This window comes from Corallincola holothuriorum, from assembly GCF_003336225.1.
GTDB classification, from domain to species: Bacteria; Pseudomonadota; Gammaproteobacteria; order Enterobacterales; family Neiellaceae; genus Corallincola; species Corallincola holothuriorum.
Map to the genome: position 1 here is coordinate 1 of NZ_QPID01000014.1, position 57,671 is coordinate 57,671.

Annotated in this window: 56 protein-coding genes (1 of these 56 running past the window's edge); 19 read left to right on the plus strand and 37 right to left on the minus strand. The window is 49.3% G+C overall.

The window, feature by feature from the left end:
• Positions 1-194: 194 nt before the first annotated feature.
• The 4 genes from DU002_RS18005 to DU002_RS18020 all read right to left on the minus strand — a co-directional run bounded on the left by DU002_RS18005 (position 195) and on the right by DU002_RS18020 (position 3,308).
• A complete protein-coding gene (locus DU002_RS18005) occupies positions 195-935 on the minus strand; it encodes a hypothetical protein (protein WP_114339846.1) in 741 nt (246 codons plus the stop codon).
• Positions 936-1,108: 173 nt separating this feature from the next.
• Complete coding sequence (locus tag DU002_RS18010; RefSeq protein WP_114339847.1) at positions 1,109-1,987, minus strand: phosphoribulokinase; 879 nt, start codon at positions 1,985-1,987, stop codon at positions 1,109-1,111.
• A 71-nt stretch (positions 1,988-2,058) separates the two neighbouring features.
• The gene (locus DU002_RS18015) at positions 2,059-2,328 is read right to left on the minus strand and encodes a YheU family protein (RefSeq protein WP_114339848.1); all 270 of its coding nucleotides are present in this window, start codon (positions 2,326-2,328) and stop codon (positions 2,059-2,061) included.
• On the minus strand, positions 2,325-3,308 hold the full coding sequence (locus tag DU002_RS18020; protein WP_114339849.1) for a hydrolase: 984 nt from the start codon (positions 3,306-3,308) through the stop codon (positions 2,325-2,327). Before DU002_RS18020 ends, DU002_RS18015 begins: the two co-directional genes overlap by 4 nt.
• Before the next feature lie 100 nt (positions 3,309-3,408).
• Between DU002_RS18020 and DU002_RS18025 the strand changes: the two genes are divergently transcribed.
• Both DU002_RS18025 and DU002_RS18030 read left to right on the plus strand, forming a co-directional pair.
• Complete coding sequence (locus DU002_RS18025; RefSeq protein WP_147271896.1) at positions 3,409-3,942, plus strand: hypothetical protein; 534 nt, start codon at positions 3,409-3,411, stop codon at positions 3,940-3,942.
• On the plus strand, positions 3,921-5,549 hold the full coding sequence (locus DU002_RS18030; RefSeq protein WP_114339851.1) for a GMC family oxidoreductase: 1,629 nt from the start codon (positions 3,921-3,923) through the stop codon (positions 5,547-5,549). The genes DU002_RS18025 and DU002_RS18030 overlap by 22 nt, the downstream gene beginning before the upstream one ends.
• Here DU002_RS18030 and DU002_RS18035 read toward each other — a convergent pair.
• Positions 5,522-6,001 carry a TIGR02444 family protein gene (locus DU002_RS18035; protein WP_114339852.1) on the minus strand — a complete coding sequence of 160 codons (480 nt, stop codon included), beginning with the start codon at positions 5,999-6,001 and terminating at the stop codon, positions 5,522-5,524. The genes DU002_RS18030 and DU002_RS18035 overlap by 28 nt on opposite strands.
• Complete coding sequence (locus DU002_RS18040; protein ID WP_114339853.1) at positions 5,982-7,925, minus strand: ATP-binding cassette domain-containing protein; 1,944 nt, start codon at positions 7,923-7,925, stop codon at positions 5,982-5,984. The genes DU002_RS18035 and DU002_RS18040 overlap by 20 nt, the downstream gene beginning before the upstream one ends.
• Before the next feature lie 119 nt (positions 7,926-8,044).
• On the opposite strand from DU002_RS18040, the gene DU002_RS18045 reads away from it, so the two are divergent.
• Positions 8,045-8,248: a YheV family putative zinc ribbon protein gene (locus DU002_RS18045; RefSeq protein WP_114339854.1), complete on the plus strand. Its 204-nt coding sequence runs from the start codon at positions 8,045-8,047 to the stop codon at positions 8,246-8,248.
• A gap of 67 nt (positions 8,249-8,315) precedes the next feature.
• On the opposite strand, the gene DU002_RS18050 is transcribed toward DU002_RS18045, so the two are convergent.
• Both DU002_RS18050 and DU002_RS18055 read right to left on the minus strand, forming a co-directional pair.
• Complete coding sequence (locus DU002_RS18050; RefSeq protein WP_114339855.1) at positions 8,316-8,534, minus strand: SlyX family protein; 219 nt, start codon at positions 8,532-8,534, stop codon at positions 8,316-8,318.
• A 24-nt stretch (positions 8,535-8,558) separates the two neighbouring features.
• Positions 8,559-9,542 carry a WD40 repeat domain-containing protein gene (locus DU002_RS18055; RefSeq protein WP_114339856.1) on the minus strand — a complete coding sequence of 328 codons (984 nt, stop codon included), beginning with the start codon at positions 9,540-9,542 and terminating at the stop codon, positions 8,559-8,561.
• A gap of 186 nt (positions 9,543-9,728) precedes the next feature.
• Between DU002_RS18055 and fkpA the strand changes: the two genes are divergently transcribed.
• Positions 9,729-10,511: an FKBP-type peptidyl-prolyl cis-trans isomerase gene (fkpA, locus tag DU002_RS18060; protein WP_114339857.1), complete on the plus strand. Its 783-nt coding sequence runs from the start codon at positions 9,729-9,731 to the stop codon at positions 10,509-10,511.
• Positions 10,512-10,649: 138 nt separating this feature from the next.
• Here the strand turns inward: fkpA and rsd are convergent, their stop codons facing one another.
• On the minus strand, positions 10,650-11,135 hold the full coding sequence (rsd, locus tag DU002_RS18065) for a sigma D regulator (RefSeq protein WP_114339858.1): 486 nt from the start codon (positions 11,133-11,135) through the stop codon (positions 10,650-10,652).
• A gap of 155 nt (positions 11,136-11,290) precedes the next feature.
• Here rsd and nudC point away from each other — a divergent pair, with 155 nt between their 5' ends.
• Complete coding sequence (gene nudC, locus DU002_RS18070) at positions 11,291-12,100, plus strand: NAD(+) diphosphatase (RefSeq protein ID WP_158538137.1); 810 nt, start codon at positions 11,291-11,293, stop codon at positions 12,098-12,100.
• Between the two features lie 249 nt (positions 12,101-12,349).
• Positions 12,350-13,417: a uroporphyrinogen decarboxylase gene (gene hemE / locus DU002_RS18075; RefSeq protein WP_114339860.1), complete on the plus strand. Its 1,068-nt coding sequence runs from the start codon at positions 12,350-12,352 to the stop codon at positions 13,415-13,417.
• A 71-nt stretch (positions 13,418-13,488) separates the two neighbouring features.
• Here the strand turns inward: hemE and DU002_RS18080 are convergent, their stop codons facing one another.
• The 4 genes from DU002_RS18080 to tpiA form a co-directional block, all read right to left on the minus strand.
• A complete protein-coding gene (locus DU002_RS18080; RefSeq protein WP_114339861.1) occupies positions 13,489-13,974 on the minus strand; it encodes a nuclear transport factor 2 family protein in 486 nt (161 codons plus the stop codon).
• Between the two features lie 16 nt (positions 13,975-13,990).
• Positions 13,991-14,578, minus strand: coding sequence for a uracil-DNA glycosylase family protein (locus tag DU002_RS18085; protein WP_114339862.1), 588 nt, complete (start codon positions 14,576-14,578; stop codon positions 13,991-13,993).
• Between the two features lie 127 nt (positions 14,579-14,705).
• Positions 14,706-15,671 (minus strand): 6-phosphofructokinase, encoded by a 966-nt coding sequence (pfkA, locus tag DU002_RS18090; protein WP_114339863.1) that lies wholly within the window; start codon positions 15,669-15,671, stop codon positions 14,706-14,708.
• Positions 15,672-15,693: 22 nt separating this feature from the next.
• Entirely contained in the window at positions 15,694-16,446 is a 753-nt protein-coding gene (gene tpiA / locus DU002_RS18095; RefSeq protein WP_114339864.1) for a triose-phosphate isomerase, read from the minus strand.
• A 322-nt stretch (positions 16,447-16,768) separates the two neighbouring features.
• On the opposite strand from tpiA, the gene DU002_RS18100 reads away from it, so the two are divergent.
• Entirely contained in the window at positions 16,769-18,931 is a 2,163-nt protein-coding gene (locus DU002_RS18100) for a cation:dicarboxylate symporter family transporter (RefSeq protein WP_114339865.1), read from the plus strand.
• A gap of 113 nt (positions 18,932-19,044) precedes the next feature.
• The gene (locus tag DU002_RS18105) at positions 19,045-21,744 is read left to right on the plus strand and encodes an EAL domain-containing protein (protein ID WP_114339866.1); all 2,700 of its coding nucleotides are present in this window, start codon (positions 19,045-19,047) and stop codon (positions 21,742-21,744) included.
• An 85-nt stretch (positions 21,745-21,829) separates the two neighbouring features.
• Here the strand turns inward: DU002_RS18105 and purD are convergent, their stop codons facing one another.
• The 5 genes from purD to prmA all read right to left on the minus strand — a co-directional run bounded on the left by purD (position 21,830) and on the right by prmA (position 27,321).
• The gene (gene purD, locus DU002_RS18110) at positions 21,830-23,119 is read right to left on the minus strand and encodes a phosphoribosylamine--glycine ligase (RefSeq protein WP_114339867.1); all 1,290 of its coding nucleotides are present in this window, start codon (positions 23,117-23,119) and stop codon (positions 21,830-21,832) included.
• A 140-nt stretch (positions 23,120-23,259) separates the two neighbouring features.
• Positions 23,260-24,852 (minus strand): bifunctional phosphoribosylaminoimidazolecarboxamide formyltransferase/IMP cyclohydrolase, encoded by a 1,593-nt coding sequence (purH, locus tag DU002_RS18115; protein WP_114339868.1) that lies wholly within the window; start codon positions 24,850-24,852, stop codon positions 23,260-23,262.
• 111 nt (positions 24,853-24,963) lie between these two features.
• On the minus strand, positions 24,964-25,260 hold the full coding sequence (fis, locus tag DU002_RS18120; RefSeq protein ID WP_114339869.1) for a DNA-binding transcriptional regulator Fis: 297 nt from the start codon (positions 25,258-25,260) through the stop codon (positions 24,964-24,966).
• Positions 25,261-25,288: 28 nt separating this feature from the next.
• On the minus strand, positions 25,289-26,254 hold the full coding sequence (gene dusB / locus DU002_RS18125; protein ID WP_199405281.1) for a tRNA dihydrouridine synthase DusB: 966 nt from the start codon (positions 26,252-26,254) through the stop codon (positions 25,289-25,291).
• Between the two features lie 185 nt (positions 26,255-26,439).
• Positions 26,440-27,321, minus strand: a complete 882-nt coding sequence (gene prmA / locus DU002_RS18130) for a 50S ribosomal protein L11 methyltransferase (RefSeq protein ID WP_114339871.1) — start codon at positions 27,319-27,321, stop codon at positions 26,440-26,442.
• Positions 27,322-27,514: 193 nt separating this feature from the next.
• Between prmA and DU002_RS18135 the strand changes: the two genes are divergently transcribed.
• Positions 27,515-28,003 (plus strand): putative 4-hydroxy-4-methyl-2-oxoglutarate aldolase, encoded by a 489-nt coding sequence (locus tag DU002_RS18135; RefSeq protein WP_114339872.1) that lies wholly within the window; start codon positions 27,515-27,517, stop codon positions 28,001-28,003.
• A 23-nt stretch (positions 28,004-28,026) separates the two neighbouring features.
• Here the strand turns inward: DU002_RS18135 and DU002_RS18140 are convergent, their stop codons facing one another.
• The 10 genes from DU002_RS18140 to cutA all read right to left on the minus strand — a co-directional run bounded on the left by DU002_RS18140 (position 28,027) and on the right by cutA (position 38,192).
• Complete coding sequence (locus DU002_RS18140; protein WP_114339873.1) at positions 28,027-28,722, minus strand: DNA-3-methyladenine glycosylase I; 696 nt, start codon at positions 28,720-28,722, stop codon at positions 28,027-28,029.
• Positions 28,723-28,831: 109 nt separating this feature from the next.
• Positions 28,832-29,884, minus strand: a complete 1,053-nt coding sequence (locus DU002_RS18145) for a DUF2955 domain-containing protein (protein ID WP_114339874.1) — start codon at positions 29,882-29,884, stop codon at positions 28,832-28,834.
• Between the two features lie 29 nt (positions 29,885-29,913).
• Positions 29,914-31,089, minus strand: a complete 1,176-nt coding sequence (locus DU002_RS18150; RefSeq protein ID WP_114339875.1) for an HlyD family secretion protein — start codon at positions 31,087-31,089, stop codon at positions 29,914-29,916.
• Positions 31,090-31,237: 148 nt separating this feature from the next.
• Complete coding sequence (locus DU002_RS18155; RefSeq protein WP_114339876.1) at positions 31,238-32,749, minus strand: S10 family peptidase; 1,512 nt, start codon at positions 32,747-32,749, stop codon at positions 31,238-31,240.
• 128 nt (positions 32,750-32,877) lie between these two features.
• The gene (gene accC, locus DU002_RS18160; protein ID WP_114339877.1) at positions 32,878-34,221 is read right to left on the minus strand and encodes an acetyl-CoA carboxylase biotin carboxylase subunit; all 1,344 of its coding nucleotides are present in this window, start codon (positions 34,219-34,221) and stop codon (positions 32,878-32,880) included.
• Between the two features lie 15 nt (positions 34,222-34,236).
• Entirely contained in the window at positions 34,237-34,689 is a 453-nt protein-coding gene (gene accB, locus DU002_RS18165) for an acetyl-CoA carboxylase biotin carboxyl carrier protein (RefSeq protein WP_114339878.1), read from the minus strand.
• 28 nt (positions 34,690-34,717) lie between these two features.
• Positions 34,718-35,170 (minus strand): type II 3-dehydroquinate dehydratase, encoded by a 453-nt coding sequence (gene aroQ, locus DU002_RS18170; protein ID WP_114339879.1) that lies wholly within the window; start codon positions 35,168-35,170, stop codon positions 34,718-34,720.
• Between the two features lie 296 nt (positions 35,171-35,466).
• Entirely contained in the window at positions 35,467-36,042 is a 576-nt protein-coding gene (locus tag DU002_RS18175) for a hypothetical protein (protein WP_147271897.1), read from the minus strand.
• 15 nt (positions 36,043-36,057) lie between these two features.
• Positions 36,058-37,824, minus strand: coding sequence for a protein-disulfide reductase DsbD (locus tag DU002_RS18180; protein WP_114339881.1), 1,767 nt, complete (start codon positions 37,822-37,824; stop codon positions 36,058-36,060).
• Complete coding sequence (gene cutA, locus DU002_RS18185; protein WP_233496546.1) at positions 37,824-38,192, minus strand: divalent-cation tolerance protein CutA; 369 nt, start codon at positions 38,190-38,192, stop codon at positions 37,824-37,826. The genes DU002_RS18180 and cutA overlap by 1 nt, the downstream gene beginning before the upstream one ends.
• A gap of 118 nt (positions 38,193-38,310) precedes the next feature.
• Between cutA and DU002_RS18190 the strand changes: the two genes are divergently transcribed.
• The 3 genes from DU002_RS18190 to groL all read left to right on the plus strand — a co-directional run bounded on the left by DU002_RS18190 (position 38,311) and on the right by groL (position 40,980).
• Positions 38,311-38,829: an FxsA family protein gene (locus tag DU002_RS18190; RefSeq protein ID WP_114339882.1), complete on the plus strand. Its 519-nt coding sequence runs from the start codon at positions 38,311-38,313 to the stop codon at positions 38,827-38,829.
• Between the two features lie 147 nt (positions 38,830-38,976).
• Positions 38,977-39,267: a co-chaperone GroES gene (locus DU002_RS18195; RefSeq protein WP_114339883.1), complete on the plus strand. Its 291-nt coding sequence runs from the start codon at positions 38,977-38,979 to the stop codon at positions 39,265-39,267.
• A gap of 54 nt (positions 39,268-39,321) precedes the next feature.
• Positions 39,322-40,980 carry a chaperonin GroEL gene (groL, locus tag DU002_RS18200; RefSeq protein WP_114339884.1) on the plus strand — a complete coding sequence of 553 codons (1,659 nt, stop codon included), beginning with the start codon at positions 39,322-39,324 and terminating at the stop codon, positions 40,978-40,980.
• 934 nt (positions 40,981-41,914) lie between these two features.
• Here the strand turns inward: groL and DU002_RS18215 are convergent.
• The 3 genes from DU002_RS18215 to DU002_RS18225 all read right to left on the minus strand — a co-directional run bounded on the left by DU002_RS18215 (position 41,915) and on the right by DU002_RS18225 (position 44,872).
• Positions 41,915-42,427, minus strand: a complete 513-nt coding sequence (locus DU002_RS18215; RefSeq protein WP_114339887.1) for a hypothetical protein — start codon at positions 42,425-42,427, stop codon at positions 41,915-41,917.
• Between the two features lie 464 nt (positions 42,428-42,891).
• A complete protein-coding gene (locus tag DU002_RS18220; RefSeq protein ID WP_114339888.1) occupies positions 42,892-43,443 on the minus strand; it encodes a recombinase family protein in 552 nt (183 codons plus the stop codon).
• A gap of 163 nt (positions 43,444-43,606) precedes the next feature.
• Positions 43,607-44,872: a tyrosine-type recombinase/integrase gene (locus DU002_RS18225; protein WP_158538138.1), complete on the minus strand. Its 1,266-nt coding sequence runs from the start codon at positions 44,870-44,872 to the stop codon at positions 43,607-43,609.
• Positions 44,873-45,187: 315 nt separating this feature from the next.
• Here DU002_RS18225 and DU002_RS18230 point away from each other — a divergent pair, with 315 nt between their 5' ends.
• Positions 45,188-45,901, plus strand: a complete 714-nt coding sequence (locus DU002_RS18230) for a MipA/OmpV family protein (RefSeq protein ID WP_114339890.1) — start codon at positions 45,188-45,190, stop codon at positions 45,899-45,901.
• A gap of 65 nt (positions 45,902-45,966) precedes the next feature.
• Here DU002_RS18230 and DU002_RS18235 read toward each other — a convergent pair whose 3' ends face one another.
• From DU002_RS18235 to epmB, 3 genes are all read right to left on the minus strand, one after another.
• On the minus strand, positions 45,967-46,218 hold the full coding sequence (locus DU002_RS18235; RefSeq protein ID WP_114339891.1) for a hypothetical protein: 252 nt from the start codon (positions 46,216-46,218) through the stop codon (positions 45,967-45,969).
• A gap of 115 nt (positions 46,219-46,333) precedes the next feature.
• Positions 46,334-46,657, minus strand: coding sequence for a prephenate dehydrogenase (locus DU002_RS18240; RefSeq protein ID WP_114339892.1), 324 nt, complete (start codon positions 46,655-46,657; stop codon positions 46,334-46,336).
• 76 nt (positions 46,658-46,733) lie between these two features.
• Positions 46,734-47,798, minus strand: a complete 1,065-nt coding sequence (epmB, locus tag DU002_RS18245) for an EF-P beta-lysylation protein EpmB (protein WP_114339893.1) — start codon at positions 47,796-47,798, stop codon at positions 46,734-46,736.
• Between the two features lie 32 nt (positions 47,799-47,830).
• Here epmB and efp point away from each other — a divergent pair, with 32 nt between their 5' ends.
• Together efp and DU002_RS18255 are read left to right on the plus strand one after the other, a co-directional pair.
• Positions 47,831-48,397, plus strand: coding sequence for an elongation factor P (efp, locus tag DU002_RS18250; RefSeq protein WP_114339894.1), 567 nt, complete (start codon positions 47,831-47,833; stop codon positions 48,395-48,397).
• Positions 48,398-48,508: 111 nt separating this feature from the next.
• A complete protein-coding gene (locus DU002_RS18255; protein WP_114339895.1) occupies positions 48,509-49,048 on the plus strand; it encodes a hypothetical protein in 540 nt (179 codons plus the stop codon).
• A gap of 53 nt (positions 49,049-49,101) precedes the next feature.
• Here DU002_RS18255 and DU002_RS18260 read toward each other — a convergent pair whose 3' ends face one another.
• Entirely contained in the window at positions 49,102-50,130 is a 1,029-nt protein-coding gene (locus tag DU002_RS18260; protein WP_114339896.1) for a porin, read from the minus strand.
• Positions 50,131-50,388: 258 nt separating this feature from the next.
• On the opposite strand from DU002_RS18260, the gene DU002_RS18265 reads away from it, so the two are divergent.
• The 3 genes from DU002_RS18265 to DU002_RS18275 all read left to right on the plus strand — a co-directional run bounded on the left by DU002_RS18265 (position 50,389) and on the right by DU002_RS18275 (position 53,951).
• Positions 50,389-50,949, plus strand: coding sequence for a hypothetical protein (locus tag DU002_RS18265; protein ID WP_130566187.1), 561 nt, complete (start codon positions 50,389-50,391; stop codon positions 50,947-50,949).
• A 298-nt stretch (positions 50,950-51,247) separates the two neighbouring features.
• Entirely contained in the window at positions 51,248-52,432 is a 1,185-nt protein-coding gene (gene malE, locus DU002_RS18270) for a maltose/maltodextrin ABC transporter substrate-binding protein MalE (protein WP_114339898.1), read from the plus strand.
• 88 nt (positions 52,433-52,520) lie between these two features.
• Positions 52,521-53,951, plus strand: coding sequence for a glycoside hydrolase family 13 protein (locus DU002_RS18275; protein ID WP_158538140.1), 1,431 nt, complete (start codon positions 52,521-52,523; stop codon positions 53,949-53,951).
• Between the two features lie 93 nt (positions 53,952-54,044).
• Here the strand turns inward: DU002_RS18275 and DU002_RS18280 are convergent, their stop codons facing one another.
• Positions 54,045-54,857 (minus strand): carbohydrate-binding protein, encoded by an 813-nt coding sequence (locus tag DU002_RS18280; RefSeq protein WP_158538142.1) that lies wholly within the window; start codon positions 54,855-54,857, stop codon positions 54,045-54,047.
• 377 nt (positions 54,858-55,234) lie between these two features.
• Positions 55,235-56,173 carry a DMT family transporter gene (locus tag DU002_RS18290; protein WP_114339901.1) on the minus strand — a complete coding sequence of 313 codons (939 nt, stop codon included), beginning with the start codon at positions 56,171-56,173 and terminating at the stop codon, positions 55,235-55,237.
• Positions 56,174-56,918: 745 nt separating this feature from the next.
• On the opposite strand from DU002_RS18290, the gene DU002_RS18295 reads away from it, so the two are divergent.
• Positions 56,919-57,671, plus strand: the 5' end (the start) of a protein-coding gene (locus tag DU002_RS18295; RefSeq protein ID WP_114339902.1) for a S46 family peptidase. 1,422 nt of this gene lie beyond the right edge of the window; the window shows 753 of its 2,175 coding nt (coding positions 1-753); the start codon lies at positions 56,919-56,921; its stop codon lies off the right edge, out of view.

The following is a 57,671-nucleotide window of genomic DNA, read 5'->3' on the forward strand; positions in this document are numbered from 1 at the left end:
TCAACTTGCTCAACGACTAACAATTTAAAGGCTAGTGAATAATCGCACTGAGTGCGCTTTCTTTTTGAAGGGATTGGCTTTTCCATAATAGGTCTCCAATGTGTAAACCTATTTCAGGACGGGACAATCTGCTAATTAAAAAAGGCGCCTCATATCGGCGCCTTTTAACTATGCAATCGTTTTGCTTACATGGCTTAACGACGTCTAAACTTCAAACCTGCCAGACCTAACAAGCAAAGTGCGTATATTAGGGTGGTGGAAGGAGTCGGTACGTCTATAGACAGTAACACGACCATATCATCAGCATCTTTATCTGGACCTGCCCCTGTATCATTTAAAAATACAAAAACGTGCTCCCAGTTGTTGTACTTAAATACGTCAGATACCAGGAAGTTAGGACCGATTCCGGTTTCATCCGCAGAATTTGCACCGTTTGATACGGACTTGCCAGTATTCGTAACGTAAAACGCGAAGTCTAGATAGCCATCAGGTTGGCTATCCGGGGGATCAATCTCTGACTGTTCACCAGACTTAGCTGTTTTGTTACTGAAGACTTGGTCACCACCAAGCAGGAAGTCATAAAGCTGATTATCGAAGCTCGCATCAGTGCCGAGGAAAGTGGCAACATATTTGTTCACAGAGCTGCCGCTGTACATTACGTTAGCACCACTCCAAACTTTTAACGCGCCCAAGCCTAGACCAAACCCAGCTGTTTTTAAGGTTGTTTGATCAAGACTGCCATCCAAAACACCGAGCAGATTACCGCCGCCGACATTTGTTCTGGGGTTAAAAAGACCTGTACCTTTGCTGGTTACCCAATCACCAACAGAGACTGCTACATCGGCACCCGCGGTATCCAAAGCCAGTACTGCTGATTTCGCTGGAATCGAAAATACGGTGAGTGATAACAGTATTAGGCTAATGAAGTACTTCATATTTGCTCCTTAGTTAATCCATTTACAGGGGTAGCGTCCTTACTACGTTAAAACTACCTCTACGATTAAGTAATGAGCATAACTTGTGCCAACCTATAAAGATCATACTTATCAGTTGGTTGGGAAGGAAGGAGGAAAGCACCGAGCTGTTTTTGTCAAAAAAGGTGACGCTTTTAGAATTCAAGCAATTTACGTCGTTTTTCTAATAACTCTTCAATCATCGGTGCCAATATCAGCTCCATGGCAAAACTCATTTTGCCGCCGGGTACCACTAAGGTATTGAGTCGAGACATAAATGCACCGTCAATCATCTGCAAGCAGTAGGGAAAGTCGACTTTACTGGCATCATCAAAGCGGATCACGACAAAGCTTTCATCTAGGCTGGGGATATCAGATGCTGAGAATGGGTTGGAGGTATCAACGGTTGGTACACGCTGGAAGTTAACGTGGGTACGGGAGAACTGCGGCGTAATAAAGTTAACGTAATCTTCCATAGAACGCAGGATTGATTGGGTGACAGCTTCCCGAGAGTGACCTCGTTCTCCTGTGTCCCTGATGATCTTCTGGATCCATTCTAGATTTACAATCGGTACCATGCCGATCAGTAGGTCAACGTGTTCCGCAACATTGTTCTCTTCGGTGACAATACCGCCATGTAGGCCTTCATAAAACAGTACATCAGTGTTGTCCGGCAACTCCTGCCAGGGTGTAAAAGTACCTGGCATTTGATTAAACGGCACCGCTTCATCGAAAGTGTGTAGATAACGACGATAACGTCCGCCGCCACTTTCACCATATATCTTGAAGAAATTTTCCAGTAAACCAAAGTCATTAGCCTTGGGGCCAAAGTAGCTGATGTGTTTGCCCTGCTCTTGTGCTTTGCGGATGGCGACATCCATCTCGGGGCGAGAATAACGGTGAAAAGCATCCCCTTGCACCAAGGCTGCCGTCACTTTTTTGTGGCGGAAGATATGTTCAAACGCGGTGCTGGTGGTTGTGGTACCCGCACCGGAAGAACCAGTGATAGCAATGATGGGATGTTTAGCCGACATGCAGTTAACCTTTCATATATAGAACACTAGTTATCGCAACCTAACCTCACGGGGTCAACCCCGCTGATGAATTAGCTTGAGCTGTCTTCGTTAAATGCTTGCGTTGTAGAGGCCTCTTGCTGCAGTTGTTGCCATGATTGTTTTGACATCAGATTAATTGTTTCATGCAGTTCTGACCATACCAATAAGAGATCGCCATGCTGTAACTGTTGCATAAGCTGTTCGACTTTATGTTGCAAAGGCACCTCATCAATTCCGTAGTCCGTCCCCTCTCGCAGTGCATAGCTTTCGAGGATGCTTTCCAGAGTGTTTGGAGCGAGCTGCTGATAAGGAATGATCATTGTGTTTCCAATTGACTATGAAAAAATTGCGGTACCCGCCGTTCTAACCAGTAACTTGGGCGCCAAGGTAAGCCACCGTCAAGAAAGCCGACATGACCACCATTAGCATACAGTTCATATTGCAAGGAAGGGGGTAATTGTTGCTGCTTCGGGATCACCGCGCTGGTCATAAACGGGTCATCCGCGGCATGGATCAATAGGGTTGGGCGCTTGATCTGTGTAATAAATCTGAGACCACTCATGCGTTGATAGTAGTCATCAACCCCGCTAAAGCCATGCAACGGGGCGGTGATATGCTGGTCAAACTGCCAGAAAGTTCTGAGTTCAGCAATCTGTTGTTGGTTAAGCTCCATCTGCGCCCTAAGTTTGCTGTTCGTCAATTTTCGTTGCACATTTTTCCGCATTCTCGATAGCAGATGTCGTTGATAAATGCGGGATAGCCCTTGGCCGATACGATCCGCGCAGGCTGCTAAATCCAAAGGGGGTGAAATAGCGCAGGCGGCGCAGAGGGGCGAGCTCTTTCCCTTTTCACCCTGATAGCGGATCAATACATTCGCACCGAGAGAGTAGCCAACGGCAAGCAGCGGTGAATCGGGGTGTGCCAGTTGTAGCTTATCTATGAGTGCCGAGATATCGCCGATCTCACCGCTATGGTAGGCGCGAGGTAGGCGATTCGGTTCGCCACTGCAACCGCGGAAGTGCATCAGCACGCCTTGCCACCCCTGATGCTTAATCGCTTGCAACATACCTTGGGCGTAGGGGCTGTTCACCGAGCCCTCCAAGCCATGGAGTAGAACCACAATGGGTTGTTTACTTGCAGTTGTGCGGCTTAGCCAGTCAAGATCGATAAAATCGCCATCTTCCAGCTCCCAGCGTTCACGCCACGTGTTAACCAGCTTCTTGCGGCGGAGCAGGGTTGGCAAAATAGTTTGCAAGTGGGGATTTTTGAGCCACCACGGGGGGTTAAAGGGTGCGATCAAACGTAGCTCTCCTTGATGACGCTCATTGCATTATACGGCTTTTGAGTTAATCTGAGTAAATGATCTAAACGTTTGTTTGAATTCCTGCTGTGTGGTGGTGATGGATCAGATATCTAGGCGTCGATTTTTACTGACAATGCTGGGTACCGGAACGGTAGTTGCTTTCGGTTCGGTACTCTATTTCGACCGTGACTTGGTCACTCGACGCCATGCTGAACTGTTAGACCCCTATCAAGAAACCGCTTTGCGGGCATTTTTACCTGTCATTCTTAACGGTGTTATTAGTCGGCAAACGGATCAGCGTGCTGAGCAGATGGATCACCTGATCAGGCAGATAGAACTTGCTTTGAAGTACCTACCGGAATTCAGCCGCGATCAATTTTTTGAACTGCTCTCACTCTTGTCTCGGCGTTTAAGTCGCTGGGCACTTGCTGGTCAATGGCAACAGCTCGACCAACTTACCATGGCACAACGTATGACGCTGTTGCAGGAGTGGCGTCATAGTTTTCTCGATCTGCTACAGCAAGCTTATCAAGGGCTGCGGGAAATTGTTTTGGCTGCTTGGTACGGCGAGCCATCGCACTGGAGCTATCTTAATTACCAGAAACCATCATGGGTGGTACCGGGCCGATGAAAGATCCGATGGCAGCAGTGTTAAATGCCGGAGCAAAGCATATCGATGGTGCTTTGCTGGGTAACGATTTGCAGTTAGAAGCTGACGTTGCTGTCGTGGGTAGTGGTGCCGGTGGTGGTCTTGCTGCAGAGATATTCGCGTTAGCCGGATTGCGGGTCATTATCATTGAAGAGGGAGGCCTGCACACTAGCAGCAGTTTCAACATGGAGGAGCGCAGCGCATATCCTCACCTCTATCAAGAGGCGGCAGGGCGCAGAACGATGGATGGTGCCATCTCTGTTCTGCAAGGGCGCTGTGTTGGCGGCGGAACCACAGTCAATTGGACCACTTCACTGCGTACTCCTGATAATACGTTGCAACACTGGCAGCAAGCATTTGGTCTCAAGGAGCATACCTCCGAAGCGTTAGCGCCGTGGTTTGAGCGTGTCGAACAGCGTCTGCATATACACCCTTGGGCGGTACCGCCGAATCAAAACAACGCATTATTGGCTCAGGGGTGTGAGCATTTAGGCTGGTCTCATAAGGTGATACCCAGGAATGTGATGGGCTGTGCCAACCTCGGCTACTGCGGTATGGGCTGTCCGATCAACGCTAAGCAATCGATGTTGGTGACCACATTACCGTCAGCAATGGACAACGGTGCCACCTTGATGAGCCATATGCGCGTGGAGCGGTTGGCGCGCGAGCGTGATCGCATATCAACCATTCATTGTCGACCGCTAGATCGGTTTGGAAAGGCGCGGGCAGAAGTTTCAGTACAAGTCAGAGCGACGCAAGTGGTGATGGCCGCGGGGGCTATCGGCACGCCAGCGATCATCATGCGCTCCTCGTTGCCTGATCCTTATGGCATGGTGGGTAAGCGGACATTTTTGCATCCGGTACTGATCAGTGGTGCGCGCTTTAACGAGGCGGTGAATGGGCACAGTGGAGCGCCACAAAGTGTCTATTCAGATCAGTTTCTTTGGCCGACAGCTGAGGAGATGGGATTCAAGCTGGAAGTCCCGCCATTACACCCAATTTTGATCGCTTCGAAGTTGGTTGGTTTTGGTCAATGGCATGCTGATGTCATGGCAGACTTCAATCACCTGCAAGTGACTTTGGCGTTGCTGCGGGATGGTTTTGAGGAGCAAAGCCAGGGCGGTCATGTGGTATTGAGCAGTGATGGTGCGCCGCGTCTCGATTATCCGCTCAATGACTACCTGTGGAAAAGCGCCCGGAATGCCCTGCTGAGAATGGCTGAACTGCAGTTTGCTGCAGGGGCGACAGCGGTTCTACCCATGCATGAATCTGCTGAGATGTTTCCCAGTTGGAAAAAGGCACAGCAGGCGATTAAGCAACTAACGATGGCACCGCGTCAGACTACCTTGACCTCTGCTCATGTGATGGGGGGGTGCGCGATGGGGAATGATGCAGTGAGCTCGGTGATCGATTCAGATGGTCGCTATCACCGCTTAGATAATCTGTGGATCATGGATGGTTCGATGTTCCCGACGAGTTTAGGCGCAAATCCGCAGTTATCTATCTATGCCATGGTGGCAAGAAATGCCACTCGGCTGGCACAGCAGATGACAGGGCAGGATCACAGCAGTTGGCCAAACTTGGCTTGAATCTCTTCGTCTAATGGGATGTTGAGGTGTAGCAGGTAGTTCCAGAAACTTTGTTCGGCTCGTGCATTGTTTCTTTGGGCAGGAGCAAGTCTCTTTAGCTGTTCCACTAATATCTGCTGTTCGATGCGCTCCATGGTCAGTTCGCTGTCCAGTAATTTCTGTTTCAACTGCTCACGTTTATCATCATCCATCCAGGTTGCCGCTTCTGTGGCACGGCGTAACTGGCGGATCATCGCTATATTTTGCTCATGCCACTCAGCCGCAGCCGTTAACATGGTGTCGATCTCTACAGGTGTTAATTCAATGCCCTGTTCCGCTGCCCAACAGATAAGCAGGAGTAAGTTAACGTTGAGGCCTTTTTCATCCTGTAGCCATAAGCAAGCGTCTTTTACGTCTGGCTGTTGATAATGGCTGTAAGAGGCCTGCCAAAAACTATCTGCTTCCAGTTCCATCTAATTGTTCCCTAAATTGTTCTGTTTCTTCTTCTAGTTGCTCTTGCAACTCGAGCCATTCCGCTTCGCTTTGTTCCAGTGTCTGCTTATGTTCGGCCTGTTGCAAAAGCAATTGATTTAGTTCGGCTTTGTTTTCGGCCTCATAAAGTGATGGCTCGGCGAGACGCTGCTCTATTGTTGCCAATGAATCAGTGCTCTTTTCCATCAATTTTTCTAAGTTTTCTATGCGCTTGCGTGTGGCTTTGGTTTGTTGCCGGAACTCGGCTTCCAATCGCTTCTGTGCTTTTCGATCTATTTTTACCGGGGCAGTTTCACTACTGCCTTCAGTACCGTCCAGATCTGAGGCAACCTTGGTGCTGCTCAGTAGCCATTGCTGGTACTCATCCAGATCACCGCTAAAGTCGGTGACTTGTTGGCTATCAACTAGCACAAACTCATCGCAACATGATTTTAGCAAATGGCGATCGTGGGAGACGATGACGACAGCGCCTTCGAAGGCTTGCAATGCCATGGTGAGCGCATGGCGCATCTCGAGATCGAGGTGGTTGGTCGGCTCATCCAGTAGCAATAGATTGGGTGCCTGCCATACCAAAATGGCCAAGGCCAAACGCGCTTTTTCACCACCGGAAAAAGGAGCAACCGGTGCGAGCGCTTGATCACCAATAAAGCCGAAGCGGCCGAGAAAATCTCGCAACACCTGTTCCCGCTCTTTCGGTGCCAGTCGTTGCAGATGCAGTAGCGGAGAAGCGTGGCTGTCGAGCGCTTCCAATTGGTGCTGGGCAAAGTAACCGAGGCGCACGCCTTGATTGACTACTATCCCACCGCTCAATGGTGCTAGCTTGCCCGCCATCAGTTTGATGAGGGTCGATTTACCTGCACCATTATGTCCGAGCAAACCCAATCGACTGCCTGGCAGTAACATTAAGTTGACGTTGGTCAGCAGCGGCGTGTTGTTATAGCCAATATCAGTTTGATCCAGTGACATTAGTGGGTTGGGCATATGGGGTGGCGGTGGAAATTGAAAACTAAACGGCGAGGCTTGATGGGCCGGCAGTAGGTCTTCCATTTTTTCCAGCACTTTAATCCGGCTTTGCGCTTGTTTCGCCTTGCTGGCTTTGGCCTTGAAGCGGTTGATAAAGCCCTGCAGTTCAGCTCTTTTTTGCTGTTGCCGGTCAAAAGCGATCTGTTTCTGCAACTGTTGTTCGGCCCGCTGGCGTTCAAACGAGGAGTAATTGCCCGTGTACTGGGTGATCTCGCCATGGGCAATACTGAGGATCCCGCCAATGGTCGCATCGAGAAAGTCTCGATCGTGTGAGATCAGAATGACACTGCCGGGATAGCGTTGTAGCCAACGCTCAAACCAGATTACGGCATCGAGATCCAAGTGGTTAGTTGGCTCATCGAGTAGCAATGCATCAGAAGGCATTAATAGGGCTTGCGCTAGATTCAAGCGCATGCGCCAACCACCAGAAAAATCTGATACTGGCTTCTGCAGTTGGGCTTCTTCAAATCCCAAGCCAGACATCAGGCGGGCAGCTTCTGCAGGCAGTTGGTAACCATTAATGGTTTCAAACGCGCTGTGCAGCTCTGCTAAGGCGTGGCCATCTTCAGCGTGCGCCTCTGCCGCCGCTAGGGCATCACATAGGCGTCGATACTCCACATGGCCATCAAGCACATATTCGATCGCTGGTTTCTGCAATGCTGGTGTTTCCTGCTTGACGCTGACAATACGCCATTGAGCTGGCACCTGAATATCGCCGGCATCAACGCTGATTTCACCCCTAAGTAGCTGCAACAAAGAGGATTTACCGCAGCCGTTAGCACCGACTAGGCCAACTTTGTGACCGGGAAACAGAGTGAAACTGGCGTTTTCGAGCAGTAGTTTAGCGCCTTGGCGCAGCTCTACCTGATTAAGTTGGATCATGACAACAACAGTGCAGGAATAGTGGGGCAGAAGTTTACCTCATGTCGCTTGGCCGCGACAGAGCTGGCAGATCCTTGCTGGATCGGTACACTGTTGCGCATAAGCCAAGAGGAGTTGATATGGCGCGACAACGTAAACGATTCATTGCCGGAGCCACCTGCCCGGAGTGTCAGCAGCAAGACACCATCATGGTTTATTTTGAAGATGATGTAGAGCAGATCGCTTGTGTTGCTTGTGATTATCATGCATTGCGGCCGGAGCAAGGCGAGAGTGGCGGCCCGGTGGCTGATGATCAACTGATTGGCATATTTAAGCCGGATTGATCCAAGGTTCAACAACAAAAAAACCGGCAAACGCCGGTTTTTTAATTAATGGGCAGAGTCTGCGACATTAATAGTGTGGCGGCGGGGTTTCTTCCGCTTCACTGGCGATCTGATGACTTTGCATGCTTTTGAACTTGTCAGCCATCAGCTTCAGTTGCCGCTCTACTGTACGCAGGGTCTCATCCTGCTTGGCTAAAACTTCACTGAGTTGCTGGATGGTATCTTCCTGAAAAGCGAGTTTGCTTTCCAGTTCATCAATTCGTATTTCGACGTCTGTCTGACTCATCTTGTTACAGCCTGCTGGTGTTAATTATTGCGGGATATCAATCGGCCAAAATTCGGCGAACCCGCTGGAGCTTTCGGTGATCAGGGTGTTTGAATCCTGGAAGGCGACAGCATACACCACCGCGCTTTGCGGACGGGTATCTTTTCTTGGCGTGACGTACCATTTTTGTAGCCGTTTACCACTGCTTACGTCCCAAAGCGCAAGTACCCGAGAGGGGGAGCCGGTGGCAAGGTATTTTCCATCGTCAGAAAACCTGACGGCGCTAAAGATATTCTGCCGTTGAGCAAATTTAAGCTGGCTTATCTCTTTACCTGTTTTCAGATCCCAGATCCTGGAGCCGCGTTTACTGTCGGCGGTAAAGGCATATCTGCCTTGATGGTCTAAGGCAACCATACTGACTCTGGAATCATGCACAAAGCGATACACCGCTTGACCTGTCTGCGTGTCCCAGAGGTAAGCGACGTAATCATTACTGCCAGACAGGGCATAGCGCCCATTTGGGGAAAGATCGACACTGTTAATTTTGGTTTGGTGGCCAAGGAACTCTATGCGCCGCCCTGTGTCTATATCGACGTGAACAACAACACCACTGCTTTTGCCTATGAGTACATAGCGTCCACCTTTGGAGATGGCAACGTCTCTGATGCTGGAGTCGCGGATCTGCCAAAAGCCGACCGATTCGCCTGTACTGATATTCCAGATCGCGAAACGATTAACATCTGCGGTGACGGCAAAGCTGTTGTCATCAGCGATATCTGCTGCTAACACCAAGTTGTCTTCGCCTTCATGGCGCCAGACATACTTAAGGGCATTGCGCTGGATATCCCAAAGTGAAATGGCATGCTGATTCGATGAGACTATCGCATAGCGACCATCTTCAGAGAGTGCGGCAGTATAGGCGCCTCCAACGGCGTGTTCGAACTGTTCGACGGGTGATTCACTTCTCTGGCAGCCGCTGATCAGGCTGGTCAGAGCGATAAATGTGATGATCAAGTTAAACCTAGACATTGGCGCTCGCTATCACTTGTGCTTGATGATGTAAACGGTAGTATAGGGCGCTCATGCGTTCGACTGGAAAGTCGAGTAGCGCCGTTTTGTATATGAAAGTAAAACAAAATGTCCACGCTTTAGCCAGCTAAGCTTTCGTTGGTGGCGCATGGTCGAATCATGATAGGAACGGAGAACACAGAAAAAATGAAAACACTGTTTAAAGTGTCACTGATAGCCTTGGGCGTAAGCGCACTGGTTGCATGCCAACAAGATGCCGCTACTGAGGCTGCACCAGCCAAGTTGGAAACAGAAGCTCAGAAGCAAGCCTATGCGCTGGGTTCATCTGTGGGCAGCTTTATTGCCCGTAACTTGAGCGAGCATGAAGCTTTAGGTATTCAATTGGACCGTGACATGGTTCAAAAGGGCTTTGTTGAAGGTTTAGGTAACAGCGGTCAATTGAGCGATCAAGAGATCCAGACGTTATTGCAAGGTTTGGACGGCCAGTTGAACCAAGCTCGTGAAACTCAAGCTGAAGTGCTGAAAGTTGAAAATAAGGAAAAGGGCGCGGCCTACCTTGTTGAGTTTGCTAAGACTGAAGGCGTTACCGCCACTGAATCGGGTCTACTGTATGAAGTGATGGTTCAAGGCGAAGGTGCTCAACCTAAAGCTGAAGACACTGTGACAGTTCACTATACTGGCACGCTGATCGACGGCACTAAGTTTGATAGCTCCCTGGATCGTGGACAGCCAGCAGTATTTCCTTTGAACCGGGTTATCCCTGGTTGGACCGAAGGTGTTCAGCTGATGAACGTGGGTTCAAAGTATAAGTTCGTGATCCCTTCTGAACTGGCTTACGGCGAGATGGGTGCCGGCACTATTCCACCAAATTCAACATTGATTTTCGAAGTTGAACTATTGGATGTTGAAGTTGCCGCTGCCGCCGCAGAAGCTGGCGCAGCTGATGAACATGAAGGTCACGCGCATTAATTCAATGTGATCTGTTCAACTAAAAAAGGCGCCCTTATGTCGGCGCCTTTTTTAATGAAAGCGGGTTTTTTATTCGGTCAGACAGACATAAAAGATTGCCGCCGGAGGCATACCAGCAGCAATATTGTCTAAATGAGGCTAAGCAGTTTCTGCTTTATTTGATGCGCTTTCAAAAAGTGTCGCTATCAGCTGATCTTCGAGCTCAAATCTCACTTCCAGCGCATTGCCAAGGGCTGCCATATTCTGGTCGAAGCCATCCAGGTCGTCACTTTCCGTGGATTCAGCATAAAGGTCATTAAACTCCAGTGCTGCTTGAGTTGTTTCAGTCAGCCGAGCCTGCTGTTCTTCTGCTAATAATTTGTGCTTACCACCATTGATTTCACATTGGGAAACAATGCGGTCGTACACTTCGAAATGCCCAGCTGAAATGTAATCCACCAACAGCTGACAGAACTGTTTAATGTTATCTACTTCTGGCAGGGTCTGCTTGTCTGCTGTGTATGGTGGTAACCCTGCTAATTTACAGTAGCTTACCAACACGTCTTGACGTTCATTTAGCCAGTTGTCTATGGCATCGTGGCTGCCGCCCCATGCTTTTTGCGCTTGCTCCAATCGCGTTAGCATTACCCTTCTCCTTGCTTCTTCGTTGGAGTTGCCATCGTTACGTTACCGATGGAAGATAGAGGTATCGAGTATTCGATACAGCCGTTATATATACTTTCCCCGAATTTCATCGGGTTGTCTATATCACATCATCTTTGCCTAAGGAGCAAGCGACTTTGTCTCACTATCAAACAGACCCCTCAAATCCTAAGCAGAGTGTGTGGTTTATTGTTTTTGGCCAAAAGATCCTATTGACCTCCAATGGTGATTTACCTAGCGCATTACCTGGCGCGATTAGCGAAGATAAGCTTGAGCCAATGGTGCTAGGCGAGTTACAAGGGAGATCGTGTCACATGGTGGTGCTAGAGCAGGACACTGCTTTTGCACAGGCAGAGATGGTCGATTTACGTTCTTTAGCAGAACGGCTACCTGCTGAACAGTTTGCGATGGCAGGTAAGGCATGTCAGTGGGAAACCTTCCTTAACAACCATCGATTTTGTGGCCGTTGTGGTGCGCGGATGCGACAGGTGCAGTGGGAACTGGCGATGCATTGTGACCATTGTAAGCATCGCTGTTATCCGCGGCTTTCCCCTTGCATTATTGTTGCGGTGCGCCGAGATAGGCAGATACTTTTGGCTCAGAATAAACGTCATAAGAGTGGTGTGTATAGCGTTGTTGCTGGATTTATTGAACCTGGGGAGACGGTGGAACAAGCGGTGCATAGAGAGTTAGCAGAAGAGGTCGGTATTGCGGTGACTGGATTGACTTATCGTGCTAGCCAGCCCTGGCCATTTCCCCATGCACTAATGATGGCATTCACTGCGGACTATCTTGCCGGAGACCTAGTACTCGAGCAGAAAGAGATCTCTGATGCAGGCTGGTATGCGATTACGGAACGCGAAGTGTGGCCACCGCTACCTGATGATTACACCGTGGCGCGGCAGTTGATTGAGCAGCTGATCGCAGATATTGAACAGAATGATTAAACAGCGGGCATAAAAAAGCCTCACCGGAGTGTGAGGCTGTTAAGCGGCTAAGGTACAGAGTCTCGTTTTGACGAGCTTCTTTGTTATTTTCGCTAGCACACGCTCTTTATATCAAGCACATAGCGTAAGCTGCAATCGGCATAAATTGATACTGTGATACTGCGCATAAATTGGTCGGATCTGTTGTTAAAATGCGTGCGTCAACGCGCAGTGTTATGATGCAGGCAAGCTGCTTAGAACGGAATAGATATGACTGAATTGAAAAATGATCGTTATTTACGGGCGCTGCTGAAACAGCCTGTTGATGTCACCCCTGTATGGATGATGCGGCAAGCAGGCCGTTACCTTCCTGAGTACCGTGAAGTGCGGGCACAAGCAGGTGATTTCATGAGTCTGTGTAAGAATGCAGAGCTGGCTTGTGAAGTGACGTTGCAGCCGCTACGCCGTTTTCCGTTGGATGCAGCTATCTTGTTTTCGGATATCCTCACTGTGCCCGATGCCATGGGCCTAGGGCTTTATTTCGAACAGGGAGAAGGACCTAAATTTATGCATCCGGTGCGCTCTTATGACGCCGTAGCCAAGTTAGCGGTGCCTGATCCAGAGGATTCACTCCGCTACGTGATGGATGCAGTCCGCACTATTCGCCGTGAACTGAAAGGCGAAGTACCGTTGATCGGCTTTTCCGGTAGCCCATGGACATTGGCAACTTATATGGTCGAAGGTGGGTCATCCAAAACCTTCTCAGTGATTAAGAAGATGGCTTTTGCAGAGCCGAAGGCGCTTCATCTTTTACTGGATAAACTTGCTGATTCGGTGATTTTGTACCTGAATGCGCAGATCGCTGCAGGTGCACAGTCGGTGATGATTTTTGATTCATGGGGCGGGGCGTTGGGGCATCGCGCTTATGAAGAATTTTCATTGCGTTACATGGCGAAAATCGTTGATGGGTTGACTCGTGAAGCGGATGGTCGTCGTGTGCCTGTCACCTTGTTTACCAAAGGTGGCGGCCAGTGGTTGGAGAAGATTGCGGCTACCGGCTGTGATGCCTTGGGACTGGATTGGACCACCAATATGGCAGATGCCAGACGTCGAGTTGGCGATAAAGTAGCGCTGCAAGGCAATATGGATCCTTCCATGCTCTATGCCGAGCCTGCGCAGATTAGACAAGAGGTCGCCACTATTCTCGATGAGTTTGGCGAAGGTTCTGGCCACGTGTTTAACCTTGGTCATGGCATCCACCTGGATGTACCACCGGAAAATGCTGGTGCCTTTGTATCTGCGGTGCATGAATTGAGCAAGCCATATCACCAAAAGTAGCGGATCGTGGCCGCTTTAGAGTCAGAGGCGCCCTGATGGGCGCCTTTACAAACGATAACAGGTGGTTGTGTCTATTCTTTGGTGATATGCGCTTTTATCTTCTCGGTTAGCTCTTTAGCCAGCGTATTGGGTATGGGAAATGTCAGGTGGTATTGCAGTATTTTCCAGCCCGTCGGCGTCTTAATCAAGGCGCCTGAGCCTCTGCATTGCCCGTATTTTTCATTCCAGAGCAGTTCGTCGAACCAGGCGAACTGACCATCTTCGCTGATATCGATATGGCGGGTTGACGCTGTATAAGTCCACCCCTTACCTTGGCTGAAATAAGGCTGTGCGTATTCCTGGAACTGATTGACTGTCCAACGCTCGCCAGCATCGGTACCGATAAATACCCCATTGCGATGAAATAGTGAAAAATAGACTTCGCCGTTGGCTGTCGCGGCAGACTGGTGAAACGTATTCAGCAGTTGATCGATAGGCGTTGTTGCAGGCTGTGTAGCTTCTGCATTGGTCAAGCTAACAAATGGTATAACCAAGACTAAGATGAGTAACGTTTTCATGGATTTTATCACCGGACTATCTCTCTATAAGAGCCTGAATCTTCGATTTTAAAGGTGGCAGAAGTAACTCTTCGAACCACGGATTTTTTTTCAGCCAAAGTTGGTTTCTTGGCGAGGGATGCGGCAGAGGAAACTGGCCTTCACTACGGTAGTTCTGCCAGTGTTTAACATTCTCTGTGAGTGTTTTAAATGGCGTTTTAAGGTAATAGCGCTGTGCATATTGTCCAATCAGTAACGTTAATTGGATGTTTGGCATTTGTGCCAGCAGTGCCTGATGCCACTTTGGCGCACACTCTGGTCGAGGGGGAAGATCGCCCTGTTTGCCCTTGCCCGGGTAGCAAAACCCCATTGGCATAATCGCAATTTGCTGCTCGTCGTAAAACAGCTCGGGCGACAATCCTAGCCAGTCTCTCAATCGTTTACCAGAGGCGTCATCCCAAGGAATACCTGATGCATGCACTTTGGTGCCGGGAGCTTGCCCTATTATCAGAACCTTTGCGCTGCTAGACGCCCTGACAACAGGGTGCGGCCCAAGAGGTAAAGATGCTTCGCATAGGCGACAACCGTTGATTTCGTCTAATAGCTGACAGAGGCGGTCAGTCATAGAGGGTCTTTGATAGGGGAGTGAAGTAGGCAGTTTAATCTATTGCTTAGGGAATAAAAAAGCCGACATTACATGGGACGTAATATCGGCTTTATGTTTTGTCGATGTTCAATCGACAAAGTGCTGTTTAGAACAGACGTTGCGATAGATCGTATAGCTCTTTGTCGAATGGACGAACCATCTCTTCCAAAGCTTCGATAATATCGTGATGTACCAGCTTGTTAGCTAGGATCCCAACGCAGCGACCGCCTTGGCCTTCGACCAGAAGCTGTACTGCATAGTCACCCATGCGGCTGGCCAGAACACGGTCACGACAGGTAGGTGAGCCACCGCGCTGGATATGACCCAGAACCGTCGCTCGAGTTTCCAGACCTGTTTGTCCTTCAATGTTCTTGGCTAGAGCATTTACATCGGTTACATGCTCGGTAATAACCACAATAGCGTGTTTTTTACCTTTGGCGATGCCATCTTGGATCTGCTGTAAAAGCTTGGCTTCGTCCCAAGCGTCAGCTTCTGGGATCACGAGGAATTCAGCGCCGCCGGCAATTGAGGCCCACAGTGCCAAATCACCACAATGGCGACCCATCACTTCAACGATTGAGATACGATTGTGAGAGCTGCAGGTATCGCGCAAACGGTCAATCGCTTCCATTACCACGTTGAGCGCGGTATCGAAGCCGATGGTGAAGTTGGTACCGGCAATATCGTTGTCGATAGTGCCAGGAACACCGATACAGGGGTAACCCATCTCAGTCAGCTTCTTAGCGCCCATGTAGGAGCCGTCACCGCCGACCACGATTAAGGCCTCGATGCCGCGCTCTCTCATCTGTTCGATCGCTTGCTCACGAACTTCTACTTTTTTGAAGTCAGGAAAGCGTGCAGAACCTAGAAATGTTCCGCCTTTGTTGATCGTGTCAGATACAGAGTAGCGGTCCAACTTGTGGATATCACCGGAGTGAAGGCCAGCAAAACCATTGTTGACACCATAAACTTCCAGACCAGCCTGCAGGCCGCTGCGGACAACAGCACGTACCGCAGCATTCATGCCGGGGGCGTCGCCACCACTGGTCAATACACCAATACGTTTAATCATGCTTGAATACCTTTAAACAGGTTTACTTAGCTGCGTTGAAAATGCCAGCGAAATCAGCAGCTACCAGAGAGGCTCCACCAACCAGACCGCCGTCGATGTCTTCCATCGCCATCAGTTCTGCAGCGTTACCAGGCTTCATGCTTCCACCGTAAAGGATCTGCATGCCTGCGGCGACTTCTGCGTCTTTCGCGGCTAGCAACTTACGGATCAGAGCGTGTGCTTCTTGTGCCTGTTCTGATGATGCTGTTACACCGGTGCCGATAGCCCAAACTGGCTCGTAGGCAATCACTGCGTTTTTATAAGCTTCGATGCCGTAGGCATCGATTACTGCATTCACCTGAGTGGTGATAACCGATTCCAGCTTGCCAGCTTCGCGCTCTTCTAGAGTTTCACCGATGCAAAGCACAGGAACTAAACCAGCATCTTGAGTCGCTTTGAATTTCTTGGCGATCAGTTCGTCAGATTCGTTTTGATAGGTGCGACGCTCGCTATGGCCAACTAAAACGTAGCTGACACCGAACTCTTTCAGCATATCTGCTGAGCATTCACCTGTGTACGCACCGCCGGCGTGAACGCTCACGTCCTGGGCACCGATACAGATGTTGCTGTCACCCGCAAGCTCCTGGATTTGAGCAATAAAAACTGCAGGGGGGCAAACGCCGATGGTGACTGAATCAACACCAGCGGCAGCGGCTTTAAGGCCTTCGATCAGCTCTGCGTTACTGGCTTTGGTGCCGTTCATTTTCCAATTACCTAGTACCAGGGGGCGTCTCATCAGTTTTTCTCCTGTCCGACTTTTGTGCGGAAATTGTAGTAAAATTACTAGCGAATAAGTATGGCTTGGTGCAACGAAAGTAGGGTTGACGCAAGTCAACCCTACCTCCAGAACTGTTTCTGGTGATGCCATTATCGGCATCTGATTCATAATTGAACCAATTATAGATGGCGAAATGATGATCGCCATTCAGTTATCAGCAGCCTTCTCTCCGCTGCCTTTAATCTGTGCCATATCATGCCTGTTTGTGTTGAGGCTTGCAAAGCGCGAAAAGCACAATACCCTGTGCAATGGTAATGAATTAACCCGTGAATCTATCTGAATGAGTTTTTCTCACTTTCGTTTCTCTCTTTCAACCGTGATCTTATGGGCACTGTTCTTTGGTTTCCTCACGGGCATCTTCTTTGGTGAGATGGTCGGTTGGATGAGCTGGATCGGTAATGCTGTGATCATGTTGATGCAGATGACGATCTTGCCATATATCGTCGTCTCACTGATCGGCGGTATCGGTCGTTTAACCAAAGAACATGCCAAGCAGATGTTCTCGCGGGCTTCTTTAGTGATGCTAGCCATATGGTTGGTCGGTATGATCGTTATATTGCTGACCCAGTTTGCTTTTCCTGCGTTGGAATCGGCATCGTTTTTCAGTCGCTCTTTGGTGACTCCGCAAGCTGAAGTGGATTTCCTATCCATCTATATCCCTTCAAACCCGTTTCAGTCGATGGCCAACGGTGCTATCCCCGCAGTGGTTCTATTCTCGATTTCGCTGGGGGTGACACTGATTAGTTTGAAGCACAAAACATCGTTGCTCGAATCCTTAGGTACCTTAGCTGAAGCGTTGTCGAAGCTTAATGGGGCATTAGTTAAAACGTTGCCAGTGAGTGTTTTTGCGCTAACAGCCAGCGCAGCGGGCACATTAACTCTGGAACAGTTCGGCTCGTTGCAGGTCTATCTGGTGAGTTACCTGGTGTTGTCACTGGTACTGACATTCTGGGTATTTCCGCGCATGTTAGCGGCGATCAGCCCCTTTAAAACTGGGGAGGTGTTGGCTGTTAGTCGAGATGCTCTAGTGACAGCGTTTACTACGGGTAATGTATTTGTCTTGCTGCCTGTATTGGTTGAGGGAGCAAAGCGCCTGTTTCGTAAGAATCGGATGCGCAAAGAAGACACGGATTACATGCTCGAAGTGTTGATGCCCATCGCTTACAGTTTTCCAAACGTAGGCAAGCTGACCGTACTGATGTTTGTATTGTTTGCTGGCTGGTTTAATGGCAAGAGCATTGAAATAACCGATATGCCGCTGTTTAGTGTCAGTGGTGTTTTTAGTTTGTTTGGTAGTGTCAACGTCGCCATCCCTTTCATGCTGGACAGCTTTCGTCTGCCAGCAGATATGTTTGAGCTGTTTATTATTTCCAATGTTCTGACGGGTAAGTTCAACTCACTGGTTGCTGCGATGCAGCTGTTAATATTTGTGCTGTTGTCAGTGGCCGTGATCCAGGATCAGGTGAAAATCAGCTTGGGAAGAATAGTGCGGTTCGCCCTATTCGGTATTGGCGTGAGTTTTATCATTCTGTATGGCAGCCGGTTTGTTAACGGCATTTTTCTTGGTGATGACAATAAGATCGGTGAGCAACTGTCTACCATGCGGGTGCCGGATAAGGTGCCGGAGCATGTGTATGCGCAGATCCCCAAGTCATATACCGGCGGCGAATATGCCTTGACGAATATAGAGGTGATTAAGAAGCGCGGTGTGCTGCGGGTGGGTTACAGTCCGACCAATGTGCCGTTTTCATTTTTTAATCGTGATGGTCAGTTAGTTGGTTTTGATATCTCTTTGGCTCACCAGTTGGCGCGAGATCTAGGGGTCAAAGTTGAGTTTATTCCTTTTGTCCGAGATAACTTGCGAATACCACTAAACAAAGGCTATTTCGATGTCGCGATGTCGGGTATCAAGCTTGATGTCTATGATATTCAGCACATGAGCTTTACCAAGCCGGTTTTAGAATTGAACTTGTCGCTCATGGCGATGGACTACCGCCTGCGGGAGTTCGATTCAATGGCCAAGCTCCGTGAGCATGAAGGGTTTACCTTGGCGACTGTGGAGCATATTCGTGAGTTGGATCTGCTCCAAAAACGCTTGCCGCAGATCGATACCGTGGCGTTAACCTCTTATGATGAGTTCTTTCAGGAACCAGAAGCCTATGATGCGCTTTTGATCAGTGCAGAATCTGGCTACGCTTGGAGTATTTTGCATCCTCGTTATGGCGTGGTTTTACCCACTCAACAGGGTAATCAGTTTGCCACTGGTTATGTGGTCGCTAAACGCAACACGGATTTGTTGAATATGCTTAATAGTTGGATAACTGTGAAACGGGCTAATGGTGATATCCAATCGCAATATGACTTTTGGATTTTGGGTGGCGGAGCAGTAGATAAAAAGCCCCGTTGGTCAGTGATCAGGGATCTACTGCATTGGGTTGAGTGACAAAATAATGGCGCGAAAGAAAAAATAATGACGCTTTGTTAACCGATTGTAAAAATATAGGGTACACTGTCGCCTGAATTTAGACACAGTCACTCATTGGTGTTTCTTTACTCATGTCTTTGACGCGGCGACTCTTCACATTATTGGCCATGATCTGTTTGCCAGCCCTGCTTTTCCTCTGGATAGCTTCTCGCGGGCTGCTACTCGATACCTTGCAGCGTATTGAGCATATGGTCGCGGAAAATCATCTCAGACAAACATACAATCAATTTGAGTTTTACCTGCAGCGCTTAGAAACATGGGGCTTTGAATGGTCGCAAGAGCCGGACCTGGTGAAGTATGTTGTCACCCCTTCTAAGGCGTTTGAAACCGGTTACTTCCCTGATGACCTGTTGGTGTTTAACCGCTCGCATCTGGTGATGTTTTTTGATGCTGATGTCTCTGTTTTATTTGAGCGTTTCATCGACACAGATAGTGGCCTTGTTAATGCCACTGTGCCTGCCAATATAAAGCAGAAAATCCAACATAGGATCCAACAGCAGGCATCGGAACTGGAACGTAAGACGATCACTGGAATGGTGCAGTTCGATCATGCGCCGATGATGTTAACGATCCGAGCGATTCGACCGTTAGATGACGCCAATATTAATGGTACAACGGCGGGCTATTTAGTGTTTGCAGAACGGGTGGATGCCCAGCTACTGTTTCGGATTTCGCAGGCCATGGGCTACAGCGTTAACTTGCAGCCACATCAAGGGCCACAAAAGCTTCAGAGCCATAATGATACCCAGCTAGATCGGACACAAAGTTCGCTGTGGGTCACTCGAACCCTTTATGGTCTCGATCATGATACGCAATTTGAGCTATCTATTTCGATGGATCGCTCCCTGTTTCTGTTTGGTGCGGAAGGGATCGAACGCTACTTAGTGATCACTATTTGTAGCTTGTTGGCACTTTTGGCTGCACTTTACCTGTTTATCCGTCAATACGTGGCTGCGCCAGTGGCGTCTTTGACGCGGCAAGTGAACGCGATAGACGCGGATGCCGAAGAGTGTCAGCCAATTATCGTCGGTAAAAGTCGTGAAATTAAAATATTAGGCGAAAAGTTTAATCGCTTGATGGATTCCCTCTTTAAGGAAAAAGTGCGTGCCAGAACCACGCTGGCATCTATTGGTGAAGCTGTGATCAGTACTGATAGCCGTGGCAGCATTACTTATTTGAGCCCGGTTGCCGAGAAGCTGCTGCAGCTGACGCAGGAGCAAGGGGTTGGCTTGCCAATCGACAAGGTCTTACAAAGCGTCGATGGCATGTCACTAGCACCACAGATTGCGATGTTTGCTGATATGCCTAGCGCAACCACTCAGCGTAGTATGCGTCGCCTACAGATTGCTGGTCGGTCCGTTAGTATTGAGCAAACGGTTTCCCCTCTTCTGGGGGCAGCCGATGAGATCACCGGCGCCGTGCTGGTGCTTCGAGATATCAGTAGTGCTGAGCTATTAAAAGAGAAGCTACAACATCAGTCGAGTCATGATCCTGTCACTGGCTTATATACCCGTGGGCGCTTTGAACAGATGATCAGTCTGTTAAGTCCAGAGTTAACATCAGGCGAGCATGCCGTTTGTTACATTGACTTGGATAATTTCAAGTTAGTGAATGATAACTGCGGCCATGGTGTCGGTGATCGTTTACTGCGTGAGATCTCTGATGCTATTCGTCGCTGCATTCGTGAGACGGATCTGTTGGCCAGAATGGGTGGCGATGAGTTTGCTTTGGTATTGCGAGATATCGATATTGATGCAGTGCGCAAAGTGATGGTTAAGATCAGTGAGGAGATTGAGTCGGTGAGTGTGTACTGGGGGGCCAGTGCTTACTCCGTTGGCGCCAGTATCGGAGTGAGCTTTTTGCGCCCAGAACAGACTCAATTAAAAGCGGTGCTGCAGGAAGCTGACGCTGCTTGTCGTGGGGCTAAGTTACCTGGAAGTAATAATATCTGTTTCTATGATGCTGATAATCAAGAGGTGACCGATCATCAGCAAGCCCCTCGTTGGGCTATCAAGATCAATGATGCGATTGACGCCGATAAGCTCGAACTTTACTATCAGGAGATCATGCCGCTGGCGCCGACGACAGAGGGTATGAAGCGGATTGAAGTCTTGGTACGCATGCGAGAAGCTAATGGAGAGCTGTTATTACCGGATAGCTTTCTCCCCGCGGCTGAGCGTTACCATCTATGTGAAAAGCTCGACCACTGGGTGTTGGAGCATGTTTATCAATGGCTTGCCCGTCATCCAGAGTGTTGGAGTCATAGCCGGGTCAGTATCAACTTGTCTACAGAAACGCTAGGCAGTGATAAGTTTGAGCCCTATTTAGCCAGTTTATGCCATCGTTACCGTATCCCTAATAGCAGTATCTGCTTTGAAATTACTGAACGTGCAGCGATACGTAACCAGCAGAAAATGATCGAGTTACTTAAGCGCTTGCGTAACCAGGGGTTTCGTTTTGCCTTGGATGATTTTGGTAGCGGCTTCTCATCATATGGCTATCTGAAATCTCTGCCGGTGGACTTTGTGAAGATAGATGGCGGTTTTGTACGCACCATGCATGAAGATCCGAAAGATCTGGCATTAGTACAATCGATACATCAGGTTTGTAACGTCTTAGGAATGCAGACGGTGGCTGAATATGTTGAAAATGACGCTGTCTATCAAAGTGCCTGTGATCTGGGGATCGACTTTGTTCAGGGGTTTAATATTGGCCATCCAAAACCGTTAAGTGAGTTTGCCCTTAATTTTATTGACCAACAGGTAGTTTAACGACTTTAGAATAGACAGGAATAACTGACTGATATGAGAAAGGCCAGCAATAGCTGGCCTTTTATATACGTCAAACAGCGCGTGTTTAGCTCTGTTGTTCCCGTTCAATTGCGCGGTAGGCAATATCTGTGCGGTAAAACATACCATCCCAGCTGATCTGCTTAGCAAGCGCGTAAGCACGCTGTTGCGCCTCGGTCACGGTATTGCCGAGGGCCGTGGCACATAGGACGCGACCACCAGCAGTGACAACAGCGCCATCTTTTTCAGCCGTACCTGCATGGAAGATCTTCTCACCGGCGACTTCGTTGCTGTTTAAACCGTGGATCTCAATACCTTTGGCATAGTCACCAGGATAACCACCTGCGGCTAATACAACGCCGACAGCGGCACGGTTGTCGTATTTGGCTTCATGCTGATCCAACTCTCCAGCAATCGCTGCTAGGCAGAGTGTCACCAGATCAGATTGCATACGTAGCATGATCGGTTGAGTTTCTGGATCGCCGAAACGGCAATTGTATTCAATTACTTTCGGTGTGCCGTCGGCAGCGATCATCAAACCGGCGTAGAGGAAGCCGACATAGGTATTCCCTTCAGCTGCCATGCCGTTCACTGTCGGCATGATCACTTCGTTCATCACGCGGTCGTGGATCTCAGGGGTGACTACTGGGGCTGGTGAATAAGCACCCATTCCACCGGTGTTGGGGCCGGTGTCGCCATTGCCGACGCGCTTGTGATCCTGACTTGTCGCCATCGGTAACACATTCTTACCGTCGACCATGACGATGAACGACGCTTCTTCACCATCAAGGAACTCTTCAATGACCACGCGGTGGCCGGCATCGCCAAAGGCATTACCGGCAAGCATGTCGCGTACCGCATCTTCAGCTTCTGCCAGTGTCATGGCAACAATCACACCTTTGCCAGCGGCTAAGCCATCAGCCTTAACGACGATAGGCGCGCCTTTTTCCCGCAGATAGGTCAGTGCTGGCTCGATCTCGGTGAAGTTTGCGTATTCGGCTGTTGGGATGCTGTGACGGGCAAGGAAGTCCTTGGTGAAGGCTTTAGAGCCTTCCAGCTGGGCTGCGCCTTGGCTTGGACCGAAAGCTTTGAGGTTTGCCGCTTGAAATGCGTCGACTACACCTTCAACCAAAGGCACTTCTGGGCCAACGATAGTGAGTGCGACATCATTCTCTTGAGCGAATTTGATTAATGCTGGCTGATCACTGACGCCAATGGCGACATTCTCTAGCTTTGGTTCTAAAGCTGTGCCTGCGTTGCCTGGCGCGACGAAGACTTTACTGACGTCGGAAGATTGCGCCGCTTTCCATGCTAAGGCGTGTTCACGGCCACCGCTGCCAATTACCAATACGTTCATTCTTATCTCCCTCAATATGGGGCTAATCGGTCGGATTATATGTGCAAAAACCGCGGCAATGCTGCTGCGGTTTTGTAGGGTTAGCTTGTGCTAACCCGCGTCTCTTTAATTTAGCGTCCAACATTAGGACGCCAACTATTTTAGTGACGGAAATGACGCATGTTGGTGAACACCATGGTCATGCCATGTTCGTCCGCCGCTGCAATCACCTCATCATCGCGGATAGAGCCGCCAGGCTGGATAACACAGCTAATGCCCGCTTTCGCTGCGGCATCAATGCCATCACGGAATGGGAAGAAAGCATCTGAAGCCATCACTGAACCGGCGACTTCGAGACCTTCATCTTCCGCTTTAATGCCAGCGATTTTGGCGCTATATACACGGCTCATTTGACCCGCGCCAACACCGATCGTCATGCTATCTTTGGCGTAAACAATGGCATTTGATTTAACAAATTTAGCCACTTTCCAGCAGAACAGCAGATCCTGCAGCTCTTTGTCGGTTGGCTTACGCTTGGTTACCACGGTTAAATCGTCCAGCGTCACCATGCCTTGATCGCGATCTTGTACCAGCAAGCCGCCGTTGACTCGTTTAAAGTCATATTCAGTGGTGGTTTTATCCCACTGGCCACACTCGAGCAAGCGAACATTCTTCTTCGCTGCGACGATTTGTGCCGCCGCAGGGCTGACTGTTGGCGCAATGATCACTTCCACAAACTGACGGCTGACAATCGCTTCAGCGGTGTCGGCATCGAGTTCACGGTTGAAAGCGATGATACCGCCAAATGCTGATGTTGGATCCGTTTTGAAAGCGCGTTCGTAAGCTTCCAATTGCGTCTCAGCTAACGCCACGCCACACGGATTCGCATGCTTGACGATGACACAGGCTGGTTGCTCGAACTCTTTCACGCATTCCAGCGCGGCGTCGGTATCGGCAATATTGTTGTAGCTGAGGGCTTTACCTTGGATCTGCTTCGCTGATGCAACAGAGGCTTCCTGTAGATCCTTTTCAACATAAAAAGCAGCGGCTTGGTGGCTGTTCTCGCCGTAGCGCATATCCTGCTTTTTGATGAACTGGCTGTTGAAAGTACGTGGAAACTGGCTATTTTCGCTGTTCTCGTCGGTGTCACCATAGCTAGGAACTTTGGTGCCGAAATAGTTAGCGATCATGCCATCGTAGGCTGCAGTATGTTCGAAAGCGGCGATAGCAAGATCGAAACGGGTCGCCAGGGCCAATGAACCCTCATTGCTATCCATTTCGCCAAGTACGCGGTTGTAATCTGATGCGTTGACGACGATAGCGACATCTTTATGGTTCTTTGCTGCAGAGCGCACCATAGTTGGACCACCGATATCGATGTTCTCGACTGCGTCGGCGAGGCTGCAGTCAGGATTAGCGACTGTGGCTGCAAATGGATACAGGTTAACGACAACCATATCGATTGGGTTGATGCCATGGCTATTCATCACTGCATCATCTTGATCACGACGACCCAGGATGCCACCGTGGACCTTTGGATGCAGGGTTTTTACCCGGCCATCCATCATCTCAGGGAACCCGGTGTAATCAGAGACTTCAATGACATCGATGCCTTGTTCGGCAAGCAGGCGGGCAGTACCACCAGTAGACAGGATTTCTACACCCTTTTCGGCCAGCGCACGGGCGAATTCTACGATACCGGTCTTGTCTGAAACGCTGATAAGCGCACGGCGGATCGGTCTAGCAGCTTCCATCGAGTAACATTCCTCAACTCATTTGATAGGGGGAGGCGAAAAGGCTTCCCGTGTTGGAGCATGGGCTCCAGATAGACAACAGGGTCCGATTGGACCCTGTAGCAAACTATTTTAGTTCATACCGTACTTTTTGAGCTTCTTACGCAGCGTACCGCGGTTGACGCCCAACAGGTTTGAGGCACGAGTCTGATTACCACGGGTGTAGGTCATCACTTCTTCAAGCAACGGCGCTTCTACTTCCGACAGGAACAGCTCGTACAGGTCATTGATGTCCTGACCGTTTAACTGTGTCAGATAGTTGCGCATCGCTTTTTTAACGGATTCGCGGAGAGGTTGCGCATTGGAAGAAGTGTTTGGCATTTGATTAACAGTACCCATTACTTCATTTTTCAGATTAGTCTCAAACATACGCCTTAGCTCGCTTAATAAATTGTGATTAATTTTCTAATGCAAAGAATGCATCTAACGCCTGCAGCTGATCCTTAGCTGATATCAAAGCGTTAAATTTGCTTCGAAATTCTCTGGTTTGATCAAGCTCCGCCAGATACCAACCCACATGCTTGCGGGCGATCCGTGGACCCATCACATCTCCATAAAATATGTGTAACGCATCAATATGCGCTAACACGATTTCGCGTATTTCCTGTGCCGGCGGATCAGGCAGTAGCTCATTACAGTGAAGATAGTGAGCAATCTGCTTAAACAGCCACGGTCGTCCTTGAGCGGCTCGACCAATCATCAGCGCATCCGCGCCGGTGTCGGTTAAAACCTGCTGTGCTTTTTGCGGGCTATCGATATCGCCATTGGCAATAACAGGAATAGACACTGACTGCTTAATCGCAGCAATGGTGTCGTACTCCGCATTCCCCTTATACATACATGCTCGCGTACGACCATGTATAGCAATTGCCTGGATCCCATTACGTTCAGCCAGGCGGGCAATCTCGACGCCGTTTTTGTACTCAGGTGCCCATCCGGTGCGGGTCTTTAGCGTGACTGGTACATCGACCGCGTTTACCACGGCTTTGATGATTTTTTCTACCAGTTCCGGATACTGCAGTAATGCTGAGCCGGCTAATTTTTTGTTCACCTTTTTGGCTGGACACCCCATATTGATATCAATAATTTGGGCGCCATTGGCGACATTAAATTGCGCAGCTTCGGCCATCAGATCTGGATCTGCGCCGGCAATTTGCACCGAGCGGATACCGGACTCACCTGAATGGTCCATGCGTTTCTGCGATTTTTCTGTACCCCAGATTTTGGGATTACTTGAAAGCATCTCCGATACTGCTAAACCTGCCCCCATACGGCGGCAAAGTTGACGGTAAGGACGATCGGTTATCCCAGCCATCGGCGCGACAATCAGCGGATTGTCGAGACGGTAAGGGCCAATCTGAATGCTCAAAGTTTCACCACCCATCTGTTGAGAGCGGCGTAGTTTACTTTTTTTTTTCGCCGTAAGAAAGGTCAGTTTTTAACCTTTCGAACAGCTATTGACCAGACGCAAAAGCAAGCGATTTATTTATATTTTTGCTTTCTAGTTAACTTGTTGATACATAAGTAAAAGAGCATGTTTGTAAGCAATTATTTCGCGATCCCACTAATTCTCGCCCACTCCTCTTTTTGACAAATAGGATCGAGATTTATGTGTGATTGATAGGCTGATGCGACCTCTTCCGCCTGAGATTCTAGTACGCCAGAGAGCGCAAGGTGACCGCCCGGCAGGGGTAATCGGCAGATTAAAGGTGCGAGTTCCCGGAGTGGGCCGGCAAGAATATTGGCGACCACTACGTCAGCTTTTAAGTCCGCAGGTTGCTCATCGGGCAGATAGAGGCTGAGCTTGTCGCTGACGCCATTGCGTTCGGCGTTGTCACGACTGGCAAGGATCGCCTGTGGGTCAATATCGATGCCGATGGCGCTTTTTGCACCTAGTTTAAGCGCCGCCACAGCAAGAATACCTGAGCCACAACCGAAATCGACCACCGTCTTATCGGTTAAATCCAAACTATCTAACCACTGCAGGCAAAGCGCAGTGGTTGGATGGGTGCCAGTACCAAATGCCAGGCCAGGATCCAGGATCACATTAACTGCATCGGCCGCAGGCGCGTCGCGCCAGCTTGGGCATATCCACAGACGTTCACCAAACTGCATCGGATGAAAGTTATCCATCCACTCCCGCTCCCAGTCCTTGTCTTCCAGCGGTTCTAGCTTATAGCGTTGGCCTTTGGTTAATCCGCCATGCATCTGTAGATAGCTGACCACAATGTCCATGTCCGCTTCCGCATCCCATAAACCCATCACGTCAGTTTCTCCCCATAAGCGGGTTTCTCCTGGCATAGGTTCAAACACCGGATTGTCTTTCGAATCCAAAAATGTCACAGACAAGGCACCGCAAGCAGACATTAAGTCACCGACTTTTTCTGCGGTATCGGCGGTGGCATTTAGGCGAAGCTGGAGCCAAGGCATGGCATCTCCTGGAATTATCTTGAATGGGCGGATTGTAGCTGGCAGGGGCGTTATATAACAGTACCAACGCTATTGCTGGTGGCTCTGATTAGAGTGAAAAATATTCGATGACTTGCTAATTGTTAGAATATCTACCAGATTGAGTAATAACTCTAATCTAAATTTCGCGATGAGTGATGGCATAGGAGAGAGGATGTTAGACCTGCTACCTGATCTGTTTGATGAACACCCGCAAGCGTTGCGCTTACTCAATTTGCCTTGGCGTAGTTTTGGCCTGCATCCGATTATTTTCGGGCCGCTACAGACAGTTTGTTGTTTTGAAGACAATAGCCGTGTTGCCGAGCAGTTGGCTCTGCCAGGAAACGGGCGCGTGTTGCTGGTGGATGGCGGCGGCTCCAATGCCCGCTCGCTGTTAGGCGATAACCTGGTGAAGAAAGCGATAGATAATGGCTGGGGCGGGGTGATCATCAATGGCGCCATGCGCGATGTCGGTACGATTAATCAGATGCCTTTTGGTGTAAAGGCATTGGCCACTTGCCCGATTAAAACCGCGAAACGTGGCCAAGGAGATGTCGAAATCGTAATCGAGATCGCCGGGGTAGAGGTTCACCCGGGTGAATATATTTATGCTGACCTAAACGGCGTGGCTGTCTGTGAGTGTGAGTTACCACTCCCTACTTAATCGACTTAGCGGTGGCCGTGAGGTTACTCAGCCTGTACTCGGTTATCGCCAACACTGTAGGCAATGACCTGGCTTATTTCGGTCAGAGAGCGTCCAGATTGCTCAGCCCAATGATTAAATGCCGTCTGCGTGGCTTTTAAGTCTCGTTGACTAGAGGGGGCCTTATCAACCACGCCTGCGCCAATCAGATGGGCGACCACATCTTTACTCAATACAAAGGTGTCTTTGCCCATGCGCCGCAATAGGTAGGCGCTACTGTTGCCGCCAAGTCGGGCACCATGCTTTTTCAGCCAGAGCCATAAACCGGTGATATCTGTTCCGGGCCAATCAGCAATGAATTGAGCAAAACTGCCATGTTGTTTGCTGACATCGAGGATCATCTGGGCATTTTTCGGCACAGTCGCTATTTTTTGGCCATTTCGCACAATGCGGGCGTCTTGCAGCAAGCGGTCGATATGAGCATCACCTAGCATCACCATTTTTTCTGGTTCAAAGCCAAAGAAAGCCTCTTCAAATGCTGGCCATTTGTTCTCGATCACCCGCCAAACAAAACCACTTTGAAAGATCACTTTGGTCATCGTCGACAGATAGCGATGATCAGGGATCTGGCACAGCTCATTAGCGTTTAATGGCGTGCTAAGGAGAAATTCCAAGGCGCGTTCACCGCCTTTACGCTCGGCGGCACGTTGATAGATACGATCGAAAACTTCAATAGCCATAGTCAGTGATGGTTGCTTGCGAAAGGAGATGAATAGACTCTGACATATCGCCGCGTCGATGTTAAGTCACCGGTGGGTGCTTTATGTAACGCCCCCATCGGTGGGTGTTTTAATTGCTGGCGCTTGTTCCGCCAGCGATGACCGTGGCGCGACTGCGACGGCTGTAGATTGCCACCACGATAAAAGCAAAGATCACATAGGCGGCAGCCAAACCAATACCAATAATGCGGGCGTAGAATTTGGCATCGGCGTCACCACCAAAATTGCCGGTGGTTGAACCAATCAGCAGCAGCACGGTGGAAAAGGCCGAAGCGTACAGCGGTGCCACCGGTCGATCAGAAAAGATCCGCTGACTAAATAGTAGGGCGGTGAGTAGGATCAGTAACAGCAATGCACTCAGTTCAGGCACCGCGACAAGCAGGCGGAACAGAATCAATGCAACTAAGCCTCCAGCGATATTGGCTAAAAGCAGGGCGGTGGCGCCCTTACTGCTTTTTTGTAGATCCGGGGTCAGTGCCAATAAACAGATAAACACCAGAGTGATTAGGTCTTCGGTGAGGCCAAAATAGAAAAAGCTGACCACGGCAGGGGTGACCACTACTGTGCTTATCCACGCCGAGTGGATCGCATCACTGTCACTGACGGTCGTTGCCTGTTGCTTATCTGGTACGCCAGTGGTGACATCCAGATCTGGGATTAGCCAATGGCTAAACCATAGGAAGAGCACTGCAAACAAACCGGCGGTGGCTAGGCCCCCAGCAACGGTTAAAGAAAGCGCCTGATGGGTTAACGAAACAACCGGTATCATGGTGAAGGCAAGTAACAACATCACGCTGACGATCGCTGGCGTACCTTTGGCTGCTCCTTTAAAAATGCGAAATAGAAACAGGATCACTAACAGCATGCAGACAATGGGATAGCGCAGGGTCGCGGCGGAAAACAGCAACCCGAGCAACGCACTGCCAGCGATGAGTATTATTAGCTTGCCGCCGCCTTTGAACCCGGGATTGGGTTGGGTGTTGCCTAACAGCGATACTGTGAGTACTGGGATCAGGTAGCCGACCGGCAGGCCTGAGATGCAGGCAAATGCCATCGCTAAAGTAGTGCCGATGGCAAACCTGAGCATCCGTCGCTGTTGTGGATCCGTGATGGTCGGGGTCATTGAGATCAGCCTTTAAGCGTCAGCGTCTGTTAGTAGGCATAACTGAGCAGACTGATGAAGCGTATCCACAGCTTACCTATGCTATTCATAATCCAACCGTCGCCGGTATAAACAATCACATCCACTTGTCCGCCGACTCGGCGTAAGCCTGTGCTGTCGTCGTCAGTGAACTGAATGATAACTGGCATGCGCTGCGCTTCCCGTAACCAGCCACTGGCGGTATTAATGGTTTGTAGTTGCCCAAGCTGGTTGTTCTTATCCCAGTTAACACCGAAGCCGACGCTGGCGACCTTGCCTTTAAATACGCGGCCTGGTGCAGCATCAAGTACCATCTCAACATCATCACCGGCCTTAATATTTTCGAGGTTGTTCTCACGCATATAGGCTTCGATCCAAACATCTTCTGCCGAGATAAAAGTCATCAGTGGCGCACCGGTCTGGGCGTAATGTCCCACGCTGATCTGCACGTTGGTCGCTACCCCTAAATGAGGAGCTGTGACTACGGTATTTTGCAGATCAAGACGAGCTTTTCGCAGAGCGGCAATGGCGTTACGGATGCGCGGGTTGTTTTCTCCTTCACTACCTAACTTCTGTTTCGAAGCGCGCAGATCGGCCTGCGCCTTTGCCAGCGAGGCTTTTGCTTTGGCCACTGAAGCAACGGCTTGGTCACCAAATGATTGCGCCATGATCCCTTTCTTGGTCAGGGTAAGCGTTCGTTTGGCTTGGGCTTCTTTATTGGTCAGGTGGGCTTGGGCGTCTAACACATTGGCTTGCGCAGCACTGACCGCTTCCAGGTCCGCGCCAATTGCTTGGCCTGCCATCTCTAAGTCGGCTTCTGCCTGAACGACTGCGAGTTGGTATTTCTCCGGATCAATACGAAACAACAGGCTGTCTTGTTTAACGATTTCGTTATTGTCGACACCTATCTCTATCACTGTGCCGGCGACTTCAGCAACCACGGGGACCACGTAAGCGCGTAATCGTGCTTGATCGGTGTTGGGGGTAACGCGATCGGCGATAAGATACCAGACAAACAGTAATACACAGGCAATTAAGACGCCTTGTGTAATCTTTTTCACTTTTAATGCCTTCGCTTGCTCATCGATCGCTGCCGTTTGCTCTGCATCAGAGGTGAGAGACTCATCGACGGCGGCTTGAGGCTCTTCATTAGAGGACGTCTCTGTCTGTGTTTTGTTCTCTGTCATCGACTTGCATGCCTTATTGCTGATCGAATTGGCTGAAAAGTGCCAGTATGGTGTTGTTTTTTATAGGGCAAGGGTAGAACGATATCTAGTTAAGGTACAAGCAGCTTTGCACCGATAGTGCCAAGCTGCTGCTGGATTTGTGCTGTAACTAGGGAGTTTCGATAAACCTACGGACATCATCAGTAAGCTGTTTTAGGCTGGGTTCGTGGACATACATCATATGTCCGGCCGGATAATAGGTCATAGTGACACGCTTTGGATCGATGCCGTAATGGGCAAAGGATTGTTCGGTAGCGAAAAAGGGCGTTGCCATATCGTAGTAGCCATTGGCGACAAAGATCCTGAGATCACGATTTTGGCGCATCCCTTTAGCAATCAAAGGAGCGACATTGATGACGTTTTCTTCTCGGGGCGAGCCGCCCATGGACCAATCCCAATGTCTGTAAACTTCGCTGCTCAGGATCTGGTAGATCTCTTTACGCTCAACTCCGATCTGGCGTCCCAGATAGTCATTTATCGCTGCGGTATAAGCTGCGGCGATACCATAACCCGACGGATCGGCTTCGAACGTTTCCCCTGCGCTATCGGCATCAGTACCTAAATAACGGGAGTCCAGACGGCCTACGACTTTTCCTTGTTCACGAAGCAGCTCTTTCATAAAACGCATCTCATGAATACGCAGATCGGTTGCGGCGAGATACTGCTTGGAGAGTCCAGTGTATTGATGCAGCTTTTCAATGATCACTGCACGTTCTTCTGTGGTCAGCCGACTGCCTTTGAGCAGGGCAACAGAGTATTCATTGAGAACAAACGCCTTCACTTCTTCAATGAATGGTGCCAACTGTTCGGGTTTGTTAGGCAGTGCATTGTGATACCAAGCGGTGGCTGCATAAGTCGGCAGGAAGCTCATAAACGGTTGCTCATTACCGGGAAAAAAGTCACCGGTTTGGTAATCGACAATCGCAGAGATCAGCAGAATGCCGTTCAGATTGACTGCGTTCCAGCCCTCTTGTAGTTCTCGTACCAGCGCCCCGATACGCGTCGTGCCATAGCTTTCGCCTGCCAGGTAACGTGGTGAGTTCCAGCGTTTGTGTTCACTGATAAAGTGACGAACGAAGCGAGACAGCACTTCAGCGTCTTTTTTCACGCCCCAGAAATCGGTGCCTTGATATTCCCCTATTGCTCGGGAGTAACCCGTGCCAACGGGGTCAACGAACACCAGGTCGGCAATGTCCAGCATCGCTAACGGGTTGTCGATCAAGGGATAAGGCGGTGCGCCTGCATTTTCACCATTGGAGGGGACAACGACACGTTTTGGTCCAAAGCCCCCCAGGTGCAGCCAAACTGACGCGCTGCCAGGGCCGCCATTGAAAAAGAATATCAGCGGTCGTTGCTCACTCTTTTTCTTGCCGGTAGCGATATAGGCCGTGCTAAAGATACTGGCCATTGGCTTGCTGTCATCATCGACCAGATGAGTATCAGCGGCGATAACGCGGTACTCGATCTTTTTATCATTGAATTTTCCTGACAGCTTTTTCTCCACCCGCACCGGTTCGGGGAGCGCCTTCGTGGTGTTTTGTTCGGTGGCTTCTTCGGCGATCGCAAAGCGACACAAGAGTATAGATAGCAAGCTGATGAATAATAGATTGGCGGGCTTCATGTCGGTCTCTGAATGGTTAATTAGCGCGACTTAAATCTATACGCCGGTGTTGACCAAGCGCAAGGGGGATCTGATTTTGCTAATAAAAAAGGCTGCCGAGGCAGCCTTTAAGAGCATAGCAGTGGTGATTACTGCAAACCGAGTTTCTTTTCCAAATAGTGGATATTCGCACCACCAAACTGGAAGTTCTCGTCGGCCATGATCTCTTTGTGCAGGTTGATGTTGGTCTTGATCCCTTCGACTACGATCTCATTCAGCGCGTGCTTCATGCGAGCGATGGCGACATCGCGGCTTTCGCCGTAACAGATCAGCTTACCTACCATAGAGTCATAGTTCGGCGGCACTGAATAATCTGTATAGATATGGGAATCCCAACGCACCCCTAAACCACCCGGAGCATGAAAGCGCTTGATCTTACCTGGCGACGGAATAAACGACTTAGGATCTTCTGCGTTAATCCGGCATTCAATGGCATGACCACGGATCTTAATCTCTTCCTGAGTGAAAGAGAGCGGTTGGCCTGCAGCCACGCGCAGTTGCTCTTTAATCAGATCCACACCGGTGACCATCTCTGTCACAGGGTGCTCTACCTGAATACGGGTGTTCATTTCGATGAAATAGAACTCGCCGTTCTCAAATAGGAATTCGAAGGTGCCAGCACCACGGTAGTTAATCTCTACACAGGCACGGCAGCAGCGCTCACCGATAAAGCGGCGCATCTCTTCAGTTACGCCTGGCGCAGGTGCTTCTTCAACCACTTTTTGGTGGCGACGTTGCATAGAACAATCGCGCTCACCAAAGTGGATCGCACTGCCCTGACCGTCAGCCATGACCTGAACTTCGATATGGCGAGGGTTCTCGAGGAACTTCTCCATGTAGACAATATCGTTGTTAAAGGCAGCTTTAGCTTCAGCGCGAGTCATGGCGATCGATTGGATCAGCTCTTTCTCTTCTCGTACAACACGCATACCACGACCACCACCGCCACCGGAGGCTTTGATGATCACAGGGTAGCCGATACGTTTGGCGATAGAGATATTCTTCGCCTCATCGTCGCCCAGAGGCCCATCAGAACCGGGAACACAGGGGACACCCGCTTTCTTCATCGCCTCAATGGCTGAGACTTTGTCACCCATCAGGCGGATGGTTTCGGCCGTTGGCCCAATAAAAATGAAACCACTGTTCTCTACCTGTTCGGCAAATTCAGCGTTCTCAGCCAAAAAGCCGTAACCAGGGTGGATAGCCACTGCGTCGCTAACTTCTGCCGCACTGATGATGGACGGTACGTTGAGGTAGCTTTCTTGGGCTGGCGCATTCCCGATACAGATCGACTCGTCGGCCAGCAGTACATGTTTTAGTTCGCGGTCAGCAGTGGAGTGCACTGCGACTGTCTTGATCCCCAGCTCTTTACAAGCTCGGAGGATACGAAGCGCGATTTCGCCGCGATTGGCGATGACGACTTTATCCAGCATGACAATTCTCTGTGGTTATTCGATAACAAACATGGGTTCGTCGAACTCAACAGCGTCGCCGTTGTTGACCAGGATCGCTTTAATAACACCGGACGTGTCTGCTTCGATCTGGTTCATCATCTTCATCGCTTCGACGATGCAGAGGACGTCTCCAGCATTTACATGCTGGCCGACTTCGGAAAATGGCTTAGCTTCAGGCGATGATGCGCGGTAGAAGGTACCGACCATAGGTGAGCGAACCAAATGACCCGCTGGTTCGTCAGCTACAGGAGCCGCTGCTGCCGCAGGTGCTGCGGCTGGTGCTGCAGCTGGCGCGGCCGCTGGGGCGGCTTGATACTGGACCGGTGCCTGCATCATTGTGCCACCACAGCTGATGCGCACGGATTCTTCACCTTCGGTGATCTCCAGTTCATTGATACCTGATTCTTCGACTAACTCGATCAGTTTTTTAATTTTGCGAATATCCATCGATTTCTCTCTGCGTTAGTACGTTGTTCTAGTCGTTGGGGCACAGTCGGCGACATGCCGCCTGCAGTGCAAACTCATAACCTTGAATGCCCAAACCGCAAATGACGCCTTCTGCTACATCAGACAAGTAGGAGTGGTGGCGGAACGATTCGCGGGCATGGACATTGGACAGGTGTATTTCTATAAATGGAATAGCCACCCCCAGCAGTGCATCGCGTATTGCTACACTGGTGTGAGTGAAAGCGGCAGGGTTAATCAAGATGAAGTCCATCTTTCCCCGCGCCTTATGGATCGCTTCAATTAGCTCATGCTCAGCGTTGCTTTGAAGATGGGAAAGCTGCACACCATAAGAAGCGGCTTGGGCATCAAGTGCCTGAACCACATCGGTCAGTGTTTGATGGCCATAGATCTCAGGCTCGCGTAAACCAAGTAGATTTAGGTTTGGGCCATTCAGCAATAAAATGTTGAGTTTTGCTTCCATCTTGCAGGCTTTTTCTTCTAATTCGTGTTTATGGGCTATTGCACGTCAAATCTGAGCAAAATTTAGCTTTTTGAGCTGTCGGAACGGTGAAAAGTTCCCGCTTTTTTCGAATTATATTGTTTTCGCAGAAAATCGCAGCATTTTTCTGGTCGAATCAGTGCAAAGTTTTGATGTTGATTAGAGGTTTTACTCTAACTTGGCTTATCTGAACAGTTAAATACTGCTCCAAGCATAGATGAAGTGGCGGAGTCTGCCGCTTTTGTTTGACACTGTGCAGCGAGATTTGTTCAGGCGAGTTAGATCTCTGTTTTCCCCATCTTTATCTCGGCTTTTTCAAATAGAGGCATATAGGCTTCTTGTTGATAAAGCTTGAGCGCAATAGACATCACCATGATCTCACCCTCTGCCGGTGGGTTTTTGACTTTTGCTCCAACACTGATGGCAAATGAATTTAGCTCAGGGTCATTGGCGGCAAACTGCTGAAACGATTCAAATGCAGACTCACCTTCATCGGTAAGTTTCATTTCGTAGTCGATCCAGTGCAGCGGCGCGCGCAGCCAGCGCTCTTCGGTGCGCGGAGTTTCCGAGATCAGTTCAAAGTTGAAGGTTTTCATCAGTTGCCCGTTGGGGCTGGCGAGCGTGACTTCGAGTATGGTCTGTTCTGGCTTTAACCCAACCGCCTCCTCAACCGTCACCTTTGCCCGAATATCTTCGGGCTTAAGTTCGACAAACTCTTCTGGGCCAAACTGGCTCATTTTGACCATGGTGGATAAGGGAACGCTGGCGCACCCCAATACCCCTATCAACGTGAGTAGGGCGACGGCGATCACTCGCCGTGTTGCCATCCAGGAAAATGAGCATGCAGCTGTCATGGTTGCAACGATCCCTTATTCGGCCAAGACTCTGTCCAGGTGTTCGGCAAAACGATCCGGCCCTTGGAATCCGGTAACCCGCAGTGTTGCCAACTCGGCGGCACTGGGGTCATAGAATACCAAGGTTGGCAGTCCGAGTACGCCAAGGGACTCCAGCAATGCAATGGCTTCGCCACTGTTGTCGGTCACATCGGCCTTAAGCAAAACAAACTGATCTAGACGCTGAACCACGTGTTCTGCCGGAAACGTTTTCTGTTCAAACTCTTTGCATGCCACACACCAATCAGCATAAAGATCCAGCATCACCGGCTTACCTGCTGCTGCCGCAGCGTCAACCTGTTGTTGTAATTCGCTGACATTCGCCACGTTAATAAACTGGCCGGTGATGGTTGCTGGTTGCTGCTTCAGGCCATTGATGGCGGTCCAACCCCCAACAGTCAAAGCCAGTACCGCGACAGTGATGCGGGCGGTAAAGTGGCCACGTTCCGCGCCGTATTTAGTAAAGGCAAGAAACAGCAGGGTGACAGTAATCAACAGTGCCCATAGCAAGCTCTCTACTATGGCGGGGAGCAGGCGGCCAACCAACAGCAGTGCGGCAGCTAATAGGACAAAACCAAACAACATCTTAATGCTGTCCATCCAGGCGCCTGCCTTCGGTAGGAGTTTGCCGCCGCTAGTGCCGATGATCAGTAAGGGTAACCCCATACCGACACTTAACAGGTAGAGAGCCAGACCGCCGAGCACCAGATCACCCGACTGCGCAACATAGAGTAGCGCGCCGGAAAGGGGCGCCGTAGTGCACGGTGAGGCGACGAGACCGGATAGCACGCCCATGATACCCACACCGATATAGCTGCCACTCTTTTGGCTGTTACTGACATTGCTGATGCGGCTGACCCAATGGCTGGGCAGTTGGAAATTAAACGCGCCAAACATTGAAAGAGACAAAACGACAAACAGACCGCCTAAACTTAGTAGTACCGCAGGATGTTGTAGTGCAGCCTGAAATTTCAAACCGGCGGTTGCTACCACTAATCCCAGTGCCGCATAAGTGATCGCCATTCCCTGGACATACACCAATGACAAGCTGAAGGCGCGGCGAGTGGTTAATTTGTCACCTTGGCCGACCAGAATGCCGGAAAGAATGGGGTACATAGGAAAAACGCAAGGGGTGAAAGCCAGCCCTACGCCTAAGATAAAAAACAGCAGTAGTGCCCAACCTACACTGGCTTCGCTAAGTAGCGCGTTAAACCCACCTTGATCCATCGGCACGCCGGATGCTCTCTCTGTTGTCGCGTTGCCGTCTGCCGCAGGTGTGTCTGTGGCTAGGGCTGCGGCAGCTTCGTCCGGTTGCGGTTGCAGGTAAACGGTTTTCCGAGTTGGCGGATAACACAAGCCGGCAGCAGCACAGCCCTGATAGGTGACCGTGAGCTCAGCGTTGTCGGAGATACTGGAGACAGGGACAGTGATGACAGCTTGATGATAATAGACTTGAGTCTCACCGAAGTACTCATCCATGTAGAGGATACCGGCGGGGCGTTCAGCGGTGCCCATCTCTGCGCCGTTAACTTTAAATTTGAACTTGTCACGGTACAGATAGTACTCATCGGCTACCTGCCAATTTAGCTCAACACTGCTTCCGTTTTGCTGATAGCTGAATTGGAAAGCCTCATCAACGGGGAGAAATTGATCATCTGCGGGCAGTAGACCCGATAACCCAGAGGCCGATACCAATGTCGGCAGTAGGAACAGCATCGAGAAAAAGCGCATTTTTAACCACATTATTTTGTGTCTCTCTGTAAACATTGGCCTAACCAGGCCAGGTAATCGGCGCTACCATCTTCGATGGTTACCACCAAAAATTCGGGTACGTCGTAGGGATGCAGCTCCGTCAGCCGTGCCTCGAGATCCGACAGAGTGCCGTGGTCACTTTTAATAAGCAACTGTACCTCATTGGTTTGCTCGATCTTATCCTGCCAACGATAAATAGACTGCATTTGCGGAATAAGATTGACACAGGCAGCCAGGCGTTCTGCTACCAGACAGCTCGCGATCCGTTGTGCATGTTCAACGTCCGGGCACGTAGATAAGACCAGTTTGGCGGTGATTTGCTTTCGCTGTTCGGTGACGTTTTTTTCTGCTGATGGCACGGAAGGGAACCTTGTTGCATTTAACCTGTCCCATTTTTAACCGGTTGCTGCATTGATAAAAGGGCATAACGCCCAAATATAGAGATTTAAGCCAACCCCACAGCATGAGAGGTGCATTTTGGCGTTTGTTCTTTTTTTGATGTTTATTCTTATCCCGATCCTTGAAGTTAGCGTCATTATCCAAGTGGGCAGCGTATTGGGTGTGATGCCCACGGTTGCACTGATGATCCTTTCAGCAATGATTGGCGCCTCACTCGTGCGCAGCCAGGGGGTTGCTACGCTGATGTCGGTGCGGCAAAAAATGGCTCAGGGCCAGATGCCCAGCACCGAGATTGTTGAAGGCCTGCTGTTATTGGTTGCCGGCGTGCTGCTGGTTACGCCTGGCTTTGTCACCGACATCGTCGGTATCCTTATCCTGACGGCACCACTGCGTAAGTTGGTTGCGTTGGCATTGATCAAGCGCTTCCAGTTTCAGGTGGTCAATGCAGCGGCGCCTGGCGGGGCTTACTATGCCCATGGCCGACCAGGGTTTGACTCATCGGCGGCCAGCGCCAATGAACCTCTGAATTCGACATCTACAGAGTCGAGTGACCGCCGTGGTCATGTGATTGACGGCGAGTTCGAAAGAAAAGATTAGATCTGTTTCAGCGGGTTAGGTTTGTTTTTTGATTTTTTTTCACCTGTCCCGCTTGGTTTTTTTCTACCCATCCCCATCTTAAATCCACCAGCGTCCTCAAGTGGCGCTTCTTATATCAACTAAAGGTTAATCTCGGGAGATCAATAGATGACTATCCGTCCATTACAAGACCGTGTTGTGGTTAAACGTTTGGAAGAAGAATCTACGTCAGCAGGCGGTATTGTCCTGACTGGCAGTGCTGCTGAAAAGTCCAGCAAAGGTGAAGTTGTAGCAGTAGGCGCTGGCCGCACCCTTGATAACGGTGACACTCGTGCCGTTGCCGTGAACGTTGGTGACACAGTTCTGTTCGGTGGTTACGTCGAAAAAGCCCACAAAGTTGATGGTCAGGAGTTACTGATCATGAAAGAAGACAACGTACTGGCAGTGATTGAAGCGTAAGTAATACGCGTATTCAGGTAATCAGAACGCTAAAGAATTTGAGGAAAGAGAAAAATGGCTGCAAAAGAAGTCAAATTTGGTGAAGACGCACGCGTAAAAATGCTGGCTGGTGTAAACGTACTGGCTAACGCAGTAAAAGTTACTCTGGGCCCTAAAGGTCGTAACGTCGTTCTGGATAAGAGCTTCGGTGCACCTACCGTAACTAAAGACGGTGTTTCTGTGGCAAAAGAGATCGAGCTGGAAGACAAGTTCGAAAACATGGGCGCACAGATGGTAAAAGAAGTTTCTTCTAAGACCTCTGATGATGCCGGTGATGGCACCACCACTGCGACAGTACTGGCACAAGCGATCGTCAACGAAGGTGTTAAAGCCGTTGCTGCTGGCATGAATCCAATGGATCTCAAGCGCGGCATCGACAAAGCGGTTATCGCTGCGGTTGCTGAGCTGAAAGAACTCTCTGTACCTTGTGCTGACAGCAAAGCGATTGCTCAGGTAGGTACTATCTCTGCTAACTCTGACGCTCATGTTGGCGAAATCATCGCTACTGCGATGGACAAAGTCGGCAAAGAAGGCGTTATCACAGTTGAAGATGGCCAGGGTCTGGAAAATGAACTGGACGTGGTTGAAGGTATGCAGTTTGACCGTGGCTACCTGTCTCCTTACTTCATCAACAACCAGGAAACTGGCAATGTTGAACTGGAAAGCCCGTTCATCCTGTTAGTTGACAAGAAAATCTCCAACATCCGTGAACTGCTTCCTGTTCTGGAAGGTCTGGCAAAAGCAGGTAAGCCACTGCTGATTATTGCTGAAGACGTTGAAGGCGAAGCGTTGGCAACCTTGGTTGTAAACAACATGCGCGGCATTGTGAAAGTGGCTGCTGTTAAAGCACCTGGCTTCGGTGACCGTCGTAAAGCGATGCTGCAAGATATCGCTGTGTTGACTGGTGGTACGGTTATTTCTGAAGAAGTTGGTTTGGATCTGGAAAAAGCGACATTGGAAGATCTGGGTACAGCTAAGCGTGTGGTTATCAACAAGGATAACTCAACCATTATTGATGGTGCAGGCGACGCTGAGATGATTGAAGGCCGTGTTGGTCAAATTCGTCAGCAAATCGAAGAAGCCTCTTCAGACTACGATCGTGAGAAACTGCAAGAGCGTGTAGCCAAGTTGGCTGGCGGTGTTGCTGTGATCAAAGTGGGCGCAGCGACTGAAGTTGAAATGAAAGAGAAGAAAGCGCGCGTAGAAGATGCATTGCACGCAACTCGCGCAGCCGTAGAAGAGGGCGTGGTTGCCGGTGGTGGTACTGCGCTGGTACGTGTTGCTGCGAAGATCGCCGAGCTGGAAGGCGACAACGAAGATCAGAACCACGGCATCAAGCTGGCTCTGCGTGCGATGGAAGCGCCTCTGCGTCAAATCGTAACTAACGCGGGTGAAGAAGCCTCTGTGGTAGCTAATAACGTACGTGGTGGCGAAGCTAACTACGGCTACAATGCTCAAACCGGCGTTTACGGTGACATGATCGACATGGGTATTCTTGACCCAACTAAGGTAACTCGTTCAGCACTGCAGTTTGCAGCGTCTGTGGGTGGCCTGATGATCACCACCGAAGCGATGGTGACTGACGTACCTCAAGAAGCAGCTGCTGGTGGCGCCCCAGATATGGGCGGCATGGGTGGTATGGGTGGTATGGGTGGCATGGGCGGTATGATGTAAGCTTCGCCCATCTGTTAAGAGCCTTTAATTTCAATGGGTTAGAGGTGTTGTCAGACCCGTTGTGGGGCGGCATTGTGGTACAGCAGTGTTGCCCCTTTTTGTGACCTATATCTCATCAAAAATGTTCCAACCTCGGAACAACCCCCTAAAGCTCTATCACCCTGTTAACCTCCGCAGCCTCAAGTCACTGAATGACAACTGAATTAGGTCAAAGGAGAAGTAATGGATCAGACCATGTTGGTAGAGGACTTTGTTTTGGACTCAATTGGATTAGAGAGCCTTCATAACGGAAAGCGTATCCCTCAAGTAAAACGTTGGGTCAGTTGCTCAGCTGGAGAGGCGGCGAAAACAATTGCTATGGGATTGCCAGCAATAACACTCTACGCTGGTTGTTGGAGAGGTGAGCTATCGTGAAATTCGAGGGAACACTAAAGGGGTTGATAAAACGTGTCGAGGGGCTTGGGTTCCCACTGGAAGAGGTCAAGGAGATACCCTACGGACATCAATTGGTCTGCTCGAAGGGTCTCAAATTAAGCTGGTGGCCTAGTAAGGGGACGGTTTTGGCACAAGGCAAGGCAGGTGCTAAATGGGAATTGGAGTGGGATTGGGGAGATACGGAGCAGTTCTGAGTGTGTGGTAGGTGTCGCTGGAACGTGAATAGTATCTTCTACAGAAGCGTCTTGAGGGTGTCGAATTTGTTCACTCTGAACTTTTTGGCCACTCTCTTATGCGTCGCTACGTGAAACCTGAAGGGCTATCCCTGCTGAATCATATTTGAGGCACGTAGCGCTACCCAAGCTGTTCAATAAACGACCCCTTCTATCTAAAAACTTTTTTCTAAAAAAACTAGGGTGTCGTTTTTCAAAGGCTACAGAGGGCGGTGCTAGGCAAAGGGAGCCTTAGAAGTTACCCCCCTGATAATCATTGCGGGTATTTAGGCGGGAGTATTTTCACTACAGACCTTGTAGACAGCATCGAAGTATTCAACGGGGTTGGTAGTCATTCCGCTCTTCGTTGTATCAACAAAATAGTCTTTGTATCCACTGCCAAAAGTAACTCGAAATAAGTCACCCTCTTTGTCTCTCATAGCATCACAGGGTAATAGAAATACTTGGTAGCTGAAGCCTTCGTCGAAGTTGGTTGTACCCAAGCGCTCTCCCTTGAACTTACCCTTGGCATTCTTAACGTCTAGTTCAAACATATTGGTGATTGAGCCAACGACAAGGGTGAGTTGCACTTTCTTACCTATTACCACAGCTCTATCAACTCTTAGACCTGACTCCCAACCTTCTGGATAGACATAGACGGGGCTCAGTTTGGAGGTCTCGAAGACTGTCTTCTCGAAACCGTGTAGAGCGTCGACTTCTTTACGGCCTTCTAAGCTAGTTGATGCACAGCCTGATGCGGCTAGGAGGATGCCTGCTAGGAGGTACGTCCTTGTTTTCATTTCGATATACTCGCTTATTCCATTGAAGCATTACATTCTGCTAAATTACCATATACCTTGCAACCTTTATGTCAGATAGGAAGCTCTTGGAGGTGATGAACTAAGGGTCTGTAATCAGTAGTATTTTAACCCTACTATACACTTGGCATGGTAGGTGCTACGTGTGTACGTATCTCTACCTTGATCTTTAAGATCTCTTAGAGTCTCTTTAAGACTCTCTCTTAGTTATTTAGTAGTTATCTAGACTATAAGAGATCTTAGGGGTGCTCTTGCTAGGGGTCTCTAAGAATCGCTAGTTTCACTGGAATAGCCAAACAACGGCTGAGATAGCTGCTTGGGATGCCCGTAAGGTCTCCTGTGCGCACGCCTGAAGGCGCTTTGCTGTCTCGTCAGGGCAGCCCTTGCGGGGGGCTTCTTGGGTTTGCTCTAGCGGCCTCTTAATGATTATTTAAGATCTGATGATTTTAGGCCACCTGCTTCAGCACTCTCTGTACAGTTTTAGGGGAGCATCCGACTTGTTTTGCGATAGCTGTGTTAGTTAAACCTTCGCCCTTAAGTTTATGGATTTCAGCGTTACGACGCATATCTGATGTCCGACCCTTATAAACTCCCTTATCCTTCGCCTTAGCGATGCCTTCCGCTTGACGCTCCTTGATCATAGACCTCTCAAACTGAGCGACTGCTCCTAGCATATTCAACATCAGCTCAGACATAGGGCTTGTGTCGTTAGCTGAGAAGGTGAGGGATTCCTTACAGAAACGGACAGTCACACCCTTGTTGTTCAGTTCGAGTACCAGTGAGCGGAGGTCGTCGATGTTCCTAGCGAGGCGATCAATACTGTGAACAATAACTAAATCACCGTCTCTCACATAGTCCAATAGCTCCACTAGCGCGGGTCGCTCCTTACTCCCACCTGAGCACTTATCGGTGAAGGCTTTATCGTAAGTCTCACCGTCTAGCTGTCGATCTGTATTCTGGTCAGTGGTAGAAACTCGAATATAAGCGATAGTGGTCATTGGACTCTTTTTTTGGTCACTAGGGTCTAGAGGCTAGGAGCCTACCCAAGTTGAGCACTGATCGCAAGCCGCTAACCCGCATTCTACCGTTAGATAAGTGGACAGCCTTTAGGTGGTCAGTAGGGTATACCTTAGTGACCACAGCTTTTATCTGCTTCTTTGTCTATTGTTGGGAAGACTTAATCCACTCGATATCAATTTGGTCAGCTATCTTTTGGGCTGCTTCGGCAAGAAGTCCATAATCAGCTTTTGCGTAATAACCGAATGACATGGTGCTGCCAGTGGCATGGCCTACGATTGATGCCGCCTCAAATTCTTTAATACCCGCTCGTTGGGCTGCCGTCACATAATGAACCCTGAGGCTGTGGAACGTGCGTGCCTTATCAGTAGTTATATGTGCTGTTTTAAAGCGGCTAAAAGTTCGACTAGCGTCTTTACCTTCCAGTTCGATAAGTGAACCCTTGGAGCGACTATTGAGGCGCTCTGTGACGATTGAGCATGCCTGTTTTGGAATGGGAATGATCCGACTAGCCGATGCCGTCTTACCTTGAATAATCCTCATCAGGTAGCCATGCTCTGTATTCGTAATATCTTCAATCTGTACGTTACACAGTTCGCCTATTCTAGCTCCTGTATAGAGACCTAATCGGACTAGGTCGTGCAGGTTTGATTGGAGGTCTGCATTGAGAATAGATTGAAGTTCTAAGGCGCTGAATAGCTGCTTTTTCTCACCTTGTTGTGACGAAAAGTGCGAGAGGTCTAGGCTATGGAACGGACTTCTTTCCTTCTCAATATCACCCTGTTGATAGGCGTGTTTCCAAACCGACCTTAATCGGGAGAGGCGGGACGAAATAGTTGATTGGCTGAAATCTGTAGATAGAGATTCGACGTAGGCTACTACTTGTTTCTTATGGATACTGAGAAGCGCTATGTCGTTTTGCCGTATATGTCGCAAGAAGCTATCAACAGCTTGCGTGACTTTGTTAAGCGTATCAGCGGGTTTCTTGTTGTTACGCACTTTCCACGATAACAGGGTCTCACGTAGAGTTTGCGTGTACGCCTCTTTTTGACCGTGTACGACGTGGTTATAAGCTGCCGCAGCCACTAAATCCTTTTCCCTCTCATCTTCCGTAGATTTGTTGCTAAAGCCCTGATACTCCAACTCCCACATAGTCTCAGGGTCTTCTTTGCGTAGCTGATCTACTAGAGCCTTGAAACGTATCCTATCGGGATCGTAACTACTTGAGAGTTGAGCGCTGATCGTTGCTGTAATCTCGTCCCGACGGAGACGAGCTAATTTGAGGCTGTCTGTGTGAAGTGACTTTATAATGTCTGTTTGGTTGGGGTAGAGGTGTTGTAATGATGCAGGCACGCGGCGGCGATACCACCAGATATTTCCGCGTTTCTTGAGGTACTGATCCTTCGACATGATACAACTCCGTGATACAGCAACGTGGTACAGCATTTCGCCTTGGGAGCCGCATAATACAGGGGTTCCAGAGAAACACTAGGTGAGAGGGTAGTTTGATGTAGCCTTCCGCTTCCTAAGCGATCAAAAAACCCGCCATCTGGCGGGTTTTTTTATATCTGTTGGTAATGAAAAATTGCATTTACCGGTCTACTGATGACATGGCTGGTAGTGAAAAGTTCAGAGCCAGATCGATAAATTTGATCCATGCACGGAGATATCTCGTTCTCTGGCTATACTAAAAATCAAAACGATAAGAAACAGTAAGGGAAGCCAATGCGGAAAGTTGTAAAGGCGCTTAGCCTTGCGCTGCTTGTTAGCGGTGCCGCACAAGCGACTGAAGTCACTGATGGTGTGGCTACTGCAGGCGATCGTTTTCCGAATTTTCCCCTACTCTCCCAGCAACTTGCGCAGCAACCAGAAAAAGACCTACAGGTTGAATACCGAGGCGCACAATTTGTTGTCTCTGAAGCATCGTCACAACCGCTGTTTTCCAGTACCAAGCATTCGGTGGCAACGTTGGTGGAGCATAGTCAGGATCTGTGGGAGCCAGCGTTCGACTCCGCGGAAGAAAAAGATCGGGTCAACTTGGGCGCTGAGTATCGTTACCAGGACTTTTGGGGAACGGTGGCTGTGTCACTGGTATCAGAGCTCAGTGAGCAGGCGCGGGGAGAATACGGTAAGTTAAGTTACAGCTACCCTTTGCAGGTGACCGGCGATCTGAAGCTGTTTCCAGAAGTGAGTTACACCTATATGAACGGTGAGTACGCTGAGCATTATCTTGGCCAGCCATTGCTTGCTGAAGATGGTAGTGCGGTCACGGAGGGTGCATCCAAGGTGAGTGTCGGCGTTGCTGCAAAGCAGGGTCTCAGTGAAAGCTGGCAACTGAATTACAATGCCGCTGTTGGTAAGCTCGAAGCGAATGAAGCGAAAGCTGAGGCGCCAGTTTACGAATACACGTTAGGCGTTGGTGTGGCGTACAGCTTCTAGACAAGATCAGCGGTACCCTTTTTTACTCGATTAATTGTCCCTTTCTCTTTTCCTTTCACGCTCGCTTATACCAGTGCGGCGACCGCTCTATATAACTCAATTGCTCGGCTACGAGTGAGGTTGGACGCTTCAGCGGCCTGTCCTAAAGAGTTTGATACCTGCACGGATTCGGTTGCATCCTCCTCTGTCGTTTCTGACGAAGGCGGCGCTGCCACTACCTCACTGATACTGGCTAAGGCAGTTTGTTGCGCGTTATTACTCTGTGGTGGAAGCTGCTGCGTCACTGAGGCGGCGACGTTCGCATTTACGGGTTCCATTAACTTAAACCTATATCACCAAGCTGTAACGATGATCTGTTGAAAGCCTGCTCTAAGTTTAGTCGATTTTAACCCGCTTGCATGGGGCGAAGCCGCTGGAGAAAGAGTGGACCGCTTACTTGGCTTTTAGGTTGCGCTTAAATTCTGCCAGTGTGCGCAGGAGCAGTTCCAGTTTGCTTACCCATGTTTTTAGTTGTGCTTCGAATTTGTCGGGCGAAGCCGATTTCAGTGGTTCGATCTCGGCAGCGAGCTCTTCAACATAGGGAACAAATCTGATCGCTTCACATTCAAAGCCTTGATCTTTACGGAAAACGGCGTCGAACTTCCCGACATCAAGCTGCAGCATTTCGTTGAGTATGGCATCAGCATCAATTGCTTGTCGGTAAGCCTGTTTTAAATTGGCACTGAGGTGTTCAAAAAGCTGGTCATGGCTCGACATCTAAAGCGGTTCTCTCATATCAAAGGTATCTATAGTCGGTTGCTATTCTAGCGCTTTCTTCTGCACATGGGCAGTGTCAGCTTTGCTGGAAAAAATCGAGATCTGTTTGCTCAATAAATGGGTTAAAACCTAAATCTATGGGGGTTTTGCTTTGCTGTCCGGCTATTTCACGGACAAACTTGGGTACTAAGAAACCGGGTAGACGCTGCATCATTGCTTTGTTTAGCGCCTGTACCCGTGCTAGCGGCAAGTCAAAGTGTTCTGCTTGGGCGACCTTATCCATTAGATGTAGATAATAGGGTTGTATATCGGCTTCAAACAGGCGTTCGCTTAACGCACACAATGCATCGGCTGAGTCATTCACCTGTTGCAATAGTACGCTTTGGTTGAGCAGCCAGATCCCGGCTTGTTTTAGTTTCTGAGCTGCCCGTTGTAGTGCGTTATCAATTTCATTGGCGTGATTAATATGCAGCACCATTAATGCTTTTAATCTTGAGCTGGCTAAGCGACTGACGAGCGCATCGGTAATACGGCTTGGTATCACCACGGGTAAGCGCGTATGTATGCGCACACGGCGTAGATGGGGGATCTGCTCTAGCTGAGTCAGTAGCCAGTCAAGCTGCTGATCGTTGGCCATTAGCGGGTCGCCACCAGAGAGCAAAACCTCGTTAATCTCAGGGTGAGCCGCTATGTAGTCAAATGACTGTTGCCACTCCTGCTTGCTAGGGCTGTTATCGCCGTAAGGAAAGTGACGGCGAAAACAGTAACGACAGTTTACCGCACAGCCACCACGGAGGATCAGGAGGACACGGCTTTGATACTTGTGCATTAAGCCTGGTGCTTGGGTGTCATGTTCGCCAAGCGGGTCGCTAACATAACCGTTGGATGTAATGAGTTCATCGCTCAGCGGCAGAACTTGGCGTAGCAGTGGGTCATTCGGATCGCCTTTTACCATGCGATCGATAAATGGTTGAGGAACACGCATTGGAAATTGTTTTCTCGCCGCAAAGCCGTCGGCGAATGCAGTTTGATCTATCTCAAGCATGGTAAGCAAAACCGCCGGATCGGTGATCGCTTTTGCCAGCTCTTGTTGCCATGGTCGTTCACCCTCGAGGGGTTTTCGGGTTATCATCTGCGGCATTTGAAATAATCAGCTTTGGTAACGAGGTAGAAATGGCGACGTATAGTACCAACGAATTTCGTGGAGGGCTAAAGTTCATGCTGGATGGCGAGCCCTGTTCAATTATTGATAACGAGTTCGTTAAGCCTGGCAAGGGTCAAGCCTTTAACCGTGTAAAGATCCGCAAACTTATCTCCGGTAAGGTGTTGGAAAAAACTTTCAAGTCGGGCGAAACGGTCGAAGCCGCTGACGTCATGGATATTGAACTGGCTTACCTCTACAACGATGGTGAGTTCTGGCACTTTATGAACAATGACACATTCGAGCAGCTTGCGGCGGATGCTAAAGCGATCGGTGATCAAGAGAAGTGGTTGGTTGAGCAAGACGTTTGCACCATTACTACCTGGAATGAGAATCCAATCTCAGTGACTCCACCTAACTTCGTTGAACTGGAAGTGACTGAAACTGATCCCGGTTTGAAAGGTGATACGGCCGGTACCGGCGGGAAGCCAGCGACATTGAGCACCGGTGCTGTGGTACGTGTGCCGCTGTTTATTCAGATTGGTGAAGTAGTGAAAGTAGATACTCGTACCGGTGAATACGTTTCCCGAGTGAAGTAGCTTATTGATTGCTCGAAAATGAAAAGCCGCTCTGTGTAGCGGTTTTTTTATTAGTTATCAACTGGTCTGCAGCTGATTATTTGAATGATTCCCAAGGATGGCTCGATAAAAATGGATATTTTTTCTCGCTTACGTTTTGTATTTCTTCTCGCAACGCTCACTCTGACTCCCTCTATTGTTTTGGCAGATGAAAAGCCAGATCTGTCAGCTTTAAGCATGGTGGAGTTAATCAATGGCTTTTACAGCAATGTGAGCTGTGGTCCAGGCGGCGCGATGGAATCCCCATATTCAACCGATGATCAAGTATTTTTTAATACATACAAGAAATGTATCAAGCTGAATTACCACTATCTCAAAGCGATAGCGAAATTGGCGCCTGCTTATTATGAGGCGTATAAGCAGGTTGAATCTGACCCTTGGATTATTGCTGACCTTGCGAGCATAAAGAAAGCGTTTGATGAGGTAGGCCAAGGCGAAGCAGCTTGGGATGCTTTTTTTGCTAGCGCCAACACTTTTGATTATGACGTGTTAACAGATAAACAACACGAGCTTTTGGGTGAAGCTCTTATCCACTTACTTGGTGCGCCTTATGCAGTTGGTGAGCTGAATGGAGGCCTAAATATCACGGATCCCGATCCAATGTTGGATTAATGGTGAACGTCCCTGTTCTGGCAACGACTCCCTAAAACTTATTTCAAGATCTCTTAGAAGCTGTGACTGATGCCGACTGAGAAGTAGTCAGAGTCCGATTTACTACTGCTATTGGCGGCGGTACGGTCGGTGTACCAGGCATAAAGCGCGGTCTTTTTGCTGAAGTCATAGCTGGCCCCAACGCTATAACCCTCTTTAAAATCGGCCGCCGGACGGGAACCATCAACGTGTTCCAGTTTGTGCATATCACTTTGTTGATATTGGCTACGTAGTGACACGTTATGGGTCAGTTGATAGGCCGCACTTGCCAACCAGCCTGATTGAGCGCTGCCTGTACCATCAGAGCGTTCAGATTCTTGCCACATACCGCCGACGGTTAGGTTGGCTAACCTGGCTTGAGCCGTGGTGCGAATCGTATCGAAATTATTTACATCATCGTCATAAGCGACAGCGGCATAGAATGGCGTGCTGTTTAACTTACTGTCGCCATACATCAAGGCGGTAGAGAAGCCATCACTGTCGCTTTCACCGTTGACGGAGTCACTTTCGTTATCTGCGCCGGTGGCCACCCAGGTCATGCCTAACGTAAAGCCGGCAAGGGACGGGCTTATGTAAGTCAGGGTTTCGGACATACGGTTTTCGCCGACAAACATATATTTCAGATCCCCTTCAAAATCGTTGAACTGATCGACTTTGCCCTGACTCATTTTTAGCATGGTGTCATGGCGGCCAATCTTACCCGTACCAAAAGTTTTACTGTGAAGACCGACAAATTGGTTTCGGTTTTTGATGGTGTCATCGCCATCTTCGATCACCGCTTCGTATTCGAGTTGGTAGATAACTGATAGGTCGTCATTAACGCCGACATCGCCTTTTAGTCCGAAACGCGAAGCGTTACTCGACATATCCGTAAATGAGCCATCACCTTCGTCGGAAACTTGCCATGACAAGTTGAGCTTGCCGTATACCTGTACGCCGTTGAGTATCTCATCAACGCCGACATTGGCATGTGCTGTCAGGGGGATGGATGCGCTGGTGAGGAATGCAATAGTGATAGGACTGCGTTTAACAATGGACTGCATTTAAAACTCCTGTACTTCATTAGTTCTCAGTGAGTAGTGCTGAAGTTTGGCCACTGTTTATGACAAATATATGTCCATAACATGCTGAATAATAAGAAAGTTGTTGGGTTTTTGTTGCGTTTGTTTTAACTTGTGTCGGCAAGTGCCTCAATGGTTATCGGCTTACGTTTAATGTTTTACAAAAGTATGATTTGATAGCAATTCGCTAGAATCTTGATCAGCTACACTAAAGACGATGACGCCATAAGGACAAACACTATGTGTAGGAAAAAGCACCTGGGATGGTGCGCGCTGTTGTTCGGAGGGATGTTGATGGCAGAGGTTGCCGCGGCGGAGGTGCCCCCGATGAAATCTGAACAGATAACACAGTGGTTAGCTGCCGCTCCGGCGGTTTATCAGTGGAGCAGGGAGCACCCAGAAACGGCATCAGCTCATCAAATTACTGATATCACCCAGTTATCAGAAGTGTTTAGCCAACGAGTGAGGGCGTCAGGCAAAGATTCCGAAGCGTTAAGTCAATTATTGTCCAAGCACGGTTTCAATAACTATGATGAGTGGTCGCAGATGTTTGAGCGACTGATGTTGGCGGTTAGTGCCCTAAATATGCGAGCCAAGAATATTGGTCCGTCGTTACGCGACGCGATGACACAGTTGGCTAACGATCAAGATATAGATGAAGAAACCCGCGATCGCTTGCTGCAAGAGTATGCTGCAGTGATGAAAACCATCGAGGTGCTGGAAACGGTACCGGATGAAGATATTAATGCGGTGGCGCCGTTCGAGCCGCAGATCCGTGCATGGCTGGATTCAGCTAGATAGCTCTAGGTTTGGACTTAGGGCTGAACGCGCTATTCATCGTTGATTGTGCTTGCTTGGCAAATCACTGATGCCTATTTTTTCCGTTCTCTAATTGGGCGAGGTAGTTATGCCCTGCTCCTTGCTCGACATTAGCGGCCAAGGATCGCCCTCGCGGCGGCCTATTCTTATTTTAGTATTGCCGCAAATAACTTTAATGCGAATGTGATCCAGATCTTTCGCTGCCATGTTACCGGTTGCAATGTGGCGATGGCTGACGGATTCTTGGCCAATTGGAATTGATGGAGTGGGACAAATAATAATGATAAAAAAAATAGGGAAGCCCTTTACGCTGGCCGCATTGCTATGTGGTGTTCTCGGTCAACCTGCTAACGCTGGCATGGTAGAGGGCGAGATCACTATCTGGATCGGCAAAGGTGCTGAGCAGATGAAGCAGATCGCCGCTCAGTTCAGTGCTGATACCGGCGTGGTGGTAAATGTTGAGAGCCCTGTCGATTCCACGAAACAGTTTGAAATTCAGGCCGGTGCAGGTGATGGCCCTGATATCTATTTTTGGCCCCACGACCGCATGGGTGATTGGGCTCGTGGCGGCTTGATTAGCGAAATTAAGCCATCTCCGGAACTGCGTGCTTCAGCCATTGACTATGCCTGGGACGCAGTGACTGTCGATGGGCGCGTGTATGGTTATCCCATTGCGATTGAAGCGATCAGCCTTATTTACAACAAAGCACTTATCGATACGCCGCCCGCTTCGTTTGAGGAGATGTTCGCACTTGATAAGAAGCTTATGGCAGAGAAAGGTGTCAACGCTATTTTATGGGATTACAACAACACCTATTACACCTGGCCTTTGTTGGCCGCTAATGGCGGTTATGTGTTTGCCCGTAAGGACAGTGGGTATGATGTCAAAGATACCGGGGTGAACAAACCGGGCGCTAAGGTGGGAGCCAAGCTGTTAAAGCGGATGCTGGATGAGGGCTTGATGCCACGCAATAGTGACTACTCCATCATGGAGATGAAGTTTAAGAAGCAAGAGATCGCTATGATGCTCAATGGTCCTTGGTATTGGGACGATCTGCAGAAAGAGGGGATCGACTTCGGCGTGACACCTTTGCCAACGGTGGATGGACATCCGGCCAAGCCATTTGTTGGGGTATGGGCTGCGATGATTAATTTGGCTTCGCCTAATGCGTTGTTAGTAAAAGAATTGCTGAACAATTATCTGATGACGGAAGAGAACCAGCGTTTGCTTTATACCAGCGGCGAGCTGGGCGCGATGGCAAATAAAAACTTGCAGAAAGAGCTAGAAAAAGATCCCATGGTGCAGGCTGTTTATGCCAGTGCTGCAATGGGTGAGCCGATGCCGAATGCAGCAGCGATGGGACGCTTTTGGTCATCGATGGGCACCATTATTTCTAATATCACTACCGGACGTCAGCAAGTGGATAAAGCGCTGGATACTGCGGCGAAACGTATTATTCGCTAATCTGAAGATGGTAATGCTAACGTAAATAGTAAGAGAGGCCGGCCACTGTGCCGGCTTTTTTGACTCAGGCACAAGGAATCCAACACACATGAGCGAACAAGCGATAGGCCCTGACTGGGTAAAAGAAGCGGTGTTTTATCAGATCTTTCCAGACCGCTTTGCCCGTGGCAAAGAGATCTCTCATAGCCCAGGGTTAGTGTTTAAACCTTGGGGGGCAGATCCGGCAGAACAGGGCTTTCAAGGGGGCGACCTTTACGGTGTCATCGATAACCTGGACTACTTGAAATCACTGGGTGTTACCGCTATCTATTTGTGTCCTATTTTTGCCAGTGCCTGTAATCACAGGTACCACACATTTGATTACATGCAGGTAGATCCGCTGTTAGGAGGTAACGACGCCCTACGCAAATTGCTGGACGAAGCCCATGCCCGAGATATGAAAGTGGTACTGGACGGTGTGTTTAATCACGCCAGCCGCGGGTTTTGGGCGTTTCATCATATCTTGGAGAATGGTGGTGATTCGCCTTATATCGACTGGTTTAAAGTACAGGATTGGCCACTTCGCCCGTACAGTAGTGATGAAGATAATCCACCAAACTACGATGCTTGGTGGAATTTGCCTGCATTGCCGAAGTTTAATCACCAAAATCCAGGTTGGCGTGCACACATCTTCGATGTCGCAGAATACTGGCTGAAGTTTGGTATCGATGGCTGGCGTCTCGATGTGCCAAGAGAGATCGAAGATGATGATTTTTGGCGTGAGTTCCGTGCTCGTTGTAAGGCGGTGAATCCTGACGCCTATATTTGTGGTGAGATCTGGATGAAAGCTCAGCGTTGGCTGCAGGGTGATATGTTTGACGCCACCATGAACTACATTCAAGCCTGCGCCACACTCAGCTATATCGGCGCCGACAGTTGGAATGGTTACCGTCGTAACAATCTGGAAGTGTCCCCGATGGGCGCCGACAGCTTTGTTGAAGTGATGGAAGATATGTATGCCAGCTATGCTTGGGGCATCAACGAGATGCAGCTTAACCTGCTTGGTAGCCATGATATGGCTCGGCCTTTGTGGATCATGGGTGAAGACAAAAAGGCGATGAAACTGGCTTTGCTAACCATGTTTGCTACGCCGGGGGCGCCTTGTATTTACTATGGTGACGAGATCGGTATGTCAGCCGGTGACGATCCTTATTGTCGTGAAGGTTACCCGTGGGATGAGCCGGAAAAACAAGATAGAGCGTTATTCCAATTTATTGCGCAACTTGCGGAAGTGAGAAAAGGCTCGGCAACGCTGTGTCATGGTGAAATTCAGTTCCTTTCGCCACAACAGAATTGTGTGTTGTTTACCCGGAAATATCAGGGTGACACCCTGTTGGTGGCACTCAATCCAAATCAGCAAGCGGTGTCGTTAACGTTGCCGAAAGATGGGGAACTGCTTTTCCAATTGGGCGACAAGATCTCGATTGCGACAACTACGCTCTGTTTGAGTGCGCAATCTGCCGCCATTGTTAAGCTGTAAAGCGGTTACTAGTTAACTGGATTAACATGTTTAGTTATTGAAAAGCACCGGTCGTTTGCCGGTGCTTTTTATTTGGAGAACGAGGATTGCTATTTACTGTACGGGAACTTGGTAGTTATTACCGAAGTTGTTATCCCAATAGGTTTCACCGTTCACAGTATAGGAAATGGCATAATCAACTTGCGTGGCAGAACTGTCTTGGGCTTCGTCGCCTCGGGTTGTGAATGCCCAGTATTCTGTGCCGTAATCGTTAGGATAATGGATACTGGCATAGCCTAAGTAGCGCTGTGCTTGAAATACTGCGTCACCAACATAAGTAGTCGCCCAGTTGTCATAGGAGTAGTGGATCTTCACCTCTTTGGCATAGCCTAGGTTTTGCAGGAAGAGGCTGACTCTAAAACTGCCAGGTACCTTGGTTTCTTGACCGTTGTAGTTGTACACCGAAGGCTTGGATGCGACGGAAAAGTCTGCATAAACTGGCGTAGTGATTTGCTCACCCTCACCGACAAACAAGCGATAGTTCTGGCCATCGTTGTTATCCCAGTAGGTGGTGCCATCGACTTCATATTTGATGACATATTCCAGTTCCAATGGCTCTTTCTTTTCATATGGGCTGCTGGTAACACGCTCCCAGCCGGCTTGCCAGAGTTCTTGGCTATTATCGATTGAACCTGCAAAAACTGCTGGGCGGTCATACCATATGCCATCGCTATCACGGTAGTGGATAGAGACTTTCTTATCATAGGCGAGGTTGTCCACACGGATATCGAAATTGAATGACTGCCAGTTGTATCCGTAGCGGCTGTGAAGGATGGATGAGCCTTTGATAAGGTCAACCGGGGCGGCAAATAATGCCGAGGTTGAAGAGATGAACAGAAGGGCGATGCTAACGACTAATTTTTTCATATATAACTCCGTAACTATATGATTAAAAACTAAAAAACAAAACATGCAAACTTTTACCTCTGCGTTTGCAGTTGTAACTCTGCGTGTGATTTGTGTCAAGCAAATGTTATTTTTGTGATCTTTTTCGCGCTGGCTAAAGCCAATCATGTCGTCACTATATTTTAAGCCAAATCCTACCTGTTTTTTGCACCTGAACAGCTGCATGATCCGGCCAGTGATGAACTGCAGTAGGCAAGAGGAGAGTGATCTATTTATGTTAGCGATATCTAAGATGGTGGGTGCTGAAATGGTGTTCAGATTGTCTGCTACTGCCAACCTGCTGCAGTCGCTGAACGAGCGACTGCAGCTGGTTGGATTCGTTGTTTGCTTAGCAGGGCTTAGTGTTTACTTTTCGTCACAGCCATAAAGGTGATAGGGACAACGACCATGGCTGTACCTAGCAGGTGCCAGATGGTGAAAGGTTCACCGAGTATCAGCACTGCTGCAATCGCGGTGCACACCGGCCCCAAAGAGCCTGTCACTGACGTCTTATCAGGCCCCACCAAGCGTATTGCATCGCTAAACATAAATGACGGTAACACGGTACAGAACAGGGCGATGATCAGCCCGTAACCGTAGACCGGTAGTGGCTGTTGCGTGATCACCAATAAGTTTGGCTGACTGAAGAGATAGTGCAGCAATATGCCGATACTTGCTGCCACCATGGCGACGATGGTGAATGCAGCACTACTGACTTTGTTGATCAGTGGTTTACTGAACACCATGTAGAAGGCAAATATGACCGCGCTGGTGGCGACTAATCCTGTGCCCAGCAGGATATGCTGGCCTTGCTGCTTCAGATCATGACCGACCATGACAGCGACGCCCGCCCAGGTGATGGGTAAGATCCAAAACATCTGTCGCGTTGGACGTTGTTTCATCCACCACCAGCTGAGCAAAACGGTGAAGGTTGGATAGGCAAATAGGACTAAGCGCTCCAACTGTGCGGGCACGTACTCTAAGCCCCACAGATCAAAGAAGCTGGCACCGTAGTAGCCCAGCAAACCAATAGCGGCAATAGGCATTCCGTGCCGTTTTAGCAGCTGGCTGCTAAGCCAGCCCTGATGCCAGCCCCAAGCTCCCAACGCCAGATATATCGGCAGTGAAAACAACATACGTAAGCTCATCAGGGTGACGCTGTCGACCTGATATTGATAAGCCAGCTTGATGAAGATGCCTTTGGCTGAAAACAGTGCCGTCGCGAAAGCGGCAAGCAAAATGCCTTTCGTCCGATCCTGGGTGGCGTTGTCTGGTAATGCTATGGGTGAGGTGGTCATCGCGCAGTTCCTTGTTGCGGCTGGGAAATGGACTGCGGAACTGGCGTTATTGACTGCGGGTTCCGCAGTCAATGGTGTTTTCAATCAGAACACGCGTAACTGCATCGGCTCTGCTAGGAGGAGCCAATGGTTGACGCTGAGCATGACTGATACGTTTGGCATGGGTGACCTATTAAATTGCTGAGCCTTTAAATTATGGTACTCACTGTCTGATGTAAAGTGAAAAGTCAGTTAGGCGAACCAGTGAAAAGAGAGGGGTCGCTATAGGGGCAAAAAAATGGGCGACTATTAAGTCGCCCGAAAGAAAGATTCCCGTTAACCTTACAAGCAACCTACCTGCTTATAAGATGACCTCTCGCCACTATGGAGGAGTCGATGCTCCGAACAACCACCCAGCGTAACGAAAGATGGTAGATCAGTTGTCATATGGGAGTGTGACAACAGACCGACCACGATGATCGTAGCAACCACGACCATCACATAAGTGATGCTGACTACCTTGCCTCACTCATTGAACAGCAGTTTATGATCGCTTTACCTTTTTGTAAATAAAAATCATTATCATTCGCATGTTTGAGATCAAGTAATTTGTAACTAAGGGTGTCTAAAGGCGGAGTTCAATTAATTCCCGCTTGCCAAAAGAGAGCATGAGATCGAAACTGCTCCAGATCCAAACGATCGAATATAAAACAACAAGCGGCAAAATAAGCTGCAAAAATACATAAATACTCTCCAGGAAGAAATAATGACACTCTCAAAACGCACTTTTTTAGGCGCTGCTATTGTCAGTATGGCGGCGTTCTCTGCGATTGCTGATGAAGGTATGTGGCAACCTCACCAGCTGCCGCAACTCGCTGATACGTTGACCAAGCGAGGCTTGGAAATTGCTCCGGAAAAACTCAGTAGTTTGACCGAATTCCCGATGAATGCGGTGATCAGCCTTGGCGGCTGTACCGCGTCTTTCGTCTCTCCTAAGGGCTTAGTGGTCACTAATCACCACTGTGCGTACGGCAGTATTCAGTTTAACTCCACCCCGGATCAGAACTATCTGGAAGATGGCTTTTTGGCTAAGCAGTTGGATCAGGAGCTGCCTGCGGCACCTGGTTCTCGAGTGTATGTCACAGAGTCAGTGACAGAGGTGACCGACCAGGTACTGGCGTCTGTTACCAGTAAAATGAATGGTGAACAACGTTATCAGGCGATTGAAGCGAAACGTAAAACGTTAGTTGCGGAGTGTGAGCAAGCCGCAGGCTATCGTTGTGATGTCGCCAGCTTCCACCATGGTTTAGAGTACTTTTTGACCAAGAAGTTGGAGATCCGTGATGTTCGTCTGGTACACGCCCCGGCCATGAGTGTGGGCAAGTACGGTGGTGACATCGACAACTGGATGTGGCCACGTCATACCGGAGATTACTCTTTTTATCGTGCCTATGTCGGGCCCGATGGGCAGCCAGCAGATTTCAGTAAAGACAACGTCCCTTATGAGCCGAAGAGCTTC

Coding starts and splice junctions, on each gene's coding strand:
- DU002_RS18005 (WP_114339846.1), bottom strand. CDS start 935: ATGAAGTACTTCATTAGCCTAATACTGTTATCACTCACCGTATTTTCG.
- DU002_RS18010 (WP_114339847.1), bottom strand. CDS start 1,987: ATGTCGGCTAAACATCCCATCATTGCTATCACTGGTTCTTCCGGTGCG.
- DU002_RS18015 (WP_114339848.1), bottom strand. CDS start 2,328: ATGATCATTCCTTATCAGCAGCTCGCTCCAAACACTCTGGAAAGCATC.
- DU002_RS18025 (WP_147271896.1), top strand. CDS start 3,409: ATGGATCAGATATCTAGGCGTCGATTTTTACTGACAATGCTGGGTACC.
- DU002_RS18030 (WP_114339851.1), top strand. CDS start 3,921: ATGGGTGGTACCGGGCCGATGAAAGATCCGATGGCAGCAGTGTTAAAT.
- DU002_RS18035 (WP_114339852.1), bottom strand. CDS start 6,001: ATGGAACTGGAAGCAGATAGTTTTTGGCAGGCCTCTTACAGCCATTAT.
- DU002_RS18040 (WP_114339853.1), bottom strand. CDS start 7,925: ATGATCCAACTTAATCAGGTAGAGCTGCGCCAAGGCGCTAAACTACTG.
- DU002_RS18045 (WP_114339854.1), top strand. CDS start 8,045: ATGGCGCGACAACGTAAACGATTCATTGCCGGAGCCACCTGCCCGGAG.
- DU002_RS18050 (WP_114339855.1), bottom strand. CDS start 8,534: ATGAGTCAGACAGACGTCGAAATACGAATTGATGAACTGGAAAGCAAA.
- DU002_RS18055 (WP_114339856.1), bottom strand. CDS start 9,542: ATGTCTAGGTTTAACTTGATCATCACATTTATCGCTCTGACCAGCCTG.
- fkpA (WP_114339857.1), top strand. CDS start 9,729: ATGAAAACACTGTTTAAAGTGTCACTGATAGCCTTGGGCGTAAGCGCA.
- rsd (WP_114339858.1), bottom strand. CDS start 11,135: ATGCTAACGCGATTGGAGCAAGCGCAAAAAGCATGGGGCGGCAGCCAC.
- hemE (WP_114339860.1), top strand. CDS start 12,350: ATGACTGAATTGAAAAATGATCGTTATTTACGGGCGCTGCTGAAACAG.
- DU002_RS18080 (WP_114339861.1), bottom strand. CDS start 13,974: ATGAAAACGTTACTCATCTTAGTCTTGGTTATACCATTTGTTAGCTTG.
- DU002_RS18085 (WP_114339862.1), bottom strand. CDS start 14,578: ATGACTGACCGCCTCTGTCAGCTATTAGACGAAATCAACGGTTGTCGC.
- pfkA (WP_114339863.1), bottom strand. CDS start 15,671: ATGATTAAACGTATTGGTGTATTGACCAGTGGTGGCGACGCCCCCGGC.
- tpiA (WP_114339864.1), bottom strand. CDS start 16,446: ATGAGACGCCCCCTGGTACTAGGTAATTGGAAAATGAACGGCACCAAA.
- DU002_RS18100 (WP_114339865.1), top strand. CDS start 16,769: ATGAGTTTTTCTCACTTTCGTTTCTCTCTTTCAACCGTGATCTTATGG.
- DU002_RS18105 (WP_114339866.1), top strand. CDS start 19,045: ATGTCTTTGACGCGGCGACTCTTCACATTATTGGCCATGATCTGTTTG.
- purD (WP_114339867.1), bottom strand. CDS start 23,119: ATGAACGTATTGGTAATTGGCAGCGGTGGCCGTGAACACGCCTTAGCA.
- purH (WP_114339868.1), bottom strand. CDS start 24,852: ATGGAAGCTGCTAGACCGATCCGCCGTGCGCTTATCAGCGTTTCAGAC.
- fis (WP_114339869.1), bottom strand. CDS start 25,260: ATGTTTGAGACTAATCTGAAAAATGAAGTAATGGGTACTGTTAATCAA.
- prmA (WP_114339871.1), bottom strand. CDS start 27,321: ATGCCTTGGCTCCAGCTTCGCCTAAATGCCACCGCCGATACCGCAGAA.
- DU002_RS18135 (WP_114339872.1), top strand. CDS start 27,515: ATGTTAGACCTGCTACCTGATCTGTTTGATGAACACCCGCAAGCGTTG.
- DU002_RS18140 (WP_114339873.1), bottom strand. CDS start 28,722: ATGGCTATTGAAGTTTTCGATCGTATCTATCAACGTGCCGCCGAGCGT.
- DU002_RS18145 (WP_114339874.1), bottom strand. CDS start 29,884: ATGACCCCGACCATCACGGATCCACAACAGCGACGGATGCTCAGGTTT.
- DU002_RS18150 (WP_114339875.1), bottom strand. CDS start 31,089: ATGACAGAGAACAAAACACAGACAGAGACGTCCTCTAATGAAGAGCCT.
- DU002_RS18155 (WP_114339876.1), bottom strand. CDS start 32,749: ATGAAGCCCGCCAATCTATTATTCATCAGCTTGCTATCTATACTCTTG.
- accC (WP_114339877.1), bottom strand. CDS start 34,221: ATGCTGGATAAAGTCGTCATCGCCAATCGCGGCGAAATCGCGCTTCGT.
- accB (WP_114339878.1), bottom strand. CDS start 34,689: ATGGATATTCGCAAAATTAAAAAACTGATCGAGTTAGTCGAAGAATCA.
- aroQ (WP_114339879.1), bottom strand. CDS start 35,170: ATGGAAGCAAAACTCAACATTTTATTGCTGAATGGCCCAAACCTAAAT.
- DU002_RS18175 (WP_147271897.1), bottom strand. CDS start 36,042: ATGACAGCTGCATGCTCATTTTCCTGGATGGCAACACGGCGAGTGATC.
- DU002_RS18180 (WP_114339881.1), bottom strand. CDS start 37,824: ATGTGGTTAAAAATGCGCTTTTTCTCGATGCTGTTCCTACTGCCGACA.
- DU002_RS18195 (WP_114339883.1), top strand. CDS start 38,977: ATGACTATCCGTCCATTACAAGACCGTGTTGTGGTTAAACGTTTGGAA.
- groL (WP_114339884.1), top strand. CDS start 39,322: ATGGCTGCAAAAGAAGTCAAATTTGGTGAAGACGCACGCGTAAAAATG.
- DU002_RS18215 (WP_114339887.1), bottom strand. CDS start 42,427: ATGAAAACAAGGACGTACCTCCTAGCAGGCATCCTCCTAGCCGCATCA.
- DU002_RS18220 (WP_114339888.1), bottom strand. CDS start 43,443: ATGACCACTATCGCTTATATTCGAGTTTCTACCACTGACCAGAATACA.
- DU002_RS18225 (WP_158538138.1), bottom strand. CDS start 44,872: ATGTCGAAGGATCAGTACCTCAAGAAACGCGGAAATATCTGGTGGTAT.
- DU002_RS18230 (WP_114339890.1), top strand. CDS start 45,188: ATGCGGAAAGTTGTAAAGGCGCTTAGCCTTGCGCTGCTTGTTAGCGGT.
- DU002_RS18235 (WP_114339891.1), bottom strand. CDS start 46,218: ATGGAACCCGTAAATGCGAACGTCGCCGCCTCAGTGACGCAGCAGCTT.
- DU002_RS18240 (WP_114339892.1), bottom strand. CDS start 46,657: ATGTCGAGCCATGACCAGCTTTTTGAACACCTCAGTGCCAATTTAAAA.
- epmB (WP_114339893.1), bottom strand. CDS start 47,798: ATGCCGCAGATGATAACCCGAAAACCCCTCGAGGGTGAACGACCATGG.
- efp (WP_114339894.1), top strand. CDS start 47,831: ATGGCGACGTATAGTACCAACGAATTTCGTGGAGGGCTAAAGTTCATG.
- DU002_RS18255 (WP_114339895.1), top strand. CDS start 48,509: ATGGATATTTTTTCTCGCTTACGTTTTGTATTTCTTCTCGCAACGCTC.
- DU002_RS18260 (WP_114339896.1), bottom strand. CDS start 50,130: ATGCAGTCCATTGTTAAACGCAGTCCTATCACTATTGCATTCCTCACC.
- DU002_RS18265 (WP_130566187.1), top strand. CDS start 50,389: ATGTGTAGGAAAAAGCACCTGGGATGGTGCGCGCTGTTGTTCGGAGGG.
- malE (WP_114339898.1), top strand. CDS start 51,248: ATGATAAAAAAAATAGGGAAGCCCTTTACGCTGGCCGCATTGCTATGT.
- DU002_RS18275 (WP_158538140.1), top strand. CDS start 52,521: ATGAGCGAACAAGCGATAGGCCCTGACTGGGTAAAAGAAGCGGTGTTT.
- DU002_RS18280 (WP_158538142.1), bottom strand. CDS start 54,857: ATGAAAAAATTAGTCGTTAGCATCGCCCTTCTGTTCATCTCTTCAACC.
- DU002_RS18290 (WP_114339901.1), bottom strand. CDS start 56,173: ATGACCACCTCACCCATAGCATTACCAGACAACGCCACCCAGGATCGG.